This window comes from Saccharopolyspora taberi, from assembly GCF_039534165.1.
Classification (GTDB): Bacteria; Actinomycetota; Actinomycetes; order Mycobacteriales; family Pseudonocardiaceae; genus Saccharopolyspora_D; species Saccharopolyspora_D taberi.
In genome coordinates, this window is the sequence record NZ_BAAAUX010000005.1 from 5,136 (window position 1) to 58,874 (window position 53,739).

The 53,739-nt window shown below is 70.2% G+C and carries 70 protein-coding genes and 1 tRNA gene (1 of these 71 cut by a window edge); 60 read left to right on the forward strand and 11 right to left on the reverse strand.

All coding sequences use genetic code 11. From position 1 onward, the window contains the following. Positions 1-27: 27 nt before the first annotated feature. On the reverse strand, positions 28-897 hold the full coding sequence (locus ABD691_RS04515) for a glycosyltransferase family 2 protein (protein ID WP_344678106.1): 870 nt from the start codon (positions 895-897) through the stop codon (positions 28-30). Beyond that, positions 891-1,703, reverse strand: coding sequence for a GntR family transcriptional regulator (locus ABD691_RS04520; protein ID WP_344678107.1), 813 nt, complete (start codon positions 1,701-1,703; stop codon positions 891-893). Before ABD691_RS04520 ends, ABD691_RS04515 begins: the two co-directional genes overlap by 7 nt. A gap of 135 nt (positions 1,704-1,838) precedes the next feature. Between ABD691_RS04520 and ABD691_RS04525 the strand changes: the two genes are divergently transcribed. From ABD691_RS04525 to ABD691_RS04670, 30 genes are all read left to right on the forward strand, one after another. Further along, positions 1,839-2,123: a hypothetical protein gene (locus ABD691_RS04525; RefSeq protein WP_344678108.1), complete on the forward strand. Its 285-nt coding sequence runs from the start codon at positions 1,839-1,841 to the stop codon at positions 2,121-2,123. Further along, positions 2,123-2,296: a hypothetical protein gene (locus ABD691_RS04530; protein ID WP_344678109.1), complete on the forward strand. Its 174-nt coding sequence runs from the start codon at positions 2,123-2,125 to the stop codon at positions 2,294-2,296. Before ABD691_RS04525 ends, ABD691_RS04530 begins: the two co-directional genes overlap by 1 nt. After that, complete coding sequence (locus ABD691_RS04535; protein ID WP_344678110.1) at positions 2,296-2,754, forward strand: DUF3307 domain-containing protein; 459 nt, start codon at positions 2,296-2,298, stop codon at positions 2,752-2,754. The genes ABD691_RS04530 and ABD691_RS04535 overlap by 1 nt, the downstream gene beginning before the upstream one ends. Before the next feature lie 53 nt (positions 2,755-2,807). Continuing rightward, positions 2,808-3,038 carry a hypothetical protein gene (locus ABD691_RS04540; protein ID WP_344678111.1) on the forward strand — a complete coding sequence of 77 codons (231 nt, stop codon included), beginning with the start codon at positions 2,808-2,810 and terminating at the stop codon, positions 3,036-3,038. A 70-nt stretch (positions 3,039-3,108) separates the two neighbouring features. Further along, positions 3,109-3,516 carry a RapZ C-terminal domain-containing protein gene (locus tag ABD691_RS04545; RefSeq protein WP_344678112.1) on the forward strand — a complete coding sequence of 136 codons (408 nt, stop codon included), beginning with the start codon at positions 3,109-3,111 and terminating at the stop codon, positions 3,514-3,516. Positions 3,517-3,549: 33 nt separating this feature from the next. Then, positions 3,550-3,777, forward strand: coding sequence for a hypothetical protein (locus ABD691_RS04550; RefSeq protein ID WP_344678113.1), 228 nt, complete (start codon positions 3,550-3,552; stop codon positions 3,775-3,777). Positions 3,778-3,819: 42 nt separating this feature from the next. Further along, entirely contained in the window at positions 3,820-4,014 is a 195-nt protein-coding gene (locus ABD691_RS04555) for a hypothetical protein (RefSeq protein ID WP_344678114.1), read from the forward strand. Further along, entirely contained in the window at positions 4,011-4,232 is a 222-nt protein-coding gene (locus ABD691_RS04560; protein WP_344678115.1) for a hypothetical protein, read from the forward strand. Before ABD691_RS04555 ends, ABD691_RS04560 begins: the two co-directional genes overlap by 4 nt. Before the next feature lie 27 nt (positions 4,233-4,259). After that, complete coding sequence (locus tag ABD691_RS04565) at positions 4,260-4,427, forward strand: hypothetical protein (protein ID WP_344678116.1); 168 nt, start codon at positions 4,260-4,262, stop codon at positions 4,425-4,427. Positions 4,428-4,515: 88 nt separating this feature from the next. Beyond that, positions 4,516-4,734: a hypothetical protein gene (locus ABD691_RS04570; protein ID WP_344678117.1), complete on the forward strand. Its 219-nt coding sequence runs from the start codon at positions 4,516-4,518 to the stop codon at positions 4,732-4,734. 32 nt (positions 4,735-4,766) lie between these two features. Further along, positions 4,767-5,042, forward strand: a complete 276-nt coding sequence (locus tag ABD691_RS04575; RefSeq protein ID WP_344678118.1) for a hypothetical protein — start codon at positions 4,767-4,769, stop codon at positions 5,040-5,042. Between the two features lie 19 nt (positions 5,043-5,061). Beyond that, positions 5,062-5,247: a hypothetical protein gene (locus ABD691_RS04580; RefSeq protein WP_344678119.1), complete on the forward strand. Its 186-nt coding sequence runs from the start codon at positions 5,062-5,064 to the stop codon at positions 5,245-5,247. 32 nt (positions 5,248-5,279) lie between these two features. Next, entirely contained in the window at positions 5,280-5,720 is a 441-nt protein-coding gene (locus ABD691_RS04585) for a DUF6292 family protein (protein WP_344678120.1), read from the forward strand. 76 nt (positions 5,721-5,796) lie between these two features. After that, entirely contained in the window at positions 5,797-6,027 is a 231-nt protein-coding gene (locus tag ABD691_RS04590; RefSeq protein ID WP_344678121.1) for a hypothetical protein, read from the forward strand. Positions 6,028-6,060: 33 nt separating this feature from the next. Further along, positions 6,061-6,483: an NUDIX domain-containing protein gene (locus ABD691_RS04595; protein ID WP_344678122.1), complete on the forward strand. Its 423-nt coding sequence runs from the start codon at positions 6,061-6,063 to the stop codon at positions 6,481-6,483. Positions 6,484-6,512: 29 nt separating this feature from the next. Then, positions 6,513-6,785 (forward strand): hypothetical protein, encoded by a 273-nt coding sequence (locus tag ABD691_RS04600; protein ID WP_344678123.1) that lies wholly within the window; start codon positions 6,513-6,515, stop codon positions 6,783-6,785. Between the two features lie 92 nt (positions 6,786-6,877). Beyond that, complete coding sequence (locus ABD691_RS04605; RefSeq protein ID WP_344678124.1) at positions 6,878-7,204, forward strand: hypothetical protein; 327 nt, start codon at positions 6,878-6,880, stop codon at positions 7,202-7,204. Beyond that, entirely contained in the window at positions 7,197-7,526 is a 330-nt protein-coding gene (locus tag ABD691_RS04610; RefSeq protein ID WP_344678125.1) for a hypothetical protein, read from the forward strand. The genes ABD691_RS04605 and ABD691_RS04610 overlap by 8 nt, the downstream gene beginning before the upstream one ends. Then, positions 7,526-7,927, forward strand: a complete 402-nt coding sequence (locus tag ABD691_RS04615) for a hypothetical protein (RefSeq protein ID WP_344678126.1) — start codon at positions 7,526-7,528, stop codon at positions 7,925-7,927. Before ABD691_RS04610 ends, ABD691_RS04615 begins: the two co-directional genes overlap by 1 nt. Then, on the forward strand, positions 7,924-8,142 hold the full coding sequence (locus tag ABD691_RS04620; RefSeq protein ID WP_344678127.1) for a hypothetical protein: 219 nt from the start codon (positions 7,924-7,926) through the stop codon (positions 8,140-8,142). Before ABD691_RS04615 ends, ABD691_RS04620 begins: the two co-directional genes overlap by 4 nt. After that, entirely contained in the window at positions 8,139-9,245 is a 1,107-nt protein-coding gene (locus ABD691_RS04625; RefSeq protein ID WP_344678128.1) for a hypothetical protein, read from the forward strand. Before ABD691_RS04620 ends, ABD691_RS04625 begins: the two co-directional genes overlap by 4 nt. 47 nt (positions 9,246-9,292) lie before the next feature. Beyond that, entirely contained in the window at positions 9,293-11,497 is a 2,205-nt protein-coding gene (locus tag ABD691_RS04630; RefSeq protein ID WP_344678129.1) for an FtsK/SpoIIIE domain-containing protein, read from the forward strand. A 214-nt stretch (positions 11,498-11,711) separates the two neighbouring features. Then, on the forward strand, positions 11,712-11,975 hold the full coding sequence (locus ABD691_RS04635; protein WP_344678130.1) for a hypothetical protein: 264 nt from the start codon (positions 11,712-11,714) through the stop codon (positions 11,973-11,975). Between the two features lie 29 nt (positions 11,976-12,004). Beyond that, on the forward strand, positions 12,005-12,244 hold the full coding sequence (locus ABD691_RS04640) for a hypothetical protein (protein ID WP_344678131.1): 240 nt from the start codon (positions 12,005-12,007) through the stop codon (positions 12,242-12,244). Between the two features lie 28 nt (positions 12,245-12,272). Next, on the forward strand, positions 12,273-13,433 hold the full coding sequence (dnaN, locus tag ABD691_RS04645) for a DNA polymerase III subunit beta (protein ID WP_344678132.1): 1,161 nt from the start codon (positions 12,273-12,275) through the stop codon (positions 13,431-13,433). Between the two features lie 23 nt (positions 13,434-13,456). Then, on the forward strand, positions 13,457-13,921 hold the full coding sequence (ssb, locus tag ABD691_RS04650; RefSeq protein WP_344678133.1) for a single-stranded DNA-binding protein: 465 nt from the start codon (positions 13,457-13,459) through the stop codon (positions 13,919-13,921). A gap of 78 nt (positions 13,922-13,999) precedes the next feature. Continuing rightward, positions 14,000-14,950, forward strand: coding sequence for a bifunctional DNA primase/polymerase (locus ABD691_RS04655; protein WP_344678134.1), 951 nt, complete (start codon positions 14,000-14,002; stop codon positions 14,948-14,950). Beyond that, positions 14,947-15,999, forward strand: coding sequence for an AAA family ATPase (locus ABD691_RS04660; protein ID WP_344678135.1), 1,053 nt, complete (start codon positions 14,947-14,949; stop codon positions 15,997-15,999). The genes ABD691_RS04655 and ABD691_RS04660 overlap by 4 nt, the downstream gene beginning before the upstream one ends. A gap of 84 nt (positions 16,000-16,083) precedes the next feature. Further along, positions 16,084-16,272, forward strand: coding sequence for a helix-turn-helix transcriptional regulator (locus ABD691_RS04665; protein WP_344678136.1), 189 nt, complete (start codon positions 16,084-16,086; stop codon positions 16,270-16,272). Beyond that, positions 16,272-17,642, forward strand: a complete 1,371-nt coding sequence (locus tag ABD691_RS04670) for a tyrosine-type recombinase/integrase (protein ID WP_344678137.1) — start codon at positions 16,272-16,274, stop codon at positions 17,640-17,642. Before ABD691_RS04665 ends, ABD691_RS04670 begins: the two co-directional genes overlap by 1 nt. Before the next feature lie 128 nt (positions 17,643-17,770). Here the strand turns inward: ABD691_RS04670 and ABD691_RS04675 are convergent. Further along, positions 17,771-17,846: transfer RNA gene (locus ABD691_RS04675), tRNA-Arg, on the reverse strand. A 195-nt stretch (positions 17,847-18,041) separates the two neighbouring features. On the opposite strand from ABD691_RS04675, the gene ABD691_RS04680 reads away from it, so the two are divergent. After that, positions 18,042-18,959, forward strand: coding sequence for a cation diffusion facilitator family transporter (locus ABD691_RS04680; protein WP_344678138.1), 918 nt, complete (start codon positions 18,042-18,044; stop codon positions 18,957-18,959). Positions 18,960-18,998: 39 nt separating this feature from the next. Here the strand turns inward: ABD691_RS04680 and ABD691_RS04685 are convergent, their stop codons facing one another. Continuing rightward, complete coding sequence (locus tag ABD691_RS04685) at positions 18,999-19,661, reverse strand: DUF305 domain-containing protein (protein ID WP_344678139.1); 663 nt, start codon at positions 19,659-19,661, stop codon at positions 18,999-19,001. Continuing rightward, positions 19,658-20,416, reverse strand: coding sequence for a thioredoxin-like domain-containing protein (locus ABD691_RS04690; RefSeq protein ID WP_344678140.1), 759 nt, complete (start codon positions 20,414-20,416; stop codon positions 19,658-19,660). The genes ABD691_RS04685 and ABD691_RS04690 overlap by 4 nt, the downstream gene beginning before the upstream one ends. Before the next feature lie 225 nt (positions 20,417-20,641). Between ABD691_RS04690 and argS the strand changes: the two genes are divergently transcribed. From argS to rho, 6 genes are all read left to right on the forward strand, one after another. Further along, positions 20,642-22,303, forward strand: a complete 1,662-nt coding sequence (gene argS / locus ABD691_RS04695) for an arginine--tRNA ligase (RefSeq protein WP_344678141.1) — start codon at positions 20,642-20,644, stop codon at positions 22,301-22,303. A 155-nt stretch (positions 22,304-22,458) separates the two neighbouring features. Next, on the forward strand, positions 22,459-23,877 hold the full coding sequence (lysA, locus tag ABD691_RS04700) for a diaminopimelate decarboxylase (RefSeq protein WP_344678142.1): 1,419 nt from the start codon (positions 22,459-22,461) through the stop codon (positions 23,875-23,877). Beyond that, positions 23,878-25,182, forward strand: coding sequence for a homoserine dehydrogenase (locus ABD691_RS04705; protein ID WP_344678143.1), 1,305 nt, complete (start codon positions 23,878-23,880; stop codon positions 25,180-25,182). It begins immediately after the preceding gene. Next, positions 25,179-26,258: a threonine synthase gene (gene thrC, locus ABD691_RS04710; protein ID WP_344678144.1), complete on the forward strand. Its 1,080-nt coding sequence runs from the start codon at positions 25,179-25,181 to the stop codon at positions 26,256-26,258. Before ABD691_RS04705 ends, thrC begins: the two co-directional genes overlap by 4 nt. Next, complete coding sequence (gene thrB / locus ABD691_RS04715) at positions 26,255-27,163, forward strand: homoserine kinase (protein ID WP_344678145.1); 909 nt, start codon at positions 26,255-26,257, stop codon at positions 27,161-27,163. The genes thrC and thrB overlap by 4 nt, the downstream gene beginning before the upstream one ends. A gap of 871 nt (positions 27,164-28,034) precedes the next feature. After that, positions 28,035-29,897, forward strand: a complete 1,863-nt coding sequence (rho, locus tag ABD691_RS04720; RefSeq protein ID WP_344678146.1) for a transcription termination factor Rho — start codon at positions 28,035-28,037, stop codon at positions 29,895-29,897. 60 nt (positions 29,898-29,957) lie between these two features. Here rho and ABD691_RS04725 read toward each other — a convergent pair whose 3' ends face one another. Beyond that, a complete protein-coding gene (locus ABD691_RS04725; protein ID WP_344678147.1) occupies positions 29,958-30,350 on the reverse strand; it encodes a hypothetical protein in 393 nt (130 codons plus the stop codon). 259 nt (positions 30,351-30,609) lie between these two features. Between ABD691_RS04725 and rpmE the strand changes: the two genes are divergently transcribed. The 3 genes from rpmE (at position 30,610) to prmC (ending at position 32,918) form a co-directional block, all read left to right on the forward strand. Then, positions 30,610-30,822 (forward strand): 50S ribosomal protein L31, encoded by a 213-nt coding sequence (gene rpmE, locus ABD691_RS04730; RefSeq protein WP_344678148.1) that lies wholly within the window; start codon positions 30,610-30,612, stop codon positions 30,820-30,822. A gap of 106 nt (positions 30,823-30,928) precedes the next feature. Next, positions 30,929-32,002, forward strand: a complete 1,074-nt coding sequence (prfA, locus tag ABD691_RS04735) for a peptide chain release factor 1 (protein ID WP_344678149.1) — start codon at positions 30,929-30,931, stop codon at positions 32,000-32,002. Positions 32,003-32,054: 52 nt separating this feature from the next. Then, the gene (prmC, locus tag ABD691_RS04740) at positions 32,055-32,918 is read left to right on the forward strand and encodes a peptide chain release factor N(5)-glutamine methyltransferase (protein ID WP_344678150.1); all 864 of its coding nucleotides are present in this window, start codon (positions 32,055-32,057) and stop codon (positions 32,916-32,918) included. Here the strand turns inward: prmC and ABD691_RS04745 are convergent, their stop codons facing one another. Further along, positions 32,919-33,788, reverse strand: a complete 870-nt coding sequence (locus ABD691_RS04745) for an alpha/beta fold hydrolase (protein WP_344678151.1) — start codon at positions 33,786-33,788, stop codon at positions 32,919-32,921. A gap of 229 nt (positions 33,789-34,017) precedes the next feature. Here ABD691_RS04745 and ABD691_RS04750 point away from each other — a divergent pair, with 229 nt between their 5' ends. From ABD691_RS04750 to ABD691_RS04805, 12 genes are all read left to right on the forward strand, one after another. Next, positions 34,018-34,668, forward strand: a complete 651-nt coding sequence (locus ABD691_RS04750; protein ID WP_344678152.1) for an L-threonylcarbamoyladenylate synthase — start codon at positions 34,018-34,020, stop codon at positions 34,666-34,668. A gap of 204 nt (positions 34,669-34,872) precedes the next feature. After that, complete coding sequence (locus tag ABD691_RS04755) at positions 34,873-36,042, forward strand: glycosyltransferase family 4 protein (RefSeq protein WP_344678153.1); 1,170 nt, start codon at positions 34,873-34,875, stop codon at positions 36,040-36,042. Then, a complete protein-coding gene (locus tag ABD691_RS04760) occupies positions 36,039-36,503 on the forward strand; it encodes a Cg1360 family ATP-synthase-associated protein (RefSeq protein ID WP_344678154.1) in 465 nt (154 codons plus the stop codon). The genes ABD691_RS04755 and ABD691_RS04760 overlap by 4 nt, the downstream gene beginning before the upstream one ends. A gap of 246 nt (positions 36,504-36,749) precedes the next feature. Continuing rightward, a complete protein-coding gene (gene atpB, locus ABD691_RS04765; RefSeq protein WP_344678155.1) occupies positions 36,750-37,529 on the forward strand; it encodes a F0F1 ATP synthase subunit A in 780 nt (259 codons plus the stop codon). Positions 37,530-37,583: 54 nt separating this feature from the next. Next, the gene (locus ABD691_RS04770; protein WP_344678156.1) at positions 37,584-37,841 is read left to right on the forward strand and encodes an ATP synthase subunit c family protein; all 258 of its coding nucleotides are present in this window, start codon (positions 37,584-37,586) and stop codon (positions 37,839-37,841) included. 31 nt (positions 37,842-37,872) lie between these two features. Beyond that, the gene (locus ABD691_RS04775; RefSeq protein ID WP_344678157.1) at positions 37,873-38,424 is read left to right on the forward strand and encodes a F0F1 ATP synthase subunit B; all 552 of its coding nucleotides are present in this window, start codon (positions 37,873-37,875) and stop codon (positions 38,422-38,424) included. 20 nt (positions 38,425-38,444) lie between these two features. After that, positions 38,445-39,272: a F0F1 ATP synthase subunit delta gene (locus ABD691_RS04780; RefSeq protein WP_344678158.1), complete on the forward strand. Its 828-nt coding sequence runs from the start codon at positions 38,445-38,447 to the stop codon at positions 39,270-39,272. Positions 39,273-39,342: 70 nt separating this feature from the next. After that, positions 39,343-40,989 carry a F0F1 ATP synthase subunit alpha gene (gene atpA, locus ABD691_RS04785; protein ID WP_344678159.1) on the forward strand — a complete coding sequence of 549 codons (1,647 nt, stop codon included), beginning with the start codon at positions 39,343-39,345 and terminating at the stop codon, positions 40,987-40,989. 10 nt (positions 40,990-40,999) lie between these two features. Continuing rightward, the gene (locus ABD691_RS04790) at positions 41,000-41,926 is read left to right on the forward strand and encodes a F0F1 ATP synthase subunit gamma (RefSeq protein WP_344678160.1); all 927 of its coding nucleotides are present in this window, start codon (positions 41,000-41,002) and stop codon (positions 41,924-41,926) included. Between the two features lies 1 nt (position 41,927). Continuing rightward, complete coding sequence (atpD, locus tag ABD691_RS04795; RefSeq protein ID WP_344678161.1) at positions 41,928-43,361, forward strand: F0F1 ATP synthase subunit beta; 1,434 nt, start codon at positions 41,928-41,930, stop codon at positions 43,359-43,361. Between the two features lie 179 nt (positions 43,362-43,540). Continuing rightward, on the forward strand, positions 43,541-43,906 hold the full coding sequence (locus tag ABD691_RS04800; RefSeq protein ID WP_344678162.1) for a F0F1 ATP synthase subunit epsilon: 366 nt from the start codon (positions 43,541-43,543) through the stop codon (positions 43,904-43,906). Positions 43,907-43,919: 13 nt separating this feature from the next. After that, positions 43,920-44,363: a DUF2550 domain-containing protein gene (locus ABD691_RS04805; protein ID WP_344678163.1), complete on the forward strand. Its 444-nt coding sequence runs from the start codon at positions 43,920-43,922 to the stop codon at positions 44,361-44,363. A gap of 3 nt (positions 44,364-44,366) precedes the next feature. Here the strand turns inward: ABD691_RS04805 and ABD691_RS04810 are convergent, their stop codons facing one another. Continuing rightward, the gene (locus ABD691_RS04810) at positions 44,367-45,308 is read right to left on the reverse strand and encodes a LysR family transcriptional regulator (protein ID WP_344678164.1); all 942 of its coding nucleotides are present in this window, start codon (positions 45,306-45,308) and stop codon (positions 44,367-44,369) included. Between the two features lie 70 nt (positions 45,309-45,378). Here ABD691_RS04810 and ABD691_RS04815 point away from each other — a divergent pair, with 70 nt between their 5' ends. Both ABD691_RS04815 and ABD691_RS04820 read left to right on the forward strand, forming a co-directional pair. After that, positions 45,379-45,855 carry a GNAT family N-acetyltransferase gene (locus tag ABD691_RS04815; RefSeq protein ID WP_344678165.1) on the forward strand — a complete coding sequence of 159 codons (477 nt, stop codon included), beginning with the start codon at positions 45,379-45,381 and terminating at the stop codon, positions 45,853-45,855. Positions 45,856-45,878: 23 nt separating this feature from the next. Further along, positions 45,879-46,349: a GNAT family N-acetyltransferase gene (locus ABD691_RS04820; RefSeq protein WP_344678167.1), complete on the forward strand. Its 471-nt coding sequence runs from the start codon at positions 45,879-45,881 to the stop codon at positions 46,347-46,349. A gap of 352 nt (positions 46,350-46,701) precedes the next feature. On the opposite strand, the gene ABD691_RS04825 is transcribed toward ABD691_RS04820, so the two are convergent. Continuing rightward, positions 46,702-47,274, reverse strand: a complete 573-nt coding sequence (locus tag ABD691_RS04825; RefSeq protein WP_344678168.1) for a cob(I)yrinic acid a,c-diamide adenosyltransferase — start codon at positions 47,272-47,274, stop codon at positions 46,702-46,704. A 9-nt stretch (positions 47,275-47,283) separates the two neighbouring features. Then, complete coding sequence (locus ABD691_RS04830) at positions 47,284-48,261, reverse strand: DUF2332 domain-containing protein (RefSeq protein ID WP_344678169.1); 978 nt, start codon at positions 48,259-48,261, stop codon at positions 47,284-47,286. Positions 48,262-48,344: 83 nt separating this feature from the next. On the opposite strand from ABD691_RS04830, the gene murA reads away from it, so the two are divergent. From murA to ABD691_RS04860, 6 genes are all read left to right on the forward strand, one after another. Further along, complete coding sequence (gene murA, locus ABD691_RS04835; protein ID WP_344678170.1) at positions 48,345-49,601, forward strand: UDP-N-acetylglucosamine 1-carboxyvinyltransferase; 1,257 nt, start codon at positions 48,345-48,347, stop codon at positions 49,599-49,601. Positions 49,602-49,934: 333 nt separating this feature from the next. Then, positions 49,935-50,819: an ectoine/hydroxyectoine ABC transporter substrate-binding protein EhuB gene (gene ehuB, locus ABD691_RS04840; RefSeq protein WP_344678172.1), complete on the forward strand. Its 885-nt coding sequence runs from the start codon at positions 49,935-49,937 to the stop codon at positions 50,817-50,819. 13 nt (positions 50,820-50,832) lie between these two features. Further along, a complete protein-coding gene (gene ehuC, locus ABD691_RS04845) occupies positions 50,833-51,531 on the forward strand; it encodes an ectoine/hydroxyectoine ABC transporter permease subunit EhuC (RefSeq protein ID WP_344678173.1) in 699 nt (232 codons plus the stop codon). Further along, entirely contained in the window at positions 51,528-52,190 is a 663-nt protein-coding gene (gene ehuD, locus ABD691_RS04850) for an ectoine/hydroxyectoine ABC transporter permease subunit EhuD (protein WP_344678174.1), read from the forward strand. Before ehuC ends, ehuD begins: the two co-directional genes overlap by 4 nt. After that, entirely contained in the window at positions 52,187-52,966 is a 780-nt protein-coding gene (gene ehuA / locus ABD691_RS04855) for an ectoine/hydroxyectoine ABC transporter ATP-binding protein EhuA (RefSeq protein ID WP_344678176.1), read from the forward strand. Before ehuD ends, ehuA begins: the two co-directional genes overlap by 4 nt. Positions 52,967-53,095: 129 nt before the next feature. After that, positions 53,096-53,239, forward strand: a complete 144-nt coding sequence (locus ABD691_RS04860) for a hypothetical protein (protein WP_344678177.1) — start codon at positions 53,096-53,098, stop codon at positions 53,237-53,239. Between the two features lie 16 nt (positions 53,240-53,255). Here ABD691_RS04860 and ABD691_RS04865 read toward each other — a convergent pair whose 3' ends face one another. Continuing rightward, positions 53,256-53,739, reverse strand: the 3' portion of a protein-coding gene (locus ABD691_RS04865) for an NUDIX domain-containing protein (RefSeq protein WP_344678178.1). It continues 50 nt past the right edge of the window; only the last 484 of its 534 coding nucleotides appear in the window; its start codon lies off the right edge, out of view; it ends in the stop codon at positions 53,256-53,258.

A 53,739-nucleotide genomic window follows, 5' to 3' on the forward strand; every position in this document is an offset into this window, starting at 1 on the left:
GCACCATGACGGCCGTCTAGGAAGAGCTCAGCGACCGGGATAGTTCTCCTTCGGGATCAGCTTCCCAAGCTCGGGCGGTTCAACCGCGGCTCCGTCTACGGAAGATGCGTTCGACGTTGCCGCGAAGAGCCCGGCAGCCCGGACGGCAGCAGCGCGTTGAAGGGCAATCCTTCGGCCGACACTGCTCCACGAGTTCCAAGACTGCTTCTTGTGGGTCTGGTTGGGATGCTGCCGGTAAAGCCAGGTCAAGGCCGGATCGTTGTATCCGTCGACCACTTCCGACAAGGCGGCGAACATCGCGAGATCGTCGTCTGCGGGGGATGCCGCCCACCCACCCAGAGCTCGGAGCGTCGCGGTCCGCATCATCAACCCTGCGCAGTGAACCGGCCAGTTCCCACCGTTGTCTGCGGCCCATTCGTTGACCCTGCCAGCTGGAACGACGCCATGGTCGAGCATCGACGAGAACGACGCTCGGCTACCGTCAGGCAGAAGGTCGTCCGCCTGGCCAATCGCCCAGTGAATCGACGAGGTGGCGAATCTCGGGATCAGCGTCGTGAAGGCGTCCGGCAGTAGAACGTCGTCGTGGTCGAGCACCTGCACCAGGTCGCCAGTCACCCTCGACAACGCCAGGTTACGGGTCATCGCGAGGCCGAGTTGAGCCTCGTTGGCTTCGTAGCGGACGAAGTCGACCCCGTCGAACTTCGTGGCCAGGAAGGGGCCAGGCCCGTCTTCCTGCACGACCCATTCGAGCTCCCAACCGGGGGGAAGCGCTTGGGCTTTGACGCTCTCGATCGTGTCGCTCAAGAAAGTCGCGGTAGGTCCGTACGCTGCCGTGACGACTGAAATCCGAGGCAATTGGTTCTCCGTTCCTGCGCAGTGCAGATGGCTCGTCACCACAAGGCCAGCGGTGTCGAGAAGTGCAGCTTTGTTCGATCAGCCGGGAAGTCAGCATCGGAGATCTCTACGACTCGCCCGTGCGTGTCAATGGAGATTCGACGGACACGGATCATCGGAATGCCAGGGTCCATACCCCACAACTGCGCCGTGACGGTAGTCGGCATAGCCGCTGTGACCTCGTCATCAATGCGAGCAAGTTCGATGCCTGCAACCTCGTAGAGCTGGTGCTGAGTGCCCCCCGGGTGAGGTTTGTCCGACTCGAAAACCTCCGGCTTTGCGCTGACCAGGTCATACGGAATGTACGACACGCTCCACGCTTCTCGGCGGCCCTCCTTCGGGTCGGTCAGCTCGAACACGCGGCGGAGCACCTCCGCGCCCTGCTCGATGTCGAAGCCTTCTGCGAGTTCGGAATCCGCCCTGACGACCTCGTGTGTCGCCTTGAAGTCGAGAGCGTCGATCGGAACCCCGAGATCGTTCTCGGCAACGCCGTTACGTCCCCGTTCGTCCTCACCTGTCAGCACCCGATCCTTCTCGTCCTGGTGTCGGTTCGAGGAACGAACCACCTGACGAGGGCGAGCGCGGACGACTGGCGCCTTTCCTCGGCTTCCAGTGATCAGTCCCTGCTGCTTGAGGAGGTTGATCGCCGACCGCGCGGTTTGGACGCCGCAGCCCCACTGGTGAGCGAGCTCGTGCAGCGTCGGCAGCGGGTCACCCGGCGTCAGATCACCGCGCTCGATCCGCATGCGGATGTCATCCGCGATGCGTAGCTGCACCGGCGCTGCGACGGCGGTTGCTTGAGGTTCCATGGACCACATCCTACGCCGGTTTGACGGTTTGACGGCAAACCCCTTGCGCGTGTTCCGCGGTGACGCTAACGTCTCCAACATCGAAAGTTTGACGGCAAACCGGCAAGCCGTCAGACCGGCAAGGTTGGGAGAGTCATGAAGCACGGATCGGTTCCACGCTCGATCACCAAGCAGCTGGAAGAGGTGTCGATCGAGCCGTACAACGCACCTGACGGGCTGACCGAAACGGCGATCAACATCCTGCTCGGCGAGACGTACCGGGAGCTGGATGAGTCCACCCTTCGCCGGCCTTCCGACGTCAAGGCGGACAGCGCCGAGAAGCGCCGCACCCGCCGTGCTGAGAGGCGAGTTCTGAGAGCCCTGCCAACGACGAACCCGGTTCCTGCTCTGTCCACGACCACCGACGAGGTGGCTGCGTGATGGCTCGCCAAACCATTCTCCCGTCCTCCAGCAGAGGCTCGTTCAAGACGCTCTTACTGCTGGCAGCCGTTGCCTTCGTCGTCATTCGCTGGCCCAACGAGTCGGCCTTTTGGATCCGTGACGCCTTCGCCAAGGTCACCGAGTTCGCCACGACGCTCCTTGGCGGTGCGTGATGGCGATGGAGTCGGCGGTGACGTTCGCGGTGGTGCTGGCGACGTTGCTGGTCGCGCACAACGTGGCGGATCACTGGGTGCAGACCTCGCACCAGGCCGGCACCAAGGGCGACCGGGGTTGGGTGGGCCGGTGGGCCTGCGCGAAGCACGTGGCCACCTACACCGCGGTGACCGCCGGGATGGTCGCACTGGTGTGGGCGGTGTTCGGCCTGCCGATCACCCTCGGCGGGTTCGTGGGCGGGCAGCTGGTGTCGGCGGTGACGCACTACTGGGCCGACCGTCGCACCACCCTGGCCTGGCTGGCGGCGCTCACCCGTAACGACAAGTTCTATCGGCTCGGCGCCCCGCGTGAGGGCCACGACGACAACCCGTCGCTGGGGACCGGCGCCTACGCGCTCGATCAGGCGTGGCACTGGCTGTGGCTGTTCATTGCCGCACTGCTCACCGCCGTCGCCTGAACACTCTCTTCTCCGCGATTTCCCTTTGGCATGGCCGAAAACCGGCCAGACGTGTGTCCGCACTACTGATCAAGGAGCAGACGTTGAAGGTCTACCGCAAGCAGATGAAGGACATCGTCGTGGGCGACGTCGTCGCCGGGGACGCCAAGGGCTGGTGGCGCATCACCAAGGTCGACAGCTGGGGCTCCAAGAGCTCGGTGTGGCTGACCGGCATCAACACCGCCACCGGCGAGATCGGAAACCTCTGGGGCAACGGCCAGGACTACCGCGACCTCGCTGGCTGACCCGCCTGGAACGTGCCTCCTGTCTTTGTCCAGGTTCGTTTTCTGTCTATCCATTGTGGAGGAAATTGTCATGGGTCTTATTCAGCTGGTGGTCACGAGTTTCGGCTACCTGCACGGTAAGCCGCCGTCGATGCCGACCGCGCACCACATCGAGGACGTTCGCAAGGCTCTGCGGGACCCGCACGTCGACCCCGCGTTCCGCGAGCTCGACGGGTTCGACCCGAGGGTTCAGCAGCGGGTGCTGAACACCCCTGGGGCCAGCGATCTGCTGCGCACGCTCCAGAACCGCACGAACAGGCTGCTGGAGCACAACAACAAGCCGTTCGAGCCCTACCTGGTCGGGGTCGCGATCGGGTGCGCCGGAGGCCGGCACCGCTCGGTCGTGCTGGCCAACGAGCTGGCCGAGCGCATGCGGCGCTGGGGCTGGGGCGTCGAGGTCGAGCACCGCGACATTCGCAAGCCCGTCGTCAAGCGCTGATCTCCCCGGCCTGGCCGAAAACCGGCCAGAAGCGTGTCCGCACTACTGATCAAGGAGCAGACGTTGAAGGTCTACCGCAAGCAGATGGACGACATCCACTACGGCGAGATCGTCGCCGGAGACACCGAGGGCTGGTGGCGCGTCCTCCTCGCCGACGTCCGCCACGACGACACGGTCGTGCTGACCGTGCGCAACACCAGCACCGGCGAGATGGGCGAGTTGCGGGGCAACGCCCTCGACTACCGCGACGTCGCCGCCTGACCCGTCCGGAACCTGTTCGCACCGCTGATCAAGGAGCAGACGTTGAAGGTCTACCGCAAGCAGGTCAAGGACTTGTCCGTCGGCGACATCATCGCCGAATACCCCGGCCCGTGGCGGGTCACCGCGATCGAGGGCGTCACCGCCCGGTGCGTCGCGATCAGCGCCACCAGCCTGCAGAGCGGCCACGAGGGCCGACGCCACCACAGCCCCACCGACTGGGTCTCGGTGGCGGCGTGAGTGGCACGCGCGAGAAGGGGCGCCCGATGGCCAGGGCGAAGAAGGTGTGTGACCTGCGCCGTGGCGATGTCATCGCCGATCGGAACGGCCAGTGGCGCGTCACCGAGATCGACATCGTCAGCAGCTCGTGGGTCGTGGTCAAGGCCACCCACATCCGCAGCGGCTACCAGGGCGACCGCGTCACCAGCCTCACCGACTGGTTCGAGCTGGCCACCTGACCAGCACCGCAAGGAGGGAGAGAACCGATGTCGAAGGTCAAGAAGGTGTGTGACCTCAAGCGCGGCGATGTCCTGCTGTGGAGCGGCAAGCCGATGCCGGTCAGCAGCGTCGACGTCACGCCGAAGCGCGTGATCGTGCAGGTCGGGGACGTCGAGTTCCTCTACGACCACGACGCCACCGAGACCGTCCGATAGCCCCGCCCCGGACCGGCAGCCAGTCCCGCCAAGAACGACCTGCCGGTCCGGGTCCCTCACCGCCCATCAACTGAGCAGGAGGACACCAGTGTCTCTCACCAAGAACACGCTGCGAAAGCTGGTCCAGGCAGCCGGCGAAGCCCGCCAGGACCGCCAGAACCGGCCCCGCTGCCAGGCCCGCACCAACAACGGCCGCCCGTGCCGCCGCCCGGTCAAGGCGGACTGGGGCCACTGCGGCCGGATCGACTGCGCCGAGTGGATGTACGCCCAGGACGAGAACGACGTCAAGCAGCTCCTCGGCATCTGACCGCCACAGCACGGAAAGGACTTCGATCGACCATGGCCACGCAGAAGATCAGCCCCGAGACCGCGACCCGGATCATCGAGCAGCTGACCACGACCAGCTACCTCACCCGCATCACCGGGCACGTCCTGGCCACCTTCGGCGCGCCCAAGCGCAAGGCGTTCAACAAGGTGCTCGACGCCCACCGCGAGGCCACCCGCCTGGCCCACGCCGCCCGCCGCGGCGACGACCCGACCGCCCCGGCCCAGGCCGCCGACGCGTTCGAACACTTCCAGCAGCTCCACGCCGACTACCAGAAGACCTACGCCTGACCAGGGGAGACACCACGCCATGAGCAACGGCGAGTTCCGCATCCAGGTCGGCGACAAGACCTACACCCGCGACAACCTCCACGAAGCCGCCCACGACCCCAACATCACCCCCGCCGACCGCACGAAGGTCCGCAACATCAACCACGGCGAGTTCACCGGTATCCAGGCCGGCGAGATCCACGGCGGCATCACCTTCGGCCGCTGAACCCGGGAAACCGTAAGGAAGGAAGGCAGCACATGGCCAAGAAGATCGACTACTACGGCGCGCACGAGCCCTACCTGGAGGCGGTGGCGCGGGCTCTGCGGTCGGCCGGGTTCCGCGTGGCCGAGTGGTGGGGCAACCCCGACGACCCCCGCCACGGAGCGATCGTGCTCACTACGGACGCCCAGCGGCTGATGCTGCTCTGGCACGAGGAAACCGGCTGGGCCCGCGGGTGGGAGCGCGTTGAGGGCCGCTCCGAACCCACCGACCTCCGCGAGTCCTCTCTGGACCTGCTCGACGAGCCGCAGCGGGTCGTGGCGTGGGTGCGATCCGTGCTCGACGGCACCAACAACGACCGGCACCTGCTCGGGCTCGGTACCCGCTTCCGCGACGCCGACGACGAAGACGAAGACGAGACGTTCGAGACCCAGCTGCGCCAGTACTGGCCGCGCGGAGCCGTTCCCCGCGAGTCCTGACCCATCCGCCGGGGCCGGCGGTCCACGTCGGCCCCGGGCAGGCCCCCATCGCTCGACATCCAGAAAGGACAATCCCATGCGCTTCGGTCGCAGCAAGGACACCCAGCCCGAACAGGAACCGGTACGGCCCGACCAGGTCCACAAGCTGGCCAAGCTGATGCAGGACCTCGACGACACCGTCTACTTCGACGAGCAGCAGCGCCCCGGAGGCCCCTACCGCCAGGCGAAGGCCGCGCTTGATGCCGCCAAGCGCAACTCCACCGCCGCCGAGATCAGGGCAGGAGAACGCATGGCCCTGCACGGCTGAGCCGACCACTACGCACGAGGAAGAGGAACAGTCTTGTCTGAGATCACGTCCGCGCACCTGACCACCGATATCGTCGTGTTCGCCGAGGCCAACCGTGAGCTGCACGTGCTACTGATCCGCCGCGGCTGGGACCCGTTCGCCGGGCACTGGGCGCTGCCCGGCGGCTACGTCGACACCGGCGAAACCTTCGCGCAGGCCGCCCACCGCGAACTCGCCGAGGAGACCGGGCTGACCGCCCGCCGACTGGTCCAGGTCGGCGTCTACGACATCCCGAACCGTGACCCCCGTGGACGCGTCGTGTCCGTCGCCTTCGCAACGGTGCTCGACCGCATGACTTCGGCCACCGCCGGAGATGACGCCCGCGAGGCCCGCTGGTTCCGAACCAACCGAGCCCTCGCGCTGCCCCTGGCGTTCGACCACCGCTTCATCCTGTCCGACGCCCTCCGCCGCATCTGACCCACCACCGTCGAGAAAGGACACAGACCATGGCGAAGTTTCTGGACGCCCGCCAGCTGCCGAGCGCGGCATGTCGACGGACCAACCCGGCCACCGGCGGCCTGTGGCCGCAGCCCCTGCTGGCCAGCAACGCACTCATCGGTGGCGTCCCTGGTCAGGGCAAGACCAGCGTGTCGCGGCAGATCGCCCTCACGCGGGCGGTCGCCGCGGTTGACGAGCGCATGGAGTGCCTGATCTGCGAGGGCACCGGGAAGTTCCGCGGCCGGGACTGCTCGGCCTGCAACGGCGACGGAAAGCTCTAACCCCGCCCCGGCCCGGCAGTCGCAACCGCCAAGAAGCCCCTGCCGGGCCGGGCTCCCCGCTCCGAATCCTTCGATCCTGCAAGGAGAAACTAATGGTAGAGCCCCATCCCGCTGACGTGACGATCACGATCCCCGGCGGGGTTGTCGAAGCGCTGGCCGCTGCCTACGCCGCCTACAAGGAGGCACTGGAGAGCGCGAGTTCCCGCCGTCCCCGGCGCACCAGCGGCCGTGTGGCGCTGTGGCGGGCGCTGGCCGCCGCCGAGGACGACCTCGGCCAGGCGCTCAAGCAGACCGCAGTCCACATCCAACTTCGGCTGGTCCGGGACGCGGTGTTCCGCGACGGCACCCGGTTCGTCCACGACGCGCGCAGGCGCCGCGCCGAGGCCGCTGAGATCGAGCGGGAGGCCCCCGATGCATGAGCCCCAGATCGCGGACGTGGTGGTCACGATCCCCGCCGACGTCGCCGCCCGCCTGACCGGACTCGCCCATGCCTACCGCGAGGCGGTGCGCAACGTTTTCGGCTGCCAGACCGGTCCGGTCCTGATCCGGGCCGCCGCGTGGCGGGAGGTCGCTCGTACCGCGTCCGACCTCGGCGAGGAATGGAGCCGCCCGGAGATCACGCGCCACCTGGAGGCGTTCCCGCCGCTGGCCTCCGCGGCCCGCCACGCCACCCAGACCTACCTCGCGCTGGCCCGCTCGGACATCGCCAAGGCCGACCGACTCACCGGTGGAGGTGCGTGATGCTGGAACACCAGTCCTGCGTGATCATCCGCTGCGACGGCTGCGGCGAGGACGAAATCTGCGGCAGCAAGCTGGAGGACAGCTTCGCCCCGCACTTCGAGACCGAGGCCGAGGCGATCCGGTTCCTCGACGAGTACGCCGAGGACTGGCAGCGCCTCGACGACGGCACGGTCTTGTGCGATCGGTGCGTCAACGCCGCCACCTGCCGCGAGCAGGGGTGCGACATGGGCGAGTGGATCGCCTGCCTGTGCCAGGGCTACACCCGCCTCGACCTCGATAACGGGACACTCACGGCCCGCTGCCCGGATCGGCACCGCTGGTGCAACCGCTGTGGGCGGGGCGAGTACACCCACCACACCCACCTCAACCGCCCGGCAGCGGGGACGGAGGCGGGGTTGTGAACTCCACCGACTACCTGCGCGACTACACCGCCCCGCGGGCCGTGCTGGTCGGCGTGCTGTTCCTGACGGCGGTGCTGTTCCGGATGCCCGCGGTCGTGTTGGCGATGGTCGTGCACGTCCTGGACCGCGGCGCCGATCGCCTGCTGGCTGTCGCGGGCCAGGTTCCGCCCGCACCTGTCCGCACTGTGACCCGTCGAGGGAGGGCTCGGTCATGACCAGCATCGATCGGCAGCCTGGTGGCGACGTGATCGACCTGTACCTGGCCCCCGACACCCCACGCGCGCCTGCGGCCGTGGTCGACGACCACACGCCGATCGCCGAGCAGGCCGCGCCTGGTCCAGTCGCCACCGGCGAGCTGGGGCCTGCGGCCGGTGAGAGTGTGGCGGCGTCGTGGCGGGTGCGTCTGGCCCGGCACCGGGCTCGGGTGCGCGGCCAGCTCGGCCAGGTACCCGACACCCGGGTCGAGACCGCGAAGCGCCGCATGCACCGGGCGGTGGAGCTGGAGCAGTTGGCGGCGGATCCGCGGGCGGAGGCGTGGAGCAACCGGCGGGTGCGGGCGTGGATGCTCGCGGCGCTGGCCGTGTTCGCCGCGGGAGGCGCGATCCTGTCGGCGGTGTTCTCCGCGCTGTCGGTCACCAAAGCCCTCGTCCTGGGCGGGCTCGGCTGGTTCGTCGCGGCGATGGGCCCGGATCTGCTCATGGGCGGGCTGCTGTCGCTGGGCCTGGTGATGCGGTCGATCACCGCGCAGCGCGGCCTGACCATCTCCCCGGAATCGCACCGCGCCTACCGGTCCGCCGACCGGTGGCTGGGCGGACTGATCGCGGCCATCACGATCGGCCCCTCGCTCGGAGAGGCCATCACGGCCGGACTCGCCTGGGCCCACGGCGGCGCCGCGGCGGGGTTCGGGTGGGCGCTGGTGTCGATGGCGGTGCACGCCATCGGGCCCGTGGTCGTGGTGACCTCCGGCGCGCTGGCCCCGCACATCACCGGCGATCTGGCCCGCATCAGCCAGCACACCGCCCAACGCCTCACCAACACCCCCGCGACCAGCACGAACACCACGACACCGCAGGCCACACAGCACCCGCCCGCGACCAGCAGCAACGCCGCGTCCCGGCAGGTCAGCGGCCTGGCGCCGGAGACCAGCGGGAACGGTGATCCGGTGATCGACCGCGCCCGCCGCGAACTGGGCACCGGCGTGTCGGGCAAGCAGGTCGCCCGCTGGCACCGCGCCCACATCGGCCCGGTCAACCAGGCCCGCGTCGGCGAGATCCGCGACGCCCTCAACACCACCGGCCCGATCGCACCGGCCGCCTAGCCCTCAATCCTTCGCGCACCGCCCGGAGCCGGGAGGCAAGACCAACCATGACCATCGACAGGGAGCACACCGACATGGGCGAGCTGATCCGGTTCCCCCACGCCCACGCCGCCCGGGCCGTCGACATCGACGACACCACCCCCGACCAGCAGACCAACACCGCGGGTACGGAGGTCGAGGTCCGGCCCGACACCCTGCCCGCACGCCGGGAGCGGGACGGAGTCGTGCCGCCGGCGCTGAAGGCCCGCAGCGCGGCGGCAGCCAAAGTCACCGCCCGGCACGGCTACTACCTGCTGGGCGGCGCGTGGGACACCGCGACCAGCGTGTATTCCCGGTGGACCGGCCGTGACATCGACGCCCAGATCCGCGACGCCCGCGCCGCCGGGGAGCACGGCATTGCCGCCGACTTGATGCGGCAGCGCACCGACAACCGCAGGATCCTGCTGGAGCGCATCCAGGTATGGGGCACGTTCCTCATGCGGGTGCCGATGATCCTCGGCGGCCTGGCCACGCTCGTGCTGGCACTAACCCTGATCGCCTCGATCGTGGCCGCGTTCCGGCCCGGCGGGCTGTCGTTCGCCCAGGTCTGGGACCGGCTGTTTACCGCGGTCGCGGTCGGGTTCGACTGGACCGTGTGGGCTGCGACCGTTCCGGTGCCGTTGCTGCTGGTCGCCAGTGCGGCGGGGGTGTTGGTCTCGGGCTACAACAAGCGCCGCCGCGGCCAGGCGGCCCCGGCCTGGGCGCAGGACGCGGTGGTGCGCAAGGACGAGGTCGTCAACATCACCCCGTCGGCCGTGGTCGCCGCCCTGCGCAACTTGGGGATTTCCGCGCTGCGCAAGGCCATCGACGACGCCGAGGACGGTGCAGCGTGGATGCTGGGGCTGATCACCCGCTACGGTCCCGGCGCGCAGGTCCAGGTCACCCTGCCCCCGCAGGTCACCACCACCGACGTGCAGAAGCGCCGGGACACCCTGGCGGGCAACCTCGACCGCGCCGAGCACGAGATCCAGATCGAGCGCGACCCGGGCAGCGAGCGCGAGTTCCTGCTGTGGGTGGCCGACTCCGGCGCACTGGACCGCCCGGTGCCGCCGTCGCCGCTGCTCGACGACGAGTTCGGTCCGGTCGACATCTACCGCGACACCATGCCCTGGGGCGTGTCCCCGAAGGGCGATCCGGTCGAGCTGAACCTGCTCCAGCAGCACTTCCTGCTCGCCGGGCTGTCCAAGCAGGGCAAGACCGCCGCCGCCCGCGCACTGCTGCTGTGGGCCATGCTCGACCCCTCGGTGCGGGTCCGGCTGGCCGACCTCAAGGGCTTCGGGGACTGGTCGATGTTCCACGACCTGGCCGAAGAACTCATCGAGGGCGCGGGAGACGCGAACTTCATCGCGACCTGCGACATGCTCGAATGGGGCGTCGGCGAGATGGAACGCCGCTACGACAAGTGGCGGGACATGGGCCGCAAGGGCGACGTCGACCGCGCCTCGTCCCAGGCCGGCAGCGGGTTCGAGCCGCTGATCCTCGTCGTCGACGAGGTCCAGAAGCTCTACACCTGCACCACCGAGCACCCCGATGGTGGCGACATCGGCGGCAAAGGCAAGAAGTCCCGCGCCGTGCGCGCCGCCCAGGCCATCCACGACCAGGGACGCGCGGTCAACATCCACCTGTGGGAGTTCGCGCAGAACCCCACCGACGCCAACCTGCCCGTCGTCGTCCGCGAAGGCGCGATGATCCGCGCCAGCCTGTTCGTGGGCACCGAATCCATCGCCAAGATGGCCCTCGGCGAAGCCCCCGTCGACACCGGCGCCGCACCCCACGCCCTGCGCTCCGGCCTGGACCGCGGCACCGTCGTGCTCGCCCCCGGCGAATCCATGGACCTGCCCGGCGGCGCCACCCACACCACCGTGCGCACCCACTTCATCAGCACCGAACAGAGCTACGACATCGCCGAGCGCGCCAAGCGATTCCGCGCCGGCATCCGCCACCACCAGCACGAACCCGAGCAGCGCGACCTGCTCGACGACCTCGCCGCGGTCTTCGGCGACGACGAACGCGTCAAAGCCCGCGACCTCGTCGCCCGCCTGCGCGCACTGGCCCCCGACCACAAGCCCTACACCAAGCTCAACGCCACCACCCTCGCTACCCAGCTCGCCGAGTACGACGTGCCGGTCAAGCCCTACGACGGCTACCCCACCGTTCGGCTACAGCACGTCACCACGGCGATCGCCGAACGCGCAGTGAGTGACCAGGACTGACCCGCCCCACCACCCCGAACAGCCACCCCGGCACCCCACAACCCAGCCCACGTCCACTGGCCCACTGAACACACATTTCCGCAGCACACGGCCAGTGGGCCCGGCTCAGTGCGCCCAAAGTGACCTTTCACTACCTCACCCCCAACCCACTGAACCGCCCACTACCCACCACCAACTACACACAGTAATTCCCTTCGTTCAAAGGAGAACACCCATGCTGTCCGGCTCGTCCCTTGCGTTCCTCACGCTGCTCGCCGCGCTCGTCATCCCCGCCTACCTCGGGCTGTGCGTGCTGTGGCCGCTCAAGCTCTGCCGCGCCTGCCGGGGGAGGGGGCGTTTCCAGTCCCGCGTCCTGCGCGGGGTGCGGGTCTGCCTGGACTGCGACGCCTCTGGCTTACAGCTGCGCGCCGGAACCCGGGCGCTGGCCGCGATCCGCGAGTCCTTACAGGCCCGCCGCAACCGCAACAACCGCCGCTGAACCCGACCATCCAGAAAGGACACACCGTCATGCCTGACAGGCCGTGGGGCATCTCCCGGACCGGCCGCGTGCGCCACTACCTGGAGCGCGACCGGTGGTGGCCGATCTACACCACGCCTCCGCTGCGCGGACACCGCGGATTCGCCGCCTGTACCCGGCGGGTCACGGTCTACGACCTCGACGCCGTCTTCGGCTACCTGGAGCGCGACGTGGACAACGCCGAGGTCGCGACCTGGCCGCTCTGCTCCTACTGCCAGCAAACCCACTGAACCGTCTCTCCGGAAAGGACACACCGCCATGCACATCACGCTCGCCGATCCGCGTGGTTTCGCCGACGCCGCGCGGGGGATCGCCAAGCTGCTCGCGTCTGGACCGATCGACCCCGTGCTGGCCGGGATCGTGCTCCACGCCGAACCCGGTGGCCTGACGTTGTCGGGGTTCGACCGGGAGACCGCCACCTGCATCACCCTCGACGACACCGTCGAGGTGGAGACGCCGGGGCGGGTGCTGGTGTCGGGGCGCCTGCTCGGCGAGATCGCCCGCCTGCTGCCCCGCCAGACCACCACCCTGGTCACGGACGACCGGCAGCTGACGATCGTCGCGGGCGGCAGCCGAGCGACGCTGCCGCTGCTGCCGATCGACGACTACCCCGCACTGCCCGAGACTCCGGACGTCATCGGGGAAGTCGACGCCGCCGACTTCGCTGCCGTCGCGGGAAGGGTGGCTTCGGCGGCGGGCACCGACGAGGCGCTGCCGGGCCTGACCGGGCTCGGCATCGACCTGCCCGACAGCGGTGAGCCGCTGCGGTTGTATGCCACCGACCGACGACGGATGGCCACCGCGACCCTGACCTGGCAACCCGCCCTCGGCCCGGCCCTCCGAGCGCGGGTGCTGGTTCCGGCACGACCGGTCACCGACGCCGCCACGCTCCTGGCCAGCCGGGGCGGCACGATCCGGATCGGTCTCGACCCCGACCACCGCCGCCTCGGCCTGGCCAGCGACCACCGCCGGATCACCCTGGCCGTCCTCGACGTGCCCGCCCCGCCCTACGACCGGGTCCTGGCCACCTCACCCGGCAGTTCGTTCACCGCGCCGGTCGGCGAGCTGGCCGCGGCGGTCAAGCGACTCGCGCTGCACCGCGAGCACCCCGGCATGGACATCACCCTGGCCGACAACACCCTGCGCATGGAGATCACCAGCAGCGCGGGCACCACCGTCGACACTCTCGCCGTCGACTACACCGCCACCCCGGTCCACGCCCGGCTCAACACCAGCCTGGTCGCTGCCGCCCTGCACGCGCTCGACAGCGACCTCGTCCACATCACCCTTCCCCGCACCGCGAACGCCGCGCCGAAGCCGTGGACGCTGCGACCGCTGACCTCGACCGGGCCCGACGACCAGCTCCGCTACCTCGTCATGCCCATGACCATCCCCGCCCAGACCGCCGCAGCCGCGTAACAACCGATTCCGAGGAGGAAGTCATGGCTGGACTGCCTGAGATCACCATCGCCGGAACCGTCGTCGCCGACCCCGAGATGCGCTTCACCCAATCCGGGGCAGGGGTCGTGAACTTCACCGTCGCGGCCAACGACCGCCGGTTCGACCGCGACAAGGGCCAGTGGATCGACGCCGGGGCGACGTTCCTGCGGTGCTCGATCTGGCGCCAGGCCGCCGAAAACGTCTCCGAGAGCGTCACCAAGGGCACCCGCGTCCTGGTCACCGGCGTGCTGCGGCAGCGCTCCTACGAAACCCCCGAGGGCGAGAAGCGCACCGTGTTCGAGGTCGACGCCACCGAAGTCGCCGTCTCACTGAAGTTCGCCACCGCCACCGTCAAAAAGGCCAGCCGCAACAACGGAACCGCACCCGCGAGCGACGACGCCGACCGATGGGGCTCGGCACCCCCCGCAGGCACTCGCGGCGGCTTCGCCGACGAACCCCCGTTCTAAGCCCCAGTCCGCCCCTGCCTCGCTCGGTTGCGCCGGGCAACCGAGCGAGGCCCCTGTTCTCACCGAAGGAGGTTCGCCGTGCCCACCTCATCCACAACGCTGCTGACGGCCGCACTGGCGATCGCCGGGCGCGGGTGGCCGGTGTTCCCGCTCAACCCCGGCGGGAGTTTCCCCGCACTGCACAGCGTCGACGACTGCCCCGGCACCGGGCCCTGTACCGCCGGGCACCGCAAGTGGGAACAGCGCGCCACCACCGACCCTGATCGCGTCCGCGGCTGCTGGTCCCACGGCGCCTACAACATCGGCCTGGCCACCGGGCCCGCCGGGCTGCTCGTCGTCGACCTCGACATGCCCAAGCCCGGCAAGCCCGTCCCCGAGCGCTGGGCCGCTCAGGGAGCCGAGTCCGGCATGGACGTGTTCCTGCTCGTCTGCGCCGACGCCGGCCACCCGCCGCCGCTGGACACGATGACCGTGCAGACGCCTTCCGGCGGAACCCACCTGTACTTCACCGCACCGGCCGATGCGCGGCTGCGGATCACCCAGGGTGAACGCGGCCACGGGCTCGGGTGGGGCATCGACACCCGCGGCTGGGGCGGTTACGTCGTCGCGCCCGGTTCGATCCGCCGCGACGGCTCCTACACCATCACCGACGACCGGCCGCCCGCGCCGCTCCCGGCCTGGCTCGTCGACCGGCTCACGCCCACGCCGCTGCCGCCGCAGCAACCGACCGCGGTGGCGACGACGGCCGGGCGGCGCACCGGATTCCTGCGCGCGGCCATCGACGGCGAGATCCGGCGGGTCACCACGGCCGAGGGTGGTGGCCGCAACTTCGCGCTCTACTGCGCCGCCAACGCCCTCGGGCAACTCGTCGCCGGTGGCGCGCTCGGCGAGCAGGAAGTCACCGACGAACTGCTGGCCGCCGCCCACAGTCACGTCGCCGCCGATGCCTACTCCTGGGCCCAGGCCAGGCGGACCATCGCCTCCGGCCTGCGAGCCGGAGCAGCCCGACCACGACGGATGACGGCATGAGCACACCTGCCCCCGAGCACGACAACGTCCGGGCACTACGCACCAACCCCGCCGACGCACTCATCGGCGCGTGGACCGCCGAGGCGCTCATGGCCGCCGAGTTCCCCGAACCGCGGTGGGCCGTGCCCGGCATCCTTGCCGAAGGTGTCAACGTCCTCGCGGGACCGCCCAAGGTCGGCAAGTCCTGGATGTCCCTCGGACTCGCACTCGCCGTTGCCTCCGGCGGGCGCGCGCTCGACACGATCGACGTCGATCTCGGCCCGGTGCTCTACCTCGCGCTCGAAGACACCCCACGACGGCTGCAAACCCGCATGGGCAAACTCCTCGGCCACGACCCCGCACCGGCCGGGCTCACCGTGGCCACCAACTGCCCGACCCTGCCCGCCGGCGGCGAAGAAGCGATCGCCGCTTGGCTCGACCACCACCCCGACGCCCGCATGGTCGTGCTCGACGTGTTCGCCAAGATGCGCGGCACCCCACCCGCCGGAATGGCCGCCTACGACGCCGACTACGCCGCGATCGGCCGTGCCAAACGCCTTGCCGACCATTACGGCGTCGCGTTCGTCCTCGTCCACCACGTCCGCAAGATGGGCTCCGAAGACTTCCTTGAAACCGTCTCTGGCTCCAACGGCATCGCCGGCGCCGCCGATGCCACCCTCGTTCTCCGACGAGGCCGCAACAAAGCCGACGGCGTCCTGCAAGTCACCGGCCGCGACATCGACGAAGCCGAATACGCCCTCGCCTTCCACCCCAACTCCGGTGCCTGGCAACTCCTCGACGGACCCGCCAGCGACCACATCATGCACGACACCAGCACCACGATCCTGCACTACGTCCGCGAAAGCCCTGGCGCGGGACCAAAAGCCATCGCCGATGCGACCAGCCTGCCGTACGAGAACGTCAAAAAGACCTGCCAGCGCCTGGCGAAGGAGGGCCATCTCCACGCCGCAGGCGGTCGGTACCGACTGCCCGCCATCGCAGTCACCCCCAGAGACACGAACGGCCACGAAGTGTCCCCGGCGTCCCCGATGTCCCCAAACCTGGTCTGATCAGGCAATACAAACATCAACTTTGGGGACTCGCAGGGACATGTACCCCAGCTGTCCCCGCAACCGCCAAGAACAGGAGCTGTGATGTCCGGACGACGTGAGTACCTCACCATCCGCGACCTTTGTGAAGAACTCGAAATCTCCCGCGACACCTTCTACCGATGGCGCTCCACCGGCCGTGCCCCGCTCTGCACGAAGCTCCCCAACGGCGAACTTCGGATCTGCCGTGACGACTTCGAATCCTGGCTCCACAACCACAAGGAGGCTGCCTGATGCCACGGTCCTTCGATGTACGCATCTGGTCGATCGCCCAACGCAAGAACCAGCAGGGCAAAGTCACAAGCTACGGAATCCGCTGGCGCGTCGGCGCAAAACGGTTCTACGAGTCCTGCAAGACACGGGCGCAAGCGGATCGCTTCAGGGCCGAACTCATCGCGGCCCAAAACAGGGGGGAGGCATTCGACGCCGAGTCGGGAAAGCCGATCTCCGCCTCGGGAACGGTCCGCGAGACTACGTGGTTCGAGATCGCCTGCGACTACGTCGACATGAAGTGGGAAGCTGCCTCTGCGACCGCACGCCAGACCATCGCGGAAGCACTCATCCGCATCACACCTGTCTTCCTTCCGAACGGGCCGGGAAAACCGGATGAGCGCGCGATCCGCTCCGCCCTCCGTGGCTACGCGTTCAACACCCGAACTAGGGCCGGGCACGTCCCTGACGAAGCAGGCGCAGTTCTGCGCTGGTGTGCTCGGAACAGCCGTCCAGTGAGCGATGCGCTGCACCCGCAGACGCTCCGTGTACTGGAAAAGGCTGTCACCACAACACTTTCTGGATCCAAGTACGCCCCCTCGGTCGCGCGCAAGACCCGCTCGGTGCTGTCGAGCGTGCTCGCCTACGCAGTCGAGAGGGAAGCACTGGAGAAAAACCCATTGGACACAGCGAAGTGGACCACTATGCCGAAGGGCAACCGCACCATCGATCCTCGCACTGTGCCCAACCCAGCGCAGGCGCGTGCCTTGCTCACCGCAGTGCGCGGAATCCGCCGCAGTGGCCCGAGATTGGAAGCGTTCTTCGGCGCGATGTACTTTGCAGGCTTGCGGCCCGAAGAAGCGGTGGCACTACGGCGGCGAGATCTGGTGCTCCCCGACTCCGGTTGGGGGGAAATCTACGTCGACGAAGCGCATCCGCACGCGGGGAAGCACTGGACCGGAACCGACCGGGCCCGGGAGACCCGCGGGGTGAAGGCGCGGGATGCGGGGGAGGGCAGGCCAGTGCCGTGCCCACCGGAACTCGTCGATCTCTTTCGTCGGCACCTCGCCGCGTTCCCCGAGGGCGGGGACCGGGTGTTCGTCGGAGACCGGGGACAAGACGTGCCCAAGATCACTTACATGCGGGTATGGAGGGAAGCGCGGGTCGCCGCCTTCACCGAGGAGGTGCGCGTCTCGCGTCTGGCCCGGCGGCCGTACTCGCTGCGCCATGCGGCGGTGAGCACCTGGCTCGCAGCTGGCGTCGATCCTGCTGTGGTCGCCCGGTGGGCGGGCCACTCGGTGGCGGTGCTGATGGACGTCTACGCCGCGTGCCTGCACGGACGGGATGTGATCGCCCGTGGGCAGGTCGACAGGTTCTTCGGGTACGGGCGCTGAGGCTTGTGCACGCATTGTGCACGGAGGCCGACAGAAGACGACTACCACCGACAGACAGTGACAGACGAGCAAGATCAGCGATAGAGGTGATTTCCCCTGATCAGAAGCCGTTTTCCAAGGCTATTGTATGGCGCCCTCGGCAGGACTCGAACCTGCGACACCTGCCTCCGGAGGGCAGTGCTCTATCCGCTGAGCTACGAGGGCTTTCTTGTCGGCTTGCTTGTCGTTTCCGACGTTCGTCAGCTTAGCGCATCGCCTGATCGTGGTTCTTCAGGGGGTTCGCCGGGCGCTCACCTCCGGTTTCACCCGATGTCCACGAAAGTGAGCCTAGCCTCCCCTTGCCTGAATCTATGCGAATGTGACTATATATTCGTGGGGCGGACCACGAGGAGGATTCGGATGGGGCACGGACACGGGCACGGTAGCGCCGCGGACGCGGTCAGCGCTTCGGGGCGCTACGTGCGGCGGCTCGCGATGGCCTTCGGCGTGCTGCTGGCGTTCTTCGTGCTGGAAGCGGTCGTCGGCTACCTGAGCTCGTCGCTGGCGCTGTTGTCCGACGCGGGGCACATGCTCACCGACGTGCTCGGCGTCGGCATGGCGCTGGCCGCCATCTCCGCCGCTCGCAGGCCGGCTCGCGGCGGCCGGACCTTCGGCCTGTACCGGATGGAGGTGCTGGCCGCGCTGGCCAACGCCGTCCTGCTCTTCGGCGTCGCCGCGTACATCCTCTACGAGGCCATCGGCCGCTTCCAGGACCCGCCGGAGGTCGCGGGGCTGCCGATGATGCTCACCGCCGCCGCCGGTCTGGTCGCCAACCTCGTCGCCTTCGCGCTGCTGCGGGAGGGCGCCGACACCAGCCTCAACGTCCGCGGCGCCTACCTGGAGGTCCTGGCCGACACCCTCGGCTCGGTCGGTGTCCTCGTCGGCGGCGTCCTGACCACCGCCTTCGGCTGGTACCTCGTCGACCCGATCATCGCCGTCGCGGTGGGCCTGTTCGTGCTGCCGCGGACCTTCAAGCTGGCCAAGCAGGCGCTGCGGATCCTGGTGCAGCAGGCGCCGGAGGGCGTCGACGTGCAGCAGATGCGGGAGGACCTCAACCGGCTCCCGAGCGTCACCGAGGTGCACGACCTGCACGTGTGGACGCTCACCTCCGGCATGGAGGTCGCCTCCGCGCACCTGACCACCGGCAGCCGCGCCGACCACGGCGGCGTGCTGATCGCCGCCCAGCGGCTGCTCTCCGAGCGCTACCACATCGACCACGCCACGCTCCAGGTCGAGCCCGCCGAGTGCGCTCGCCGCTGCCGCGAACTGACCTGGTGACAACGAGAACGCCCCCGGCCGCGGCCAGGGGCGTTCTCGTCAGCTCGCCGGTAACGGGGTCGAGCCCCGCTCCGCGATCATCCGCCGCATCAGCTCGCTCTCGGTCTTCTGCGAGCCGAGCATGTTCGCCGCGAGGTTGCGCACGGCCGGGATGGCGGCGCGCTGCGCGCCGAACTCGGCCATCGGCGCTCCGCCCTCGTGGTGGCGCAGCATCAGGCGCAGGAACTCCACGTCGAACTCCGGGCCGCTGAGCTTCTGGAGCCGGGCCAGCTCCTCGGTGGAGGCCATCCCCGGCATCAGCCCGCCGCCGGACCCACCGCCGTGGTGACCGCCGTGACCGCTGTCGGCCATCCACTCCATCGGCGCGCCCGCGGCCTGCGCCGGCTGGTTCCACAGGCTCAGCCAGCCCTGCATCCGGCCGATCTGGCCGCGCTGGTTGGTCTCGATGTCGAACGCGAGCTGCCGCACCGCGACGTCGGCCGCGCGCTCGCGGGCCAGCGTCGCCATCGTCACGGCCTGCTCGTGGTGCACCGACATGTCCTGGGCGAACCCGATGTCGACCGGCGTGGGATTGGTCTCGACCCGCTGGTCGGACGGGACCTTGATCAGCATTCCGCCCGCCGCGCCGAGCAGCAGCAGCGCCACCGTCCCGGCGATGGCGACGAACACCCGCACGGTCAGCGGGGTCCGCTCGGAACTCACTGACCGGCCCCCATCTCACCGCTGGCCTGCTGGCTGCCGGTGCCGTCCATCGGGATCGCGTCCGGCGGCGCCGGGCTCGGGTCGAACGGCGGCGGGTTCAGCGTGTCGAACGCACCCGGGTACGCCTGGCAGGACCCGTTGATCTCGGGGTAGACGCCGTTGCCGTTCTGCCGCAGCGCGGTGATGAACTGGTCGATCCGCTTGTCGTCGGCGCTGTCGACCTTGAGCCGGTGGCCCCACGACTGCACCGAGATCGGGCTGTCCAGGCCGGGGTAGGGCGACATCATCGTGTAGGGCTTGCCCTCGACCCGCTTCTCCAGCGCCGCCTTGCCCGCGCCGTCGACCTTGTCCGGGTTGTAGGCGATCCAGACCGCGCCGTGCTCCAGCGAGTGGACCATGTTCTCGGTGCGCACCGCCTCCGGGTAGACCACGCCGGTGCAGTCGGCCCAGATGCCGTCGTGCGGACCGCCGAACGGCGGCGCCTGGTCGTAGGCCACCCGCTGCTGCGGGGTCACGTGCTGCTGGGCCGGGTAGTTGGCGAGCTGCACACCGGGGATCGCCTTGGACGGATCGGGGTTCTGCGGCGACGGCGTGAACACCGCGAGTTCCTTCTTGTCCATGTACACGATGCCGACGTAGCCGAACACCGCGACGGCGATCACGAGGATCGCGGTGACAGCCGAGATCATCACCCACGGGATCGAACGCTCGTGCACCACCGAGCTGCGCGCCTTGCTCTTCTTACCGCTTGCCATGCTCTTCGGACCTCGTCTCGCGAACCGCCGCCAGGGGACTCGGCGTGCCAGTCTAGAGATTTCCCGCTCCCGCCGAGCCGCTCGTCGAATTGCCGACAGCGACCTCACGCTCTCACACCCGGATGTGCGCCCGGTCACCCGCCGGTCACCGGACGTGCGCGGACCCCGGCGCGGTCCGCCAACCCGTTGGCTGAACAGCGGTGACGCTTCCTTAGACTGCATAAGGTGACTCCCGCCGCGCTCGCAGAACTGGTCCGCAACACCGCCGTCGACGTGCTGTCCAGCCGTGACCTGGACACCTCGGTCATCCCGGACGCGGTGACGGTCGAGCGACCCCGCAACCCCGAACACGGCGACTACGCGACCAACATCGCGATGCAGGTCGCCAAGAAGGCCGGGGTGGCCCCGCGCGACCTGGCAGGCTGGCTCGCCGAGGCGCTGACCGGGCAGGACGGCGTCGAGGCCGTCGACGTCGCGGGCCCGGGCTTCCTGAACCTGCGGCTGGCCGCCGACGCCCAGGGCCAGATCGTGCGCGAGGTGCTGGGCGCCGCCGACGCGTTCGGCCGCGGTGACCGCTACCAGGGCCTGAAGATCAACCTCGAGTTCGTCTCGGCCAACCCCACCGGCCCCATCCACCTCGGCGGCACCCGCTGGGCCGCGGTGGGCGACGCGCTGGGCCGGACGCTGGAGGCGCAGTCCGCCGAGGTCACCCGCGAGTACTACTTCAACGACGCGGGCGCGCAGATCGACCGGTTCGTGCGGTCGCTGCTCGCCGCCGCGCGCGGTGAGGCCGCCCCGGAGGACGGCTACGGCGGCGACTACATCGCCGAGATCGCCGCGCAGGTCCTCGCCGCCGAGCCCGGTGCGCTGGACCAGCCCGAGGCCGAGCGGCACGAGACCTTCCGGCGGATCGGCGTCGGCCTGATGTTCGACGAGATCAAGCGCAGCCTGCACGAGTTCGGCGTCGACTTCGACGTCTACTTCCACGAGGACTCGCTGCACACCTCGGGCGAGGTCGACCGCGCGGTCGAGCAGCTCAAGGAGTCCGGCCACCTCTACTTCGCCGACGGCGCCTGGTGGCTGAAGTCGACCGAGTTCGGCGACGACAAGGACCGGGTGCTGATCAAGAGCGACGGGCATCCCGCCTACATCGCCGGTGACGTCGCCTACCTGCGGGACAAGCGCGACCGCGGCTTCGACCTGTGCATCTACATGCTCGGCGCCGACCACCACGGCTACATCCCGCGGCTCAAGGCCGCCGCCGCCGCGCTCGACGACGACCCGGACGTCGTCGAGGTGCTCATCGGCCAGATGGTGAACCTGGTCAAGGACGGCAGGCCGGTGCGGATGAGCAAGCGCGCCGGAACCGTCGTGCGGCTGGAGGACCTGGTCGACGCGGTCGGCGTGGACGCCGCGCGGTACTCGCTGATCCGCTCCTCGGTGGACTCCGCCCTCGACCTCGACCTCGACCTGATCAGCAAGCGCACCAACGAGAACCCGGTCTTCTACGTCCAGTACGCGCACGCGCGGCTCGCGTCGCTCCAGCGCAACGCCGCGTCCATGGGCATCGACCGGGGCCCGGTGGCCGACGCAGACCTGTCGCTGCTCACCCACGAACGTGAGGGCGACCTGATCCGCACCCTGGGCGAGTACCCGCGCGTGGTGCGTTCCGCGGCGGAACTGCGGGAACCGCACCGCATCGCCCGGTACCTGGAAGAAGTGGCCAGCGCGTACCACAAGTTCTACGACGCCTGCCGCGTGCTGCAGCCCGGTGACGACCAGGCCAGCCCGCTGACGATCGCCCGCCTCCAGCTGTGCGAGGCGGCCCGCCAGGTGCTGGCCAACGGGCTCGGGCTGCTCGGAGTCAGCGCACCGGAGCAGATGTAGGGGCTGTCGTGATCTCGTCCTGCGCCGCTTCGGAGAACGAGAACAGGTTGTAAGAGCGTGTCTGGAAGGCGGTTTGGGTCCGGCGCCCCGGCGGGGGCGCCCGGGCGCAAGCGGCTGCCGCCGCTGAGGAAACGAGCTTTGAAGGAGCCGTGACCATGCGTGCTCATCCGGCTGGACCGAGGCACGCCGACGTCGTGCCTCCCGGCAACACCGCGGGCCCGGTCCCGGCCACCGCGGAGGACCTCGACCGGCTGCACCCCGAGGTGTGGCCGCGCAACGCCGTTCGCGGCGCCGACGGCGTCACCCGCTTCGCGGACACCGACGTCCGCGACCTCGCCGAGGAGTACGGCACCCCGCTGTTCGTCCTCGACGAGGCCGACTTCCGCTCCCGCTGCGCCGAGTACGCGGCGGCTTTCGGCGACCCCGAGTCGGTGCACTACGCCTCGAAGGCGTTCCTGTGCACCGAGGTCGCGAAGTGGGTCGCAGAGGAGGGGCTGAGCCTCGACGTGTGCAGCGGCGGCGAGCTGCGCGTCGCGCTGCGCGCGGGCTTCCCGCCGGAGCGGATCACCTTGCACGGCAACAACAAGTCGATCGCCGAGCTGACGGCGGCGGTCGAGGCCGGGGTCGGTGCCGTGGTGCTCGACTCGTTCCACGAGATCGCCCGGCTCGACCACATCGCGCACGAGCGCGGAGTGAAGCAGCCGGTGATGATCCGCGTCACCGTGGGCGTGGAGGCGCACACCCACGAGTTCATCGCGACCGCCCACGAGGACCAGAAGTTCGGGTTCTCGCTGTCCTCCGGCCAGGCCGCGGAGGCCGTGGGCCGGGTGCTCAAGGCCGACTCGCTGGAGCTGGTGGGGCTGCACAGCCACATCGGTTCGCAGATCTTCGACGACGACGGCTTCGAGCTCGCCGCGCACCGGGTGATCCGGTTCCTGGCCGGGATGCGCGAGGAGCACGGCACCGGCGCGATGTCCACGGTGTCCACAGTGGACCTCGGTGGCGGACTGGGGATCGCCTACACAGCCGAGGACGACCCGCTGCCGCCCGCCGAGCTGGCGACCCGGCTGCAGGAGATCGTCCGCAAGGAGTGCGAGAACGCCGGTTTCCCGCCGCCGCGGATCGCCGTCGAACCCGGCCGCGCGATCGCCGGTCCCGGCACGGTGACCGTCTACGAGGTCGGCACCATCAAGGACGTCGCGCTCGACGGCGGCATGCAGCGCCGGTACGTCAGCGTCGACGGCGGCATGAGCGACAACATCCGCACCTCGCTCTACGACGCCGTGTACGACTGCCGCCTGGTCTCCCGGGGCGCCGAGGCGCCCGCGGTGCTTTCCCGCATCGTGGGCAAACACTGTGAATCCGGTGACGTAGTGGTGCGGGACTGCTGGCTCCCGGAGGACATTGCTCCGGGAGATCTGCTGGCCGTCGCCGCCACCGGCGCGTACTGCTACGTCATGGCCAGCAACTACAACCGCCTGCCCAAGCCGCCCGTGGTCGCGGTCGGGGACGGTCAGGCGCGACTGCTGCTGCGCAGGGAGACCGAGGACGACCTGCTGCGGCTGGAGGTGTGAGTGATCGAGGACCGTGAACCGATCAGGGTCGCGCTGCTGGGCTGCGGCACGGTCGGTACCGAGGTGCTGCGTCTGCTTCAGGACCAGCCGGAGGAGTTCGCGGCGCGGGCCGGGGCGCCGGTGCAGGTCACCGGGGTCGCCGTCCGCCGCCCGCACAAGCACCCCGCGGTGCCCGAGCACCTGCTCACCACCGACGCCCAGGCGCTGGTGGAGGGCGACGTCGACGTCGTGGTGGAGCTGATCGGCGGCATCGAGCCCGCCCGCTCGCTGCTGCTGACCGCGCTGAAGTCGGGCAAGTCGGTGGTGACGGCGAACAAGGCGCTGCTGGCCGAGCACGGCTCGGAGCTCTACTCCGCGGCCGACGCCGCCGGGGCCGACATCTACTTCGAGGCCGCGGTCGCCGGGGCGATCCCGCTGCTGCGCCCGCTGCGCGAGTCGCTGGCCGGCGACCGGATCAACCGCGTGATGGGCATCGTCAACGGCACCACGAACTACATCCTGTCCGCGATGGACAGCACCGGCGCCGGCTACTCCGAGACGCTGGACGAGGCGGGCCGCCTCGGTTACGCCGAGGCCGACCCGACCGCCGACGTCGACGGCTTCGACGCCGCGGCCAAGGCCGCGATCCTCGCGTCGCTGGCCTTCCACACCCGGGTCACCGCCAACGACGTGCACCGCGAGGGCATCTCCGGGGTCAGCCCCGGAGACATCGCGGCGGCCAAGTCGCTGGACCGGACGGTCAAGCTGCTGGCGATCTGCGAGCGGGTGGTCGACGACGAGGGCGGCGAGTCGGTCTCGGCCCGCGTGCACCCGGCGATGATCCCGCGCAGCCACCCGCTGGCCGGGGTCGGCGGCGCCTTCAACGCGGTCTTCGTGGAGGCCGAGGCCGCCGGGCAGCTCATGTTCTACGGACAGGGGGCCGGTGGCGCCCCGACGGCCAGCGCGGTGCTCGGCGACCTCGTCGCGGTGGCCCGCAACCTGGTCGTGGCGGGCAAGGGGCCGCGCGAGTCGGCGCACGCGCAGCTGTCGGTGCGGCCGATGGGCGACACCCCGACCCGCTACCACATCAGCCTCGACGTGGCCGACAAGCCGGGCGTGCTCTCGCAGGTCGCGGCCACGTTCAACGAGCACGATGTGAGCATTTCCGTGGTCCGCCAGCAGGGCAGGGGAGACGAGGCGAGCCTCGTCGTGGTCACCCACACCGCGCCCGACGCGGCATTGAGGTCCACAGTGGACAAGATCGCGCAGCTCCCGGTGGTGCGCGAGGTGGTCAGCGTGATGCGCGTGGAAGGTGAACCGTCGTGACTTCGAACATCCAGAGCGCCCGGGCCGGGTGGCCCGGCCTGATCGAGGCGTACCGGGACCGCGTCCCGGTACCGGACGGCGCGCGGATCGTGACCCTCCAAGAGGGCAACACCCCGCTGGTGGAGGCGCACCACCTCTCCGAGCTCACCGGCTGCCGGGTGTACCTCAAGGTGGAGGGCGCCAACCCGACCGGCTCCTTCAAGGACCGCGGCATGACCGTGGCGATCACGCACGCGCTCGCCCAGGGCAGCAAGGCCGTCATCTGCGCGTCCACCGGCAACACCTCGGCATCGGCCGCCGCCTACGCCTCGCGCGCCGGGCTGACCTCGGCCGTGGTGGTGCCGCAGGGCAAGATCGCGATGGGCAAGCTCGCCCAGGCCGTGGTGCACGGTGCGAAGATCCTCCAGGTCCAGGGCAACTTCGACGACTGCCTCGAACTCGCCCGCAAGACCGCCGCCGAGCACCCGGTCACCCTGGTCAACTCGGTCAACCCGGTCCGGCTGGAGGGCCAGAAGACCGCGGCCTTCGAGATCTGCGACGTCCTCGGCCGAGCCCCGGACGTGCACTGCCTGCCCGTCGGCAACGCGGGCAACATCACCGCCTACTGGAAGGGCTACGACGAGTACGCCCGCGACGGCGTCATCACCGGCACGCCCCGGATGTTCGGGTTCCAGGCCGCCGGTGCGGCGCCGCTGGTGCACGGCCAGCCGGTGGCCCAGCCGGAGACCGTCGCGACCGCGATCCGGGTCGGCAGCCCGGCGTCCTGGCACGGCGCGGTCGCCGCGAAGGACGCCTCCGGCGGCCTGTTCGCCGCGGTCAGCGACGAGCAGATCCTGTCCGCCTACCGGCTGCTGGCCTCCCGCGAGGGCGTTTTCGTCGAACCGGCTTCGGCTTCCAGCGTCGCCGGTCTGCTCGCGACCACCGGCGACGGCAGCCTCCCGGCTGGTTCCACGGTCGTGTGCACGGTGACCGGGCACGGGCTCAAGGACCCCGACACCGCCCTGTCGGGCATGGTCGAGGTCGAGCCGCTGCCGGTCGACCCGGGAGCCGTGGCCACCGCGCTGGAACTGGCGTGAGCGCGCCGTCCGCGGTCGAGGTCACGGTTCCGGCCTCGACCGCGAACCTCGGTTCGGGCTTCGACGCGCTGGGCATGGCGCTGTCGCTGTACGACACCGTGCACGCCGAGGTCGTGGACGGCCCGCCGGGCTCGGTGCGGGTCGACGTCGAGGGCTGCGGCGCCGGGGCGGTACCCGCCGACGAGCGGCACCTGGTCGCCCGGATGGCGCACCTCGCGCTGGCGGACGCCGGAGCGCGGCGGCCCGCGCTGCACCTGCGGTGCCGCAACGCGATCCCGCACTCGCGGGGCCTCGGCTCCTCGGCGGCGGCCATCGTGGCCGGTGTCGCGGCGGGCTACGCCCTGGCCGGGATCAGCCTGGCGGACAAGGAAAGCACCGACCGCGCGCTGCAACTGGCCGCGGCCGAGGAGGGCCACGCCGACAACGCCGCCGCCAGCCTGTTCGGCGGCTTCGTGATCGCCTGGAACGACGGCGGCCGGTTCGGCGCGACCTCGCTGCGCCCGCTCCCGGACGTCGTCCCGGTCGCGTTCGTGCCTGCCGTGGAGTCGGCGACCCGCACCACCCGCGGGCTGCTGCCGGAGCAGGTCCCGCATGCCGACGCGGCCTTCGCCGCGGGCCGCGCCGCGCTGCTCGTGCACGCCCTGACCGCCGACCCGTCGCTGCTGCTCGCGGCCACCGCGGACCGGCTGCACCAGGACTACCGGGAGCCCGCGTGGCCGGACACCATCGCCCTGGTGCGCCGGCTGCGCGCCGCGGGCGTGCCCGCCGCGGTCTCCGGCGCCGGGCCGACGGTGCTCGCGTTCCCGGAAGGTGGGGAAGTTCCCACCGGAATCGAGCACAACGGATTCGACCCCCTGCGGCTGCGGGTCGACGGCGAGGGCGTGCGGACCACCGTCAAGAGCTGAGAACCCGCTGGTGGCGGCCCTGTGCGCGGCCGAGGTCCGCGGGATGGTACAAAGGAAGTGTCGGCACCGGGGAATCACCAGATCCGTGAGATCGCGGTGTTCGGCAAAGTGATCGACATCAGGGCGTGCCACACGCCCAGGGGGTTGTTGCACCTGGATGACAGGGCGTCTACCCTCATGGTCAATCAGTCACCGCGCGCAGGGCGCCGGTGCCGTGTCCGGGACATCGATTCCCGGGACGCATCTCCCGCTGTGAATTGGCTCCACCCGACCCGGGGTGAAGATCAGGATTGGCGGGTACCCGACGCGGTGACCGAGGCAGGAGTTGTCAACTCAATGGGGTTCGCTTCGGACGAATCGTTCCGCGAATCGTTGCCGTTGCCGGGGTTGGGGCTCTAGGTTTCACACCGTGGCCCCCTGCGGTAGCCGAGACGCCGGATCGATCACCCGGAGCTGCTCGACCGGGTTTCAGGTGTCCCCGAACCATCAGGCGGGGTGTGCCGGGATATCCGGTGTTTGAGTCGATTGCTTCTGGAACGAGGCGGCAGCAGGGCGTGCATCGGCGAGTGTGGATCGGAGTGGATGCGTCGCACCCGTGGTCCAGCGCGGCACCACAGCACCGCTGGCCGGCGCCACGGACTGATATCGGGAAGCCGGATCCGTCAACGCTGGTATCGGACTCCGGTCGTACGAGCCGGGTACCTCCCACCGCCCGGTGCTGCTGGTTCCCGAGCCACGGCTCGACAGCCGATCACCCTCAGTGGACAGCAGATCGGTTGCCGGTAGCACAAAACGGCCGTCCGCGATTGGAGAGCGGGCGGGCAATCCGCTGGATCGCGTAGGAGGCGCGGTCCGGTCAGGAAGGACATTCGTGAGCAACACCGAACTGTTGAGCAGCGAGGCGGCCAACGGCGCCGCTCCGGCAGGCCGACAGGAAGCCGAGCAGTCGGGCGCCGGGACGACCGAGACCAACGGAACTCCGCGCCGACGCGGGGGACTCTCGGGCATGGTTCTCGCCGAGCTGCGCCAGCTCGCGGGGGAGCTGGGGATCGAGACCGGGGGCCTGCGCAAGGGCGACCTGATCGCGGCGATCAAGGAGCGCCAGGGCGGCAGCGGCACCCCGCAGCGTTCCCGCTCGACCAAGAAGTCGGCCCAGAGCTCCGCGGAGAGCGCGCCCGCCAAGGCGCACCAGCCAGCGCTCGACGAGACCGAGGCCAAGCCGCGCGAGACCGAGCAGCCGGCGGAGCAGTCCGCCAACGGTTCCGCGCCCACCCGGGGCCGGGGCCGGGGCAGGCAGCAGGCCGCCGACGCGTCCAACGACGACGAGAGCCGCCGCGGCAACAACCGCCGCCGCCGTTCCTCCGGCCGTGCCACCGGCCAGCAGGAGGAGGGCCCGGAGCGGTCCGAGCGCGCGGAGCGCGGCGAGCGCCAGGAGCGCGGGCAGAACGCTCGGCAACAGCAGCAGCAGGACAACCGCCAGCAGGACGAGGGCGACGAGGACGGCGGGCGCCGCCGGGGCCGCCGGTTCCGGGACCGCCGCCGCAACCGCGGTCGCGGCGAGGGCGGCGGCAGCGAGCCGGAGGTCCGCGAGGACGACGTGCTGCTGCCGGTCGCGGGCATCCTCGACGTGCTGGAGAACTACGCCTTCGTGCGCACCTCCGGCTACCTCGCGGGCCCGAACGACGTCTACGTCTCGCTCTCGCTGGTCCGCAAGTACGGGCTGCGCCGCGGTGACGCGATCAAGGGCGTCATCCGGCAGCCGCGGGAGGGCGAGCAGCAGCGGCAGAAGTTCAACCCGCTGGTGCGGGTCGACGCCATCAACGGCCTGGAGCCGGACGCGGCCAAGGGCCGTCCGGAGTTCCACAAGCTGACCCCGCTCTACCCCAACGAGCGGCTGCGGCTGGAGACCGAGCCGCAGAACCTGACCGGCCGGATCATCGACCTGGTGATGCCCGTCGGCAAGGGGCAGCGGGCGCTCATCGTCTCCCCGCCCAAGGCGGGCAAGACGATGGTGCTGCAGGCGATCGCCAACGCGATCACCGCGAACAACCCCGAGTGCCACCTCATGGTCGTCCTCGCCGACGAGCGGCCGGAAGAGGTCACCGACATGCAGCGCTCGGTCAAGGGCGAGGTCATCGCCTCCACCTTCGACCGCCCGCCGTCGGACCACACCACCGTCGCCGAGCTGTCCATCGAGCGGGCCAAGCGCCTGGTCGAGATGGGACACGACGTGGTCGTCCTGCTCGACTCGATCACGCGTCTGGGCCGCGCCTACAACCTGGCGGCGCCGGCCTCCGGCCGGATCCTGTCCGGTGGTGTCGACTCGACCGCGCTGTACCCGCCGAAGCGGTTCCTGGGCGCGGCGCGCAACATCGAGAACGGCGGCTCGCTGACGATCTTCGCCACGGCGCTGGTGGAGACCGGGTCCACCATGGACACGGTCATCTTCGAGGAGTTCAAGGGCACCGGCAACGCCGAGCTCAAGCTGGACCGCAAGCTCGCCGACAAGCGGCTGTTCCCCGCGGTCGATGTGGACGCCTCCAGCACCCGCAAGGACGAGATCCTGCTGTCGCCGGACGAGTTGGCCGTGACGCACAAGCTGCGCCGCGTGCTGGCCGCGCTCGACGCCCAGCAGGCGCTGGAACTGCTGCAGGACCGGCTGCGCAAGTCGCGCACCAACATCGAGTTCCTGATGCAGGTGGCCAAGACCACCCCCGGCAAGGACGAGGACTGAGCGTCCGGCCGGACATCGCCGAGGGCCCGCACCGCCAGCCGGTGCGGGCCCTCGGCTGTTTCAGGAGCACGAGGTCCGGCGGGCCGAACCGCGGACGAGGACGACGGTGAGCAACGCGATGGCGACCGGGCCCACGGCGAGCGCGAGCACCACCGGAAGGCGCAGCGCGTCCACGGGGAGTCCCGCGGCGAGTACGGCCAGCGGGTAACCGGCCCGCAGCAACCGCCGCTGGAGGCGGGAGCGCCACTGCACCTGCCCGCTGCCTGCGAAGGTCACCGCCGCGGTGAAGCCGAACAGCAGCGGGGCCGACACCGACAGCTCGCCGTCCAGCATCGGGACGGCGCTGATCAGCAGCTCCAGCATCGCGGCGATCCCGATCGCACTGCCCACGCAGAGCAGCGGCAGGGCGATCCACGCCTTGACCGTCATCCCGCCGAGGGCCGAGCACAGCATCACCCGTAGAGGATGCTTCGGCGGCGGCCCGGACGCAGCAGTGCGCGGAGCCCGCTCGGCGGGCGGTGCGATTCCCGCGCCGGGCGGTGGCCGGGACGGGCCGAACGGCGCAGGAATATCCGGGTGGGCACCCTGCGTTGCAGGTCAGCAGCCTTCGTCTGGCAGAATGCAAGGTTGGTTCCGGCACCGGTTCACCGCATGCCATCGACATCGTTCAGGCGGCGTGCGGACCCGGCGGCCACACAGAGAGGACAGAGGCGTGAAGACTGGCATCCACCCCGAATACGTGCAGACCCAGGTGACCTGCGGCTGCGGCAACACCTTCACCACCCGCAGCACCCGCAGCAGCGGCAACATCACGGTCGAGATCTGCTCGAACTGCCACCCGTTCTACACCGGCAAGCAGAAGATCCTGGACACCGGTGGCCGGGTCGCCCGCTTCGAGGCCCGCTACGGCCGCCGCAAGAAGTAGCTGAGCCGACGGCGCCCGTCACCGCGTTGCACCGCGGGGCGGGCGCCGCGTCGCGTTCACCGGGCCCGTCCCGGACCCACCCCGGACACAGTGAAGAAGGTCGCCAGTGGAGACGTCGAAGCTCGAAGGTCTGCTCGCCGAGTACGCCGAGCTGGAGCAGCGGCTGGCCGACCCCGGCGTGCACGCCGACCAGGCCGGGGCCCGCAAGCTCGGGCGCCGCTACGCCGAGCTGACCCCGATCGTGCGCTGCGCCCGCGAGCTGGACCAGACGCGCTCCGACCTGGCGACCGCCCGCGAGCTGGCGGGCGAGGACGCGGCGTTCGCCGAGGAGGCCGACGAGCTCGCGGCGGCGATCCCCGCGCTGGAGTCGCGGCTGACCGAGCTGCTGCTGCCGCGCGACCCGCACGACGGCTCCGACGTCCTGCTGGAGGTCAAGTCCGGCGAGGGCGGCGAGGAGTCGGCGCTGTTCGCGGGCGACCTGCTGCGGATGTACCTGCGCTTCGCCGAGCGCCAGGGCTGGCGCACCGAGATCCTGGACGCCACCGAGTCCGACCTGGGCGGCTACAAGGACGCCACGGTCGCGGTCAAGGCCAAGGCGGGTGACACCGGACCGGACGGCGTCTGGTCGAAGCTGAAGTTCGAGGGCGGGGTGCACCGCGTGCAGCGGGTGCCGGTGACCGAGTCGCAGGGCCGGGTGCACACCTCGGCCGCCGGCGTGTTGGTCTACCCGGAGCCGGACGAGGTCGAGGTCGAGGTCAACGAGAACGACCTGCGCATCGACGTGTACCGGTCGTCGGGGCCGGGCGGGCAGAGCGTGAACACGACCGACTCCGCCGTCCGCATCACCCACCTGCCGACCGGTGTCGTGGTGTCCTGCCAGAACGAGAAGTCGCAGCTGCAGAACAAGCTCCGCGCGATCCAGGTGCTGAAGGCGCGGTTGCAGGCGCTGGCCGAGGAGGAGGCCGAGCGGGAGGCTTCGGAGGCCCGCCGCAGCCAGGTGCGGACCGTGGACCGCTCCGAGCGGATCCGGACCTACAACTTCCCGGAGAACCGGATCTCCGACCACCGGGTCAACTACAAGGCCTACAACCTGGACCAGGTCCTGGACGGCGATCTCGACGGGGTGCTGACCGCGCTCGTCGACGCCGACCGCCAGGAGCGCCTCGCGTCCGCGTCGTGAGCCGGATCCGCTCCGGCGAGCCGGAGCCGCGAAATTCCCTAAGCTGGCGATCGTGACCCGACAGTCCCTGCGCCTGGCCATCCTCGAAGCGGAACGCGCGCTGTCCGCCGCGGGTGTCGCGAGCCCGCGCACCGATGCCGAGCTGCTGGCCGCGCACCTGCTCGGGGTCGAGCGGATGAAGCTGATGATGGTGCCGCTGGTCGATCCGCCGGTGGTGGAGGCGCTGCGCGAGCTCGTGCGCAGGCGGGCGTCCCGGGTGCCGTTGCAGCACCTGACCGGCACGGCGTCGCTCGGCGGCGTCACGCTGGCCGTCGGACCCGGGGTCTTCGTGCCGCGTCCGGAGACCGAGCTGCTGCTGGCCTGGGGGCTCGGCGTGCTGGAAGGCGTCCAGAACCCGATCGTGGTCGACCTGTGCACCGGGTCCGGAGCGCTCGCGCTCGCGGTGGCCAACGCGCGTCCGGACGCGGTCGTGCACGCGGTCGAGCTCGACCAGGCGGCGCTGCCGTGGGTCCGGCGCAACGCCGACGAGCAGGCGCGGGCGGGAGACACGCCGATCCGGCTCCACGCGGGCGATGTCACCGATCCGACCGTCCTGATGGACCTCGACGGCACCGTCGACCTGGTGCTCTGCAACCCCCCGTACGTCCCGGAGGGGACCCCGGTGCCGCCGGAGGTGCGCGACCACGACCCGCACGTCGCGGTGTTCGGCGGGCGGGACGGGCTCGACGTGGTGCGGCAGGTGGTCGGCTGCGCCGCGCGGCTGCTCAGGCCGGGTGGCGGGGTCGCCATCGAGCACGACGACACCCACGGCGGATCGGTTCCGGCGCTGCTGTCGGCGCGCCGGGTCCTCACCGACGTCGAGGACCACGCCGATCTCGCCGGACGGCCGAGGTTCGCGACCGCCCGGCGGGCGTGATCAGCGGTGGGTGTTGACGAACTCGCGCAGCAGCGCGTTGAACTCGGTCGGCCGCTCGCGGCTCGGCCAGTGCCCGGCGTCGGGTAGCACCCGCAGCATCGAGCCCGCGATCGCGCCCGCCGCCTCGCGGGCGGCCGACTCCGGCACGACGGAGTCCTTCTCCCCGTGGATGATCATGGTCGGGCACTGGACGCGGTCCAGGTGCGGCAGGTGGTTCACCCGCATCGCCCGCCGCTCCAGCGAGTCGACCAGCCAGTCGGAGAACATCGAGCGCCTGCCGCGCGCCTCGGCGACCGCTTCGTCCACGATGGCCTCCAGGTCGGACACCGGTGCGCTGCCGGTGAACACCCCGCGGGTCAGCACCAGCCGGGTCAGCGCCCGGCTCCAGCCCAGCGCGCGAGCGCTGAGCGGGCCGACGAAGCGGAGCTTGACCAGCAGGTAGGTGAGCAGGTGGCGCTTCAGCCGGGCCTGCACGCCCGCCGGGTCGACCAGCACCAGCCCGCGCACCCGCTGCGGGTGCCGGAGGGCGAAGCCGGTCGCGATGCTGGCGCCCGTGGACTGCCCGACCAGGACCGCGTCCGGCAGCCGCCAGGCGTCGAGCAGCCAGCGCAGGACCTCCTCGAAGGTGCGCTGGTTGGCCCGGCCGTGCCAGGGCCGGCTGCCGCCGTGACCCGGCAGGTCGGGGATGAACACGCGGTGGTCGGCGGCGAGCACCGGGATGGTCGGCCGCCAGCTGAGCAGACCGGTGTCCAGGCCGCCGCCGTGCAGCAGGACGATCGCGGGCCCGGATCCACCCGCGCGGTGGAACCGGACCCGGCCCGCGGGGAACTCGATGTGGTCGGCCTCGACACCCTGCGGCGGGGCGGTCATGTGGTAGCTCCTCGAATGGTTCGGCGTCAGCGGCGCGTCTCCCGCGCCACGAGGTCGGACGTCGGCGGACGCGGTCGGCGTGGCGGACCGGCGGCGCCGGGCTCGGCCCGATGGACCGGGCACACCTGTTCGATCTTGGGCGGGCCCGCCGGTGTTACCCGTCGAGGGTATTCCGGTCCGGGGCGCACCACCCGGAGATGCACACCGGCAGGCGTGCCAGGATCGGTGCGTGAGCACCTATGACTGCAGTCGTCCGGACAGCCGGGAAACCGGTCTCGCCGCCGCCGCGAACGCGGTTCGGGCGGGCGGGCTGGTGGTGCTGCCCACCGACACCGTGTACGGCATCGGAGCGGACGCGTTCGACTCCAGCGCGGTGGCCGCGCTGCTGGCGGCCAAGGGGCGCGGCCGGGACATGCCGGTCCCGGTGCTGGTCGGGTCTTGGTCCACTGTGGACGGACTGGTGATGTCGGTCCCGCAGCAGGCCCGCGCGCTGATCGAGGCGTTCTGGCCCGGCGGGCTGTCGATCGTGCTGCCGCAGGCGCCGTCGCTGTCCTGGGACCTCGGCGACACGCGGGGCACGGTCAACCTGCGGATGCCGCTGCACCCCGTCGCGCTCGACCTGCTGCGCGAGGTCGGCCCGATGGCGGTTTCCAGCGCGAACCGCTCCGGTCAGCCGCCCGCGTCGACCGCGGCCGAGGCCGAGGCGCAGCTGGGCGACTCGGTGTCGGTCTACCTGGAGAGCGGGCTGTCTTCGCAGGCGGCGGTGGCCTCCACGATCGTGGACCTGACGCAGTCGCACCCGCGGGTGCTGCGCGAGGGCGCGGTCTCGCTGGACGAGCTGGCCGAGGTGCTCGGCGTCCACGTCGAGTCGCTGCGCTGACCCGGCACGTCCGAAGTGGACGGCGGCGCGCGGGCGGAGATGATCATCGCTGCTGCGGACCGGTGAAATCCGCCCTGCGCCCGGCCGATAGCGTTAGCGCGCAGTACGCGACGCGAACAGGGATGAGGAGCGTCTGGCTTGAACACGCCGTTCTGGGGTCGGGTCCGCACGCGGGCCGCCGGACCGCGGAGGTGAGCCGCCGGTATGAACACACCCGCGTGGGCGCCCGCCGGTCTCCCGGCACGTGAGTACCTGCTGGTCCTGCTCACCGCCGCGGCGGTGACGTTCCTGCTCACCGGCCTGGTCCGGCTGCTCGCGATCCGGGTGGGCGCGGTCGCCTACCCGCGGCAGCGCGACGTGCACGTCAAGCCGATCCCGCGGATGGGCGGCGTGGCGATGTACGGCGGCGTGCTCGCGGCGATGTTCCTGGCGAACAACCTGCCCGCGCTCTCGCGGGGCTTCGACTACTCCAACGACGCGCTCGCGGTGGTCGCCGCCGGCGGGCTGATCGTGCTCGTCGGCGCGCTGGACGACCGGTTCGAGCTGGACTCGCTGACCAAGCTGGCCGGGCAGGTCACCGCGGCGGGGATCCTGGTGCTGATGGGCGTCCAGTGGTTCATCGTCGGGGTGCCGTGGGGTGGCAGCGAGGGCGAGCTGGGGACGTTCGTCATGCTCGGCACCAACCAGGGCCAGCTGCTGACCGTGCTGCTCATCGTGGCGATGGTGAACGCGATGAACTTCGTCGACGGCCTCGACGGGCTCGCCTCCGGGATCGGGCTGATCGCGGCCAGCGCCACCTGCCTGTTCTGCCTCGGCCTGCTCGACCGGCACGGCGGCGACGTCACCGCCTACCCGCCCGCGCTGATCGCGGCGACCATCGCGGGCGCCTGCCTGGGCTTCCTGCCGTACAACTTCCAGCCCGCCAAGATCTTCATGGGCGACTCGGGCTCGATGCTGATCGGCCTGATGCTGGCCACCGCCAGCACCACCGCGTCCGGCAAGCTCGACCTGTCTAGCAGCGAGCTGCAGGACACCGTCGCGCTGCTCTCGCCGCTGCTGGTGGTCGCGGCTGTGTTGTTCGTCCCACTTCTGGACCTGATCCTCGCGGTGGTCCGGCGCACCCGCGCGGGCAAGAGCCCGTTCCACGCGGACAAGATGCACCTGCACCACAGGCTGCTGGAAATCGGGCACTCCCAGCGCCGCGCGGTGCTGCTGATCTACCTGTGGGCGACCGTGATCGCCTTCGGCGCGGTGTCGCTGACCATGTTCAACGCGGCGGTCGTCGCCTGGGTCATCGGCCTCGGGGTGCTGGTGGCGGCTATCATCTCGGTGATTCCCAGGATGCGGGCGAGAGCCGAACGAGAGAGCCGATGAGCGAAGCGAACCCCTCCGAGACCGCCACCGGGACCGCCGCGGAGAACCCGCACGCGGAATCGGTGCAGCGGCTCGCCGCCGCCATGCTGCGCACCGCCGTTCTCCCGGGTGCGGTCACGGTCGCGCTCGGCGCGGTCGTCGCGACCGTGCTGGTCGGGGTGACCGGCCTGGTCGGCGCGCTGATCGGTGGTGTGGTCGCCTTCGCGTCCTCGCTGCTCACGATCTGGCTGATGCGCACGACCGGGGGCATGAACCCGATGTTCGTGATGGTCGCGGCGCTCGGCGGCTACATCGGCAAGATGGTCGTGCTGCTCGTCGTGATGACCCTGCTCGGCGGGATCGAGGCGATCCACCGCGAGTCCCTGGCCTTCACCATGCTGGCCACCATCCTGGTGTGGGCCGGTGCCGAGGTCGTCGCGTTCAAGAAGACCAAGATTCCTACCATCGTGCCCGGCGGTTAGCGCAACGGCGCGACCACGCACTGCGCTGGATGGGCGGTGTGTAGGACGCCTAGTTACCCCTTGGTATTGTCCGCCGCGAGAACGCCAATCCCGGCGATGCGGGCGGAGCGGTGCCATGGGGCGCTGGACCGCGCCACAGGGTGGGGTCCTCGATGTGCCCGAGGGTGTATCGGGTACGTTAAGTGCAAATCGTGACGATTCCCCCGGCGGTGTGAACACCGACCGGGAGAACCGGAAGGAGCCCAGTTGGGCGCGCTGGTGCTGGCCGAGGGCGGAGTGTTCCAACCGCCAGGGGCCGATAGTTTTGAACTTCCGCCGCTGTTCGGCGTGGTGACCAAGCCAATGCTGCTGGTCGTGCTGTCGGCAGTGATCGTCGGCGCGTACTTCGTGATCGCGACCCGCAACCTCAAGGTGGTGCCGGGCAAGGGTCAGTTCGTGGCGGAGTCGATCTACGACTTCAGCCGGAACAAGATCGCCCGGGAGCAGATCGGGGCGAAGGACTTCCGCCCGTTCGTGCCGCTGATCTTCGCGTTGTTCACGTTCATCCTGGTGAACAACATCTACGGGATCATCCCGCTGATCCAGTTCCCCACGATGTCGCGGATCGGGTTCCCGATCGCCCTGTTCCTCGTGGCGTACCTGGTCATCCACACCGTCGGCTTCAAGCGGCACGGCTTCCTCGGCTACCTCAAGCACGTCATGTTCCCGCCCGGGGTCCCGAAGCCGATCTACATCCTGCTCTCGCCGATCGAGTTCTTCCAGAAGTTCATCGCGCAGCCGGTCGCGCTGGCGGTCCGAGTCTTCGCCGCGATGTTCGCGGGGCACCTCATCCTGCTGGTGTTCACCATCGGCGGACAGTTCCTGCTCCTGGAGGCGAGCGCGGCGCTCAAGCCGGTGTCGGTCGTCGCCTTCGCCTTCGCCATTGCCTTGACGTTTGTCGAGGCCTTGATCCAGGTGCTTCAGGCATACATCTTCGCGCTGCTGGTCGCCAACTTCATCGGCGCGGCGATGGCCGAAGAGCACTGAGTCAGACCAAGACCTCCGATCCGCTGAAGCGGACCGAGTTGAAAGGTAGTGAAAGTGAGCAACATCGTTCTCGCGCAGGCCGCCGAAGCCGCGGGCAGCATCAACCCGGGTCTCGCCGCGATCGGGTACGGCCTCGGCGCCGTCGGCCCGGGCATCGGCGTCGGCCTGATCTGGGCCGCGGTCATCAACGGCACCGCGCGCCAGCCGGAGGCCCAGGGCCAGCTCCAGGGCATCGCCTGGATCTCGTTCGTTCTGGTCGAGGTGCTCGCGCTGATCGGTCTGGTCGTCTACTTCATCGCCGCCGGTTCCTGATCAGCCGCTCGACGCGTAGGGAGACGTTGTGGTGAAGACGCAGATGCTGCTGGCTGCGGAGGGTGGGCACAACCCCATCATCCCGGAGCCGGTGGAGATCGTTGTCGGCCTGATCGCCTTCCTGCTCCTGCTGTTCGTGCTCTGGAAGTACGCGGTCCCGCGCTTCGAGAAGGTCTACGCCGAGCGCAGCGAGCGGATCGAGGGCGGCATCGCCAAGGCCGAGGCCGCGCAGGCCGAGGCGCAGCGCACGCTGGAGCAGTACAAGTCGCAGCTGGCCGAGGCCAGGGCGGAGGCGGCTCGGATCCGCGACGACGCCCGCGCCGAGGGGCAGCAGATCGTGGAGGAGATGCGGACCCAGGCGCAGGCCGAGTCCGAGCGGATCGTGGCCGCCGGCCAGTCCGCGCTGGCCGCGCAGCGGGCGCAGATCGTCGCCGAGCTGCGTGCCGACCTGGGTCGGCAGGCCGTGGACCTGGCCAGCCGGGTGGTCGGCGAGTCGCTGGAGGACGAGGCCCGTCGCCGCGGCACCGTCGACCGGTTCCTCGAGGAGCTGGAGGCCACCTCGGCTCCGGCGTCCAAGGCCTGACGAGTGAAAGGCGCTGAGAGTTGAGCACCCTCGTGAACGCCGCGAGCCGGGACGCACTGGCAGCCGTCGAGCTCCAGCTGCTGCAGGCCACTGACGGGGCCGGGGCCGCGGAGATCACCGGGCTCGCCGACGAGCTGTTCGGCGTCGCCGCGCTGCTGGGCCGCGAGTCCACGCTGCGGCGGGCGCTCGCCGACGCCTCCACCGACCCGCGGTCCAGGGAGGACCTGGCCCGCGGGCTCCTGGCGGACAAGCTCGGTGCCCGGGCGCTGCCGGTCGTGGTCGAGGCGGTCCGGGCTCGCTGGTCGAGCGCCAAGGACCTGATCGGCGGCCTCGAACGGATGGCCCGCACCGCGCTGCTGGTGCAGGCCGAGCGGGCGGGCCGGCTGGACGCGGTGGAGGACGAGCTGTTCCGCCTCGGCCGCATCATCGGCGGTCAGGTCGACCTGGAACGGCTGCTGTCGGACCCGACCACCGGCGCCGAGGGCAAGTCGGCCGTGGTCGACCAGCTGGTCGGCGGCAAGGTCGAGCAGGTCACCCAGAGCCTGGTCCGCCAGCTCGTCGCGCACCCGCACGGGCGCGTCAGCGAAGGGCTGGAAGAGCTGGCCGAGCTGTCGGCCAAGCGCCGGGAGCGGTCGGTGGCCCACGTCCGGTCCGCCATGCCGCTCAGCGACGAGCAGCAGCAGCGGCTGTCGAACACGTTGCAGCGGATCTACTCCCGCCCGATCGCGATCCACCTGGAGGTGGACCCCGAGGTCGGCGGTGGGCTGCTGATCCGCATCGGTGACGAGATCATCGACGGTACGACCGCGGGACGCCTGCAGTCCCTGCGACGCGACCTGGCCGACTAGGGCCGCCCGGGACGGCGCGAGCCCGAACACGAACTCCCTTCCAAGAACGAACCGAGAGCAGGAACGAGACATGGCGGAGCTGACGATCTCGTCGGACGAGATCCGCAGTGCGATCGAGAAGTACGTCTCCAGCTACTCCCCGGAGGTCAGCCGCGAGGAGGTCGGAGTCGTCACCGATACCGGTGACGGCATCGCCCATGTCGAGGGCCTGCCTTCGGTCATGACCGAGGAGCTGCTGGAGTTCCCCGGCGGCATCTACGGCGTCGCGATGAACCTTGAGGCTCAGGAGATCGGTGCGGTCATCCTGGGTGAGTCGGACAAGATCGAGGAGGGCCAGGAGGTCCGCCGGACCGGCAAGGTGCTGTCGGTGCCGGTGGGCGAGGGCTTCCTCGGCCGCGTGGTCAACCCGCTCGGCGAGCCGATCGACGGCCTCGGCGACATCGCCGCCGAGGAGAACCGCGCGCTGGAGCTGCAGGCCGCCACGGTCGTGCAGCGCCAGGGCGTCAGCGAGCCGCTGCAGACCGGCATCAAGGCCATCGACTCGATGACGCCGATCGGCCGCGGTCAGCGGCAGCTGATCATCGGCGACCGCAAGACCGGCAAGACCACGGTCGCGGTCGACGCGATCATCAACCAGAAGAGCAACTGGGACAGCGGCGACCCGACCCAGCAGGTCCGCTGCATCTACGTCGCGATCGGCCAGAAGGGCTCGACGATCGCGGGTGTGAAGCGGTCGCTGGAAGAGGCCGGCGCGATGGACTACACCACCATCGTCGCCGCCCCCGCCTCGGACTCGCCGGGTCTGAAGTGGCTGGCTCCGTACGCCGGCTCGGCCATCGGCCAGCACTGGATGTACCAGGGCAAGCACGTCCTGATCATCTTCGACGACCTCACCAAGCAGGCCGAGGCCTACCGCGCGATCTCGCTGCTGCTGCGCCGCCCGCCGGGCCGCGAGGCGTACCCGGGTGACGTCTTCTACCTGCACTCGCGCCTGCTGGAGCGCTGCGCGAAGCTCTCCGACGAGCTGGGCGCAGGCTCGATGACCGGTCTGCCGATCATCGAGACCAAGGCCAACGACGTGTCGGCCTACATCCCGACCAACGTCATCTCGATCACCGACGGCCAGTGCTTCCTGCAGTCGGACCTGTTCAACTCGGGTCAGCGCCCGGCCATCGACGTCGGTATCTCGGTGTCCCGCGTCGGTGGTTCCGCGCAGATCAACGCGATGCGCAAGGTCGTGGGTTCGCTCAAGATCGACCTGGCGCAGTTCCGCGAGCTGGAGGCGTTCTCCGCCTTCGCCTCGGACCTCGACGCCGCGTCGAAGGCTCAGCTGGAGCGCGGTGCGCGCCTGATGGAGCTGCTCAAGCAGGGCCAGGGCGAGCCGCTGCCGGTCGAGGACGAGGTCGTGTCGCTGTTCCTGGGCACCCAGGGCCACGTCGACTCGGTCCCGACCGAGGACATCCGCCGCTTCGAGTCGGAGTTCCTGGCCTACCTGCGCCGCACCCACGACAGCGTCCTCAAGGACATCGTGGAGAGCAAGAAGTTCTCGGACGACGGCAAGAAGATCGTCGTCGACGCGGTCGAGGAGTTCAAGAAGCAGTTCACCACCTCGGACGGGTCCTCGGCCGCGCCGAGCGAGCCGGACGCCGAGGCGCTGGCCGCCGACGAGGTCGGGCAGGAGACCGTGAAGGTCAACCGCCCGGAACCGAAGAAGTGACCGGGTAGCCATGGCTCAACTGCGAGAACTACGAGACCGGATCCGGTCGGTCAAGTCGATCCGGAAGATCACGAAGGCGCAGGAGCTCATCGCGACCTCCCGCATCAAGAAGGCGCAGGCCAGGGTCGAGGCGTCGCGTCCGTACGCGGACGAGATCACCAAGGCCCTGTCCGAGCTGGCCGGTGCGAGCACGCTCGACCACCCGCTGCTGACCGAGCGCAGCAACCCCAAGCGGGCGGGCGTGCTGGTCGTGACCAGCGACGGCGGCTTCTGCGGCGGCTACAACGCCAACGTCCTCCGCGCCGCGGAGGAGCTGCAGAGCCTGCTGCGCGAGCAGGGCAAGACCCCGGTGCTCTACGTCATCGGCCGCAAGGGCGAGGCGTACTACCGGTTCCGCGGGCGCGACATCGCGGCCAGCTGGACCGGCTTCACCGACAACCCCTCCTACACCCACGCCGCCGACGTCGGCGAGACCCTGGTCAAGGCATTCCTGGCGGGCGCCGACGACTACCTCGACGACGGCGGCGCGGACGGTACGCTGGGGGTGGATGAGCTGCACCTGGTGCACACCGAGTTCGTCTCCATGATCACCCAGAAGCCCAAGGTCACGCGGGTGGCACCGCTGGAGGTGGAGTACTCGGAGGAGCCTCGGCAGACCCTGCGGTCGGTTTACGAGTTCGAGCCGGACGCGGAGACCCTGTTCAAGGCCCTGTTGCCGAAGTACATCAACACCCGCCTGTTCGCCGGGCTGCTGGACGCGGCGGCGTCCGTGCACGCGGCCCGCCGGACGGCCATGAAGTCGGCCACGGACAACGCGGACGAGATCATCCGCGTGCTCAGCCGTGAGGCCAACCAGGCTCGCCAGGCCCAGATCACCCAGGAAATCAGCGAGATCGTCGGTGGTGTCGAGGCGCTCTCGTCAGCAGGAAGTGAGTGACATGACTGCTACTGCCACTAGCACTGCTACTGGCACCGGCCGCGTCGTCCGGGTCCTCGGCCCGGTCGTGGACGTGGAGTTCCCGCGGGATTCGGTGCCTGACCTCTTCAACGCGCTCACCGTGGACATCACCGCGGAGGGCATGGCGAAGACGCTGACGCTGGAGGTCGCCCAGCACCTGGGTGACAGCGTCGTGCGCACGATCTCCATGCAGCCGACGCAGGGCCTGGTCCGCGGCGTGACGGTGACCGACTCCGGTGCCGGCATCTCGGTTCCGGTCGGTGACGTCGTCAAGGGCCACGTGTTCAACGCGCTGGGCCACTGCCTCGACGAGCCGGGCTACGGCTCGGACGCCGAGCGCTGGTCCATCCACCGCAAGGCGCCCGCCTTCGACCAGCTCGAGGGCAAGACCGAGATGCTGGAGACCGGCATCAAGGTGATCGACCTGCTCACCCCGTACGTGCAGGGTGGCAAGATCGGTCTGTTCGGCGGTGCCGGTGTCGGCAAGACGGTGCTGATCCAGGAGATGATCCGCCGGGTCGCCAAGAACTTCGGTGGTACCTCGGTGTTCGCCGGTGTCGGTGAGCGCACCCGTGAGGGCAACGACCTCTGGGTCGAGATGGCGGAGTCCGGCGTGCTCGCCGACACCGCGCTGGTCTTCGGCCAGATGGACGAGCCCCCGGGCACCCGTATGCGGGTCGCGCTGTCCGCGCTGACGATGGCGGAGTACTTCCGCGACGTCCAGAACCAGGACGTGCTGCTGTTCATCGACAACATCTTCCGGTTCACCCAGGCCGGCCAGGAGGTCTCGACCCTGCTGGGCCGGATGCCCTCCGCGGTGGGTTACCAGCCGACGCTGGCCGACGAGATGGGTGAGCTGCAGGAGCGGATCACCTCGACCCGGGGTCGTTCGATCACCTCGATGCAGGCGATCTACGTTCCCGCGGACGACTACACCGACCCGGCCCCGGCGACGACCTTCGCCCACCTGGACGCGACGACGGAGCTCTCCCGTCCGATCTCCCAGAAGGGCATCTACCCGGCGGTGGACCCGCTGTCGTCCAGCTCCACCATCCTCGACCCGGCGATCGTCGGCGAGGAGCACTACCGGGTGGCGCAGGAGGTCAAGCGGATCCTGCAGAAGTACAAGGAACTGCAGGACATCATCGCCATCCTCGGTATGGACGAACTGTCCGAAGAGGACAAGGTGACGGTGTCGCGGGCGCGGCGCATCGAGCGCTACCTGTCGCAGAACTTCTTCGTGGCCAAGCAGTTCACCGGCCAGGAGGGCTCCTTCGTCCCGCTGAAGGAGACCATCGAGGCGTTCGACAAGCTCTGCAAGGGCGACTTCGACCACTACCCGGAGCAGGCGTTCCTGTCCATCGGTGGTCTCGACGACCTGGAGCAGGCGTACAAGAAGCTCACCGAGCAGTGAGCGACGGGCAGTGCCCGCGGTCGCGGACCGCGGGCACTGCCGCTCGCGCGGGTCGGGGTCCAGCGGTGGGCCCCGGCCCTTTTTCGGCACGGTGGTGCGGGACTTCGGGCCCGGCCACTCACGTTCGCCCGGCAGGCATTGGCTAGACTGCGGGCACACACCCGACAAAGGAGACGCACGTGGCCAACATGTCCGTCCAATTGGTCGCTGTCGAGCGCCGCCTGTGGTCTGGTGAGGCGACCGCCGTGGTGGCGCAGACCACCGAGGGCGAGATCGGCATCCTGCCCGGACACGAGCCGCTGCTCGGCCAGCTGATCGAGGGTGGCGTCGTCAAGATCACGACGACCGACTCCGAGATCGTGACCGCGGCCGTTCACGGCGGGTTCCTGTCGGTCACCGCCGACACCGTCAGCGTGCTCGCGGAGTCCGCGGAGCTGGCGCACGAGATCGACGTCGCGCAGGCGCAGGAGGATGCCAAGCGCGGTGATGAGCAGGCCAGGGCACGGGCCCTGAGCCGACTTCGGGCGGCCGGACACACGTCCTGACGGGCCGCCGCGCATGGGCTCCCCGGTCGTGTGGTTCGCAGTCGTCGTAGGGCTGCTGCTGGCGGTGGCCCTGGGCGTTGCCGCGCTCGCGTGGCGACGGGTGCGGGAGCTGCGCGCCGGGGGCATCGACGTCGCGCTGCGCACCAGGAGGGACGACCGGGGCCGGGGCTGGCACCTGGGGGTCGGCCACTACCGGGGCGAGGAGTTCGTCTGGTACCGGGTGCTGAGCCTGCGGTCGGGGCCGAACTGGGTGCTCAACCGCAACGAGGTGGAGATCGCGAACCGGCGCAAGCCCTCGTCCGCCGAGGTGTACGCGATGCCGCACGGCGCGACGGTGCTGGATCTGACCGGCCTGGAGCCGGATCTCGAACTCGCGATGGGGGCCGACGCGCTCACCGGGTTCCTGTCGTGGTTGGAGTCGGCGCCGCCGGGGCGTTCGGTGCCGTGGGCGTCGTGAGGTTCAGCAGGGTCCGTTCGGGCCCTGCTTTTTTGTTGCGCCGAACCGGGCGGTGAGGTCGGCGCAGATGTCTTCGAGGAGCCGCAGGCACACCGAGGTCAGCGGTGCGTGCCGCGTGCTGGCGGGCACGACGGCGTGGATGCGGCGGAAGAGCTCGGGTTCGGCGAGCGGGCGGTGCACGGTTCCGGCGGTTCCGCTGATCGCGAGCCGGGGGATGAACGAGACCGCGACCCCGGCGGAGACGACGGCTTCGGCGACGGCGTAGGACTCGGACTCGAACGGGGCGGTCGGCAGGAAGCCCTGTGCGCGGGTCGTGCGCTCCAGCTGCGCGCGGTTGGGCAGGTCCGGAGGGGCGCAGGCCCAGGCGTCGGTGGCGAAGTCGCCCAGCCGCGGCCGGGGCCGGTCCGCGAGCGGGTGGCCGGTCGGCAGGACGGCGTGGATCGGGTCGTCGATCAGCGGGATCAACCGGACTCCGGCGGGCGGTTCGAGCGGGATGCCGTACTCGCCGACGAGCGCGACGTCGAGCTCGTGCTCGGCGACCAGCGCCAGGCCCTCGACCGGGCCGAGGTCGACGACCGAGAGCTCGGCTTCGGGATGGCGGTGCCGGAGGGCCGCCAGGACCTCCGGGAGCAGGGCGAGTCCGGCGGTGGGGAAGGCGCCGAGCCGGAGGCGGTCGCGGTGCTGGTCGAGGTAGTCGGCGGTGTCGTCGGCCGCGCGCCGGAGGGCGTCGGCGATGCGCTCGGCGTGGTCGGCGAGGCGCTGGCCGAGCGGCGTGAGCCGGGCGCCGTGCGGCCGGCGGTCGAGGAGCTGGGCGCCGGCCTCGGCTTCGAGGCGGGCGAGCTGCTGCGAGACCGCGGGCGGAGTGCGGCCGAGGTGCTCGGCGGCGCGGGTGACGCTGCCCTGGTCGCGGACCGCGAGGAGCACGAGCAGACGAGCGGGGTCCATGAAGCTCCACTTTAGGCTTCCCAAGGCTGCGTAAATGGAAGTGAAGGGCTACCCGGGCGAGACTGGACAGGTGATTGACCAGCACCTGTTCACCATCGAGCCAGAACCGATCGACAGCCCCGACGCCGGGCACGTCCTCGGCCAGTACGTCGCGGAGCTGGAGGAGCGCTTCGGCACAACCTTCGACACCAGCCGCGCGGCCCCGCCCGCGCCGGGCGACTTCGTGCCGCCGGTGGGCGTCTTCCTGGTGGTCCGTGTCGATGGCCGGGCGCTGGGCTGCGGCGCGCTGCGCACCGAGGGCGACGGAGTGGGCGAGATCCGCCGGATGTGGATCTCGGGCGAGCTGCGTGGAAAGGGCGCGGGCCGCGCGCTGCTGGCGGAGCTGGAGCGGCGGGCCGGGGAGCTGGGCTGCACCAGGATCAGGCTGGACACCGCGGCGGAGCTGCACGAGGCCCGGCGGCTGTACGAGTCGGCGGGCTATGCCGAGATCCCGGCCTACAACGACAACCAGTACGCCAAGCACTGGTTCGAGAAGTTCATCGCCTAGGCACGGTTATCTAGGCTGCGCACGTGCGCATCGAAATCGTCGACTACGAACACCCCGACGCGAAGCGACTGATCGACGAGCTCCAGCAGATCTACGTCGACCGCTACGGCGACGAGGACATCACGCCGGTCGACCCGGCCCAGTTCGAGCCCCCGTCGGGGTTGTTCCTGCTCGGCTACATCGACGGCAGAGCGGTGGCCTCCGGAGGCTGGCGCAAGCAGGACTCGGAGGAACTGGGCTTCCGCCCCGGCGACGTCGAGCTCAAGCGGATGTACATCGTGCCGGACATGCAGGGCCGAGGACTGGCCCGAAGGATGCTCGCGGAACTGGAGCGCACGGCCGCCGAGGCAGGAGGGAAACGGATGGTGCTGGAGACCGGCACGCGGCAGCCGGAGGCGATCGCACTGTACGAGTCGTCGGGCTACAGCGAGATCCAGAAGTTCGGCGTATACCGCGACGACCCGCTCAGCAGGTGTTTTGGGAAAGAGATCTAGGGCCTGCGCGAACAACAACGCCCCAACGCGCCCAGCAAATGCCCCCACCTACAAGGGCGGGGTTTGGTTCTCATCCCGTCGACCTGGCGCCAGCCCGATCAGACCGTGTCAAGGGGGCACACAAAGCAAAACCGCAGCGCCCAAGCAAAACGGCCCCCTTGACGCGGTCTGATAGCCCTTGTGGAGGTCGACGGGATGAGAACCACCCCAACCGAACCGCAGCGAACCGCGGAGACTCATCCCGGAGACCTGCCGGGGGTCCGGGGTCGGCGAGAGCCCCGGAAACCACCCACAAACCGCAGCCGAACGGCCAACCCACTCCGGCCCCCAACCGCCAAACCCCCCAACCCCCTCACCCATTCCCACCCGGCTCCCAGAGCACATCCCCCCCGGGATTAGCCACCCGAGCCAAGATGAAAAGCAGGTCCGAAAGCCGGTTCAGGTACTTCGCGGGCAGCACCGAGCTGCGCTCGGGATCGGCCTCCATCAGCCCCCACGCCGCCCGCTCGGCCCTCCGGACCACGCAGCGCGCCTGGTGCAGCAGGGCTCCGGCGGGCGTGCCGCCGGGCAGGATGAACGAGTTGAGCTTGCTCAGCCGCTCGTTGTAGGCGTCGCACCAGCCTTCCAGCCGGTCGACGTAGCTCTCGGTGATGCGCAGCGGCGGGTACTTCGGGGCTTCGGCGACCGGGGTGGACAGGTCCGCGCCCACGTCGAACAGGTCGTTCTGGACCTTGCGCAGGACCTCGGCGATGTCGGGCGCGAGGTCGGTGGTGGCCAGCGCGACGCCGATCACCGAGTTCGCCTCGTCGACCTCGGCGTAGGCGATCAGGCGCGGATCGGTCTTGCTGACCAGCGAGTTGTCGGACAGCCGGGTCTTCCCGCCGTCGCCGGCCCGGGTGTAGATCTTGGTCAGGTGCACAGCCATGCCCACAGCCTAGGCGCGATCGGGCAGCCAGCTGAGGCTTCCGCCGTGGCCCTCGGCGTACCCGAGGAGCCGGTCGTCGAGGGTGATGGCGTAGTGCCTGCCCGGGTTCACATCGGCAGGGAGCTGCTCGGCGACTTCGGGGAACGCGTTCGCGCTGTCGAGTCCGATCCGGTGCGCGCCGAGCGCTCGGACCTGTTCGCGGAAGCGTTCGCGGTCCCGTTTGCCGAGGTAGGCGAGGGTGGCGCTGTGGATGACGACCGGCGTGAGGCCGTCCGGCGCTTGGCGCACGAGGTCGGGCAGGTCGCCGAGGATGTCGCCCGGTTCGACGCGCGGGCGCACGCGCTGCGCGGTGGCGAGGGCGCTGCGCAGGTCGCGGACGCGGTGGTCGTGCTCGGGCCAGATCAGGCACTCCAGCCACCGCCTGTTGTCCGCATCGCCCGGGTCGAGCGGGTTGAGGTCGAGCCCGGCCCGCCAGCCCACCTCGGGGATCCGCTCCGGCAGCGGCACCGGGCCCTCGACCGAGCAGGTCAGCGTGAGGTCGGCGTCCGCAGGGCCGACGTGGTGGTCGATGCCGTCGCCGACGTAGTGGTAGCGCCAGGCGTCGAAGAGCAGGCACAGGCCCGCGCTGGCGCCGGCCTCGACCACCGCCAGCGGGCCCTCGATCGCGGCGAGCGCGGGCAGCAGCACCGCGCAGCGCGCGACCTCGTTGGTCTGCGTGCGCCTGGCCCGCATCTCGTCGAGGACCAGCGGCTCGTTCTCGTGCATCCACGCCAGGGCGTCCGCGGGCCGGTCCACCGGGACGCCGTGCAAGCGCAGCACGCCGAACAGCAGGTTCGGCTGCCGCTTGGCCGCGGGCAGGCGGGCGAGCATCGCGAGCGCGGGCTCGTCCCGGCTGACCGCCATCGCCAGGTCCTCGTACACCGCGGAGGTCCCGTGCGCCTCGGTCCGCGCGAACCGCTCGTAGCGTTCGCGGATCTGCTGCGTCACGTCGTTGATCGTGTGGCGGTGGCCCGCGGCGGTCAACCACCCGCCCCGAGGCGGTACCCGGACTGGCCGTAACCTGGCTGCTCGTGAGTGAGCACTTCCGTGTACACGGCGGCGCGCGGCTGGTCGGCGAGGTCGACGTGGTCGGTGCGAAGAACAGCGTGCTGAAGCTGATGGCGGCGGCGCTGCTGGCAGAGGGCACGACGACGATCACGAACTGCCCGGAGATCCTGGACGTCCCGTTGATGGGCGACGTGCTGCGCAGCCTCGGCTGCGAGGTCGTGATCGACGGCGGGACCGCCAGCATCACCACCCCGGCCGAGATCAGCCACGAGGCGGTGTCGCCGTCGATGGGCAAGCTGCGGGCGTCGGTGTGCGTGCTCGGGCCGCTGGTGGCGCGGTGCCGCCGCGCGGTGGTGACGCTGCCGGGCGGGGACGCGATCGGCTCCCGCCCGCTGGACATGCACCAGAACGGCCTGCGCCAGCTCGGCGCGAGCAGCCACATCGAGCACGGCGCGGTGGTGGCCGAGGCGGAGAACCTGCGCGGCGCGCAGATCTGGCTGGACTTCCCCAGCGTGGGCGCGACCGAGAACATCCTGATGGCCTCGGTGCTGGCCGAGGGCACCACGGTGATCGACAACGCCGCCCGCGAGCCGGAGATCGTCGACCTGTGCGTGATGCTCCAGCAGATGGGCGCCAAGATCGAGGGCGCGGGCACCTCGACGCTGACCGTGCACGGCGTGACCTCGCTCAGGGCGGTCGAGCACCGCGTGATCGGCGACCGCATCGTGGGCGCGACCTGGGCCTTCGCCGCCGCCGCGACGCGGGGTGACATCCGCGTCGGCGGGGTCGACCCGCGGCACGTGAACCTGGTGCTGGAGAAGCTGCGCAGCGCGGGCGCGGAGGTCACCACCGACGAGCAGAGCTTCCGCGTGGTGATGGACAAGCGGCCCACGGCGGTCGACTACGTGACGCTGCCGTACCCGGGCTTCCCGACCGACCTGCAGCCGATGGCGCTGGCCCTGTCGGCGGTGGCCGACGGGACGTCGATGATCACCGAGAACCTGTTCGAGTCGCGGTTCCGGTTCATCGAGGAGCTGGTCCGGATGGGCGCGGACGCCCGCACGGACGGCCACCACGCGGTGGTGCGCGGGCTGGACCGGCTGTCGAGCGCCCCGGTGTGGGCATCGGACATTCGCGCAGGCGTGGGGCTGGTCTTGGCCGGGCTGTGCGCGGACGGGAGCACCGAGGTTTGGGATGTCTTCCATATTGACCGGGGGTATCCGAACTTCGTGGAGAACCTCCGCAGTCTGGGCGCCAGCATCGAACGCGTGAGCGCTTAGGGCCTGTTTCTGAGCTCGGTTTGCGTGGCGGTGCGGGTGGCGGAACCTCAGGCGCCGCCTCGCTCCGGAATCTTTTTCCGACGTATGTCCAATACGACGGAAAAAGCTGTCCTCGCGAGGCGACGCCTGAGAACCCGCGGCGGTGCCGGTTGCGTGCTTGGGCTAAGCGGCTTCGCCGCTTGAGGACGATGGCTGGGTTTGATGGCTGGGTTGGGGTCTTGGCCTTTGCTGCGGTCGCCTGTTCTGTTTCTTCCTCCGGTCGCGGGTTGGCGGTGGGCGGCCTACGTTCGGTGAGCCAGGGCACTCCTGTCGTTGGACGAGGAGGGCGGTCCGGTGGGGCTGGACAGGCGGAACTTCCTGCTCGGAGCCCTCGCGCTGGCCGGCGCGACGGCGTGCTCCCGGGTGCGCCTCGGGGCCGAACCCGGTGGCGGCACGCTGCTCACCAGGCTGCGGGAGCGCGGTGAGGTCCGGGTCGGGTTCGCCAACGAGTCGCCGTACGGGTTCATCAACGCGCAGGCCGAGCTGACCGGCGAGTCGCCGGAGCTGGCGAAGGTGATCTACCGCCGCCTCGGCGTCGACCGGGTGGTGCCGATCCCGTCCGAGTTCGGGGCGCTGATCTCCGGGCTGAAGGTCGGCCTGTTCGACATGATCGGCGCGGGCATGTCGGTCACCCCGACCCGCTGCCGCGAGGTGCTGTTCACCAACCCCGAGTTCATCGCACCCGCCGCTTTCCTCGTGCCCGCTGGCAATCCCCGGGGCATCCGGACCTTCGCCGACGTGGCCGCGCAGCCCGACTTCGCGCTCGGCGTGCTGATCGGCGCCGTCGAGTCCGACTACGCCGAGGCGTCCGGGATCCCGAAGGACCGGATCACGCCCTACGCCGACCAGCCCAGCGGCCTGGACGCGGTGCTCACCGGCCGCGTCGACGGGTTCGCGCTGACCACGATCTCGCTCCGGGACGCCCTGTCCAAGCGGCCAGGCGCCCCGCTGGAGGTCACGCCCGGGTTCATCCCGGTGGTCAACGGCGTCCCGCAGTACACGGCGGGCGCGTTCGCGTTCCTGCCGGACCAGCAGAACATCGTCAACGCCTTCAACGAGCAGCTCGGTGAGCTCAAGACCGCCGGTCAGCTGCTGCCGATCCTGGCGCCGTTCGGGTTCTCCCACGAGGAGATGACCACCCTGACCAGCGCCGAGATCTGCAGCACCCCGGTGTCGTGAGAGGAGGGACGCGATGCTGTCGGCGGCGCTGATCGGCAGGCTCCTGGAAGGGGCGCTGCACACGCTGTACCTGACCCTCGGCGGGGCCGCGCTGGGACTGGTGTTCGCGTTCGCCGCCGGGCTGGCGCGCGGGGCGAAGTCCCGGCTGCTGCGCGGTATCGGGTTCGTCTACATCGAGTTCTTCCGCGGTGCGGCGGTGATCGTGCTCGCCTTCTGGTTCGTCTACGCGCTGCCGTCGCTGGGCTGGCAGCTCCAGCCGCTGTGGGCCGGGATCCTGGCGCTGTCGCTCAACATCGGCGCTTACGGCGCGGAGGTCGTGCGCGGTGCGATCAGGGCGGTGCCCAGGGCGCAGGTGGAGGCGGCGATCGCGCTGAACATGACCGGGTGGCAGCGGATGCGGCGGGTCGTGCTGCCGCAGGCGTTCGTGGCGATGGTGCCGCCGTTCACCAACAACCTGGTCGAGCTGCTGAAGGCGTCCGCGGTGGTCTCGGTGGTGTCGATCCCGGAGCTGACCTTGCAGGGACAGCTCGTCCGCAACGGCACGCAGGCGTCGGCGGCCACGTTCGGCGGGCTGCTCATCGGGTACGGCCTGATCGCGCTGGTGTTCATCGGGATCATGCGGATCGTCGAGTTCCGCGCCGCGGCCTCGGTGGGCCGGCGGCCGGAGCCGGGCATCTTCACCCGGATGTGGCGGCAGGGGGCGAGGGCGTGAACTGGGACTGGAACTACGCGGCGGCGATCTTCCCGATGCTGCTGGACGGTCTGTGGGTCGCGATCCAGGCGGCCGTGCTCGGCTACCTGCTCGCGCTCGTGCTCGGCCTGGTCATCGCGCTGCTGCGGCGCAGCCGGGTGCTGTGGATCAGCGTGCCGGTGGGACTGGTGGCGGAGTTCGTCCGCAGCACCCCGCTGATCGTGCAGCTGTTCTTCCTGTTCTTCGTGCTGCCCGAGGTCGGGATCCGGATGTCGCCGCTGCTGACCGGCGTGGTCGGGCTCGGCATCCACTACGCGACCTACATCGGCGAGGTGTACCGCGCGGGCATCGACGGGGTGCCCGCCGGGCAGTGGGAGGCGGCGACCGCGCTGAACCTGCCCACCCGGCGGGTGTGGACCGACGTGATCCTGCCGCAGGCGATCCCGCGTTCCATCCCGGCGCTTGGCAACTACCTGATCGCGCTGTTCAAGGACGTGCCGCAGCTGGTGGCGATCACCGTGCTCGAACCGTTCACGGTGGCCAGGGAGGTCACCGCGGAGTCGTTCCGGCCGTTCGAGGCGATCACGCTGGCCGGGCTGCTCTACCTCGCCGTCACGCTGGTCATGTCCTACGCGGGCAGGCTGGCCGAGCGGCGGTTCGGGGAGGTGCGAACGGCATGACCTCGGAGGAGTTCATCCGGTTCGACCGGATCAGCAAGCGGTTCGGCGCGAACGTGGTGCTCGACGACCTGTCGTTCTCGGTCGGCGAGGGCAGGCGGGTGACGCTGATCGGGCCGAGCGGTTCGGGCAAGACCACCATCCTGCGGATGCTGATGACGCTGACCCGGCCGGACTCGGGGACGATCCGGGTCGCCGACGACTACCTGTTCCACGAGGAGCGGGACGGCGAGCTGGTGCCCGCGGGGGACGCGCACGTCCGGCGGGTGCGAAGCCGGATCACGATGGTCTTCCAGCAGTACAACCTGTTCCCGAACATGAAGGTGCTGCGCAACGTCACCGAGGCGCCGATCCACGTGCTCGGCCGGTCCCGGGAGGACGCCGCGGCGCGCGCGGAGGAGCTGCTGGACCTGGTCGGGCTGGGCGGCAAGCTCGACTCCTACCCGTCGCAGCTGTCCGGCGGCCAGCAGCAGCGGGTGGCCATCGCGCGGGCGCTGGCGATGGACCCGGACGTGCTGCTGCTCGACGAGATCACCTCCGCGCTGGACCCGGAGCTGGCGGCCGGGGTGCTCGACGTGCTCCGGGAGATCGCGCGGACCAGCGACATCACCATGCTCTGCGTGACGCACGCGATGAAGTTCGCCAGGGACGTCTCCGACCAGGTGCTGATGTTCGACGGCGGGAAGATCATCGAGGCGAAGCCGCCCGCCGAGCTGTTCGAGGCGCCGGAGCACGAGCGGACCCGCAGCTTCCTGCGCTCGGTGCTGGAGGAGTCATGAGCGGCCCCGGAACGCGCGGCGGTAGGCGTGCGACCACCCACCACTGGGGAACGGAGGCGCTGACCGTGAACGGCGCGTTCGCCGTGGACGCGCCTGGTCGACGACGGTGACCCGGTCACCGGGACGGGCGTGACCTCCGGCCTCGATCTGGCGCTCTACCTGCTGGAACGCGAGGTCGGGCCGCGCGTCGCGCACACCGTGGAGCAGCTGTTCGCGCACGAGCGCCGCGGTGCGGTGTGGCGCGAGGCCGGGCCGGTGCCTGCCGGGCACTGACCCGTCCACATCGGACTCAGCTGGTGCGCTCGTGCAGCAGGAGACGGGCGTAGGCGGCGAGGGACTGGGCGTCGGTCACCTCGCCGTCGGCGATCATCCGTTCGAACTGCGCGCGGGTGAACCACGCGGTCCGCATGTCCTGCTCCTCAAGCTCGCGCTCGTGCTCACCGACAGTCAGCTCGGTCGCGAGGAACACCCGCCCGCGCTGGCTGGACATGCCCGAGGCGACGTCGAGCGTCCCGAGGTCGGTCAGCTTCCCCGCGCGCAGGCCCGTCTCCTCGCGCAGCTCCCTGGCGGCGAGCTCGGCCGCGTCCACCTCCAGCCGGTCGGGCGCGGTGCCCATCGGGAACTCCCAGCGCCGCAGGCCCAGCGGGTAGCGGTACTGCTCGACCAGGTGCAGCCGGTCGCCGGCGACCGGGATGACCAGGGCGTAGTCGGGCTTGTCGATCACGCCGTAGATGCCCCGCGAACCGTCGGGGCGGCGGATCGAGTCCTCGCGA

What these genes read in the sequence shown, in the direction of transcription:
- ABD691_RS04520 (WP_344678107.1), bottom strand. Translation starts at nt 1,703, where the DNA reads ATGGAACCTCAAGCAACCGCCGTCGCAGCGCCGGTGCAGCTACGCATC.
- ABD691_RS04525 (WP_344678108.1), top strand. Translation starts at nt 1,839, where the DNA reads ATGAAGCACGGATCGGTTCCACGCTCGATCACCAAGCAGCTGGAAGAG.
- ABD691_RS04530 (WP_344678109.1), top strand. Translation starts at nt 2,123, where the DNA reads ATGGCTCGCCAAACCATTCTCCCGTCCTCCAGCAGAGGCTCGTTCAAG.
- ABD691_RS04535 (WP_344678110.1), top strand. Translation starts at nt 2,296, where the DNA reads ATGGCGATGGAGTCGGCGGTGACGTTCGCGGTGGTGCTGGCGACGTTG.
- ABD691_RS04545 (WP_344678112.1), top strand. Translation starts at nt 3,109, where the DNA reads ATGGGTCTTATTCAGCTGGTGGTCACGAGTTTCGGCTACCTGCACGGT.
- ABD691_RS04565 (WP_344678116.1), top strand. Translation starts at nt 4,260, where the DNA reads ATGTCGAAGGTCAAGAAGGTGTGTGACCTCAAGCGCGGCGATGTCCTG.
- ABD691_RS04575 (WP_344678118.1), top strand. Translation starts at nt 4,767, where the DNA reads ATGGCCACGCAGAAGATCAGCCCCGAGACCGCGACCCGGATCATCGAG.
- ABD691_RS04580 (WP_344678119.1), top strand. Translation starts at nt 5,062, where the DNA reads ATGAGCAACGGCGAGTTCCGCATCCAGGTCGGCGACAAGACCTACACC.
- ABD691_RS04585 (WP_344678120.1), top strand. Translation starts at nt 5,280, where the DNA reads ATGGCCAAGAAGATCGACTACTACGGCGCGCACGAGCCCTACCTGGAG.
- ABD691_RS04590 (WP_344678121.1), top strand. Translation starts at nt 5,797, where the DNA reads ATGCGCTTCGGTCGCAGCAAGGACACCCAGCCCGAACAGGAACCGGTA.
- ABD691_RS04600 (WP_344678123.1), top strand. Translation starts at nt 6,513, where the DNA reads ATGGCGAAGTTTCTGGACGCCCGCCAGCTGCCGAGCGCGGCATGTCGA.
- ABD691_RS04605 (WP_344678124.1), top strand. Translation starts at nt 6,878, where the DNA reads ATGGTAGAGCCCCATCCCGCTGACGTGACGATCACGATCCCCGGCGGG.
- ABD691_RS04610 (WP_344678125.1), top strand. Translation starts at nt 7,197, where the DNA reads ATGCATGAGCCCCAGATCGCGGACGTGGTGGTCACGATCCCCGCCGAC.
- ABD691_RS04615 (WP_344678126.1), top strand. Translation starts at nt 7,526, where the DNA reads ATGCTGGAACACCAGTCCTGCGTGATCATCCGCTGCGACGGCTGCGGC.
- ABD691_RS04625 (WP_344678128.1), top strand. Translation starts at nt 8,139, where the DNA reads ATGACCAGCATCGATCGGCAGCCTGGTGGCGACGTGATCGACCTGTAC.
- ABD691_RS04630 (WP_344678129.1), top strand. Translation starts at nt 9,293, where the DNA reads ATGACCATCGACAGGGAGCACACCGACATGGGCGAGCTGATCCGGTTC.
- ABD691_RS04635 (WP_344678130.1), top strand. Translation starts at nt 11,712, where the DNA reads ATGCTGTCCGGCTCGTCCCTTGCGTTCCTCACGCTGCTCGCCGCGCTC.
- ABD691_RS04640 (WP_344678131.1), top strand. Translation starts at nt 12,005, where the DNA reads ATGCCTGACAGGCCGTGGGGCATCTCCCGGACCGGCCGCGTGCGCCAC.
- dnaN (WP_344678132.1), top strand. Translation starts at nt 12,273, where the DNA reads ATGCACATCACGCTCGCCGATCCGCGTGGTTTCGCCGACGCCGCGCGG.
- ssb (WP_344678133.1), top strand. Translation starts at nt 13,457, where the DNA reads ATGGCTGGACTGCCTGAGATCACCATCGCCGGAACCGTCGTCGCCGAC.
- ABD691_RS04660 (WP_344678135.1), top strand. Translation starts at nt 14,947, where the DNA reads ATGAGCACACCTGCCCCCGAGCACGACAACGTCCGGGCACTACGCACC.
- ABD691_RS04665 (WP_344678136.1), top strand. Translation starts at nt 16,084, where the DNA reads ATGTCCGGACGACGTGAGTACCTCACCATCCGCGACCTTTGTGAAGAA.
- ABD691_RS04670 (WP_344678137.1), top strand. Translation starts at nt 16,272, where the DNA reads ATGCCACGGTCCTTCGATGTACGCATCTGGTCGATCGCCCAACGCAAG.
- ABD691_RS04680 (WP_344678138.1), top strand. Translation starts at nt 18,042, where the DNA reads ATGGGGCACGGACACGGGCACGGTAGCGCCGCGGACGCGGTCAGCGCT.
- ABD691_RS04690 (WP_344678140.1), bottom strand. Translation starts at nt 20,416, where the DNA reads ATGGCAAGCGGTAAGAAGAGCAAGGCGCGCAGCTCGGTGGTGCACGAG.
- lysA (WP_344678142.1), top strand. Translation starts at nt 22,459, where the DNA reads ATGCGTGCTCATCCGGCTGGACCGAGGCACGCCGACGTCGTGCCTCCC.
- ABD691_RS04725 (WP_344678147.1), bottom strand. Translation starts at nt 30,350, where the DNA reads ATGCTGTGCTCGGCCCTCGGCGGGATGACGGTCAAGGCGTGGATCGCC.
- ABD691_RS04745 (WP_344678151.1), bottom strand. Translation starts at nt 33,788, where the DNA reads ATGACCGCCCCGCCGCAGGGTGTCGAGGCCGACCACATCGAGTTCCCC.
- ABD691_RS04755 (WP_344678153.1), top strand. Translation starts at nt 34,873, where the DNA reads ATGAACACACCCGCGTGGGCGCCCGCCGGTCTCCCGGCACGTGAGTAC.
- ABD691_RS04760 (WP_344678154.1), top strand. Translation starts at nt 36,039, where the DNA reads ATGAGCGAAGCGAACCCCTCCGAGACCGCCACCGGGACCGCCGCGGAG.
- atpA (WP_344678159.1), top strand. Translation starts at nt 39,343, where the DNA reads ATGGCGGAGCTGACGATCTCGTCGGACGAGATCCGCAGTGCGATCGAG.
- ABD691_RS04790 (WP_344678160.1), top strand. Translation starts at nt 41,000, where the DNA reads ATGGCTCAACTGCGAGAACTACGAGACCGGATCCGGTCGGTCAAGTCG.
- atpD (WP_344678161.1), top strand. Translation starts at nt 41,928, where the DNA reads ATGACTGCTACTGCCACTAGCACTGCTACTGGCACCGGCCGCGTCGTC.
- ABD691_RS04805 (WP_344678163.1), top strand. Translation starts at nt 43,920, where the DNA reads ATGGGCTCCCCGGTCGTGTGGTTCGCAGTCGTCGTAGGGCTGCTGCTG.
- ABD691_RS04810 (WP_344678164.1), bottom strand. Translation starts at nt 45,308, where the DNA reads ATGGACCCCGCTCGTCTGCTCGTGCTCCTCGCGGTCCGCGACCAGGGC.
- ABD691_RS04825 (WP_344678168.1), bottom strand. Translation starts at nt 47,274, where the DNA reads ATGGCTGTGCACCTGACCAAGATCTACACCCGGGCCGGCGACGGCGGG.
- ehuC (WP_344678173.1), top strand. Translation starts at nt 50,833, where the DNA reads ATGCTGTCGGCGGCGCTGATCGGCAGGCTCCTGGAAGGGGCGCTGCAC.
- ehuA (WP_344678176.1), top strand. Translation starts at nt 52,187, where the DNA reads ATGACCTCGGAGGAGTTCATCCGGTTCGACCGGATCAGCAAGCGGTTC.